General features: G+C 56.2%; 54 protein-coding genes, 1 tRNA gene and 1 pseudogene (2 of these 56 running past the window's edge). 30 read left to right on the forward strand and 26 right to left on the reverse strand.

All coding sequences use genetic code 11. The annotated features are described in order from the left end of the window. Positions 1–5: the end of a gluconokinase gene (locus VQ830_RS00825; RefSeq protein ID WP_337266160.1), read on the forward strand. 529 nt of this gene lie to the left of the window's left edge; the window shows 5 of its 534 coding nt (coding positions 530–534); the start codon falls outside the window, past its left edge; the stop codon is at positions 3–5. Between the two features lie 90 nt (positions 6–95). Here VQ830_RS00825 and VQ830_RS00830 read toward each other — a convergent pair whose 3' ends face one another. From VQ830_RS00830 to VQ830_RS00840, 3 genes are all read right to left on the reverse strand, one after another. Further along, on the reverse strand, positions 96–1,316 hold the full coding sequence (locus tag VQ830_RS00830) for a YeeE/YedE family protein (protein WP_337266161.1): 1,221 nt from the start codon (positions 1,314–1,316) through the stop codon (positions 96–98). Between the two features lie 239 nt (positions 1,317–1,555). Next, entirely contained in the window at positions 1,556–2,767 is a 1,212-nt protein-coding gene (locus VQ830_RS00835; protein ID WP_337266162.1) for a GGDEF domain-containing protein, read from the reverse strand. 365 nt (positions 2,768–3,132) lie between these two features. Further along, entirely contained in the window at positions 3,133–4,383 is a 1,251-nt protein-coding gene (locus VQ830_RS00840; RefSeq protein WP_337266163.1) for an NAD(P)/FAD-dependent oxidoreductase, read from the reverse strand. Between the two features lie 902 nt (positions 4,384–5,285). On the opposite strand from VQ830_RS00840, the gene VQ830_RS00845 reads away from it, so the two are divergent. After that, positions 5,286–6,845, forward strand: a complete 1,560-nt coding sequence (locus VQ830_RS00845; RefSeq protein WP_337266164.1) for an ArnT family glycosyltransferase — start codon at positions 5,286–5,288, stop codon at positions 6,843–6,845. A 174-nt stretch (positions 6,846–7,019) separates the two neighbouring features. Here VQ830_RS00845 and VQ830_RS00850 read toward each other — a convergent pair whose 3' ends face one another. After that, on the reverse strand, positions 7,020–7,511 hold the full coding sequence (locus tag VQ830_RS00850) for a hypothetical protein (RefSeq protein WP_337266165.1): 492 nt from the start codon (positions 7,509–7,511) through the stop codon (positions 7,020–7,022). A gap of 168 nt (positions 7,512–7,679) precedes the next feature. On the opposite strand from VQ830_RS00850, the gene VQ830_RS00855 reads away from it, so the two are divergent. Continuing rightward, the gene (locus VQ830_RS00855; RefSeq protein WP_438617137.1) at positions 7,680–8,615 is read left to right on the forward strand and encodes a transglycosylase SLT domain-containing protein; all 936 of its coding nucleotides are present in this window, start codon (positions 7,680–7,682) and stop codon (positions 8,613–8,615) included. 69 nt (positions 8,616–8,684) lie between these two features. On the opposite strand, the gene VQ830_RS00860 is transcribed toward VQ830_RS00855, so the two are convergent. After that, a complete protein-coding gene (locus tag VQ830_RS00860) occupies positions 8,685–9,542 on the reverse strand; it encodes a LysR family transcriptional regulator (protein ID WP_337266166.1) in 858 nt (285 codons plus the stop codon). A 90-nt stretch (positions 9,543–9,632) separates the two neighbouring features. On the opposite strand from VQ830_RS00860, the gene VQ830_RS00865 reads away from it, so the two are divergent. Continuing rightward, the gene (locus VQ830_RS00865) at positions 9,633–9,944 is read left to right on the forward strand and encodes a hypothetical protein (protein WP_337266167.1); all 312 of its coding nucleotides are present in this window, start codon (positions 9,633–9,635) and stop codon (positions 9,942–9,944) included. Positions 9,945–10,200: 256 nt separating this feature from the next. After that, a complete protein-coding gene (locus tag VQ830_RS00870; RefSeq protein ID WP_337266168.1) occupies positions 10,201–10,749 on the forward strand; it encodes a hypothetical protein in 549 nt (182 codons plus the stop codon). Positions 10,750–10,850: 101 nt separating this feature from the next. On the opposite strand, the gene VQ830_RS00875 is transcribed toward VQ830_RS00870, so the two are convergent. The 3 genes from VQ830_RS00875 to VQ830_RS00885 all read right to left on the reverse strand — a co-directional run bounded on the left by VQ830_RS00875 (position 10,851) and on the right by VQ830_RS00885 (position 13,110). Further along, positions 10,851–11,474 (reverse strand): response regulator, encoded by a 624-nt coding sequence (locus tag VQ830_RS00875; protein ID WP_337266169.1) that lies wholly within the window; start codon positions 11,472–11,474, stop codon positions 10,851–10,853. Then, on the reverse strand, positions 11,471–12,865 hold the full coding sequence (locus tag VQ830_RS00880; RefSeq protein WP_337266170.1) for a sensor histidine kinase: 1,395 nt from the start codon (positions 12,863–12,865) through the stop codon (positions 11,471–11,473). The genes VQ830_RS00875 and VQ830_RS00880 overlap by 4 nt, the downstream gene beginning before the upstream one ends. A gap of 62 nt (positions 12,866–12,927) precedes the next feature. Then, on the reverse strand, positions 12,928–13,110 hold the full coding sequence (locus tag VQ830_RS00885; protein ID WP_337266171.1) for a hypothetical protein: 183 nt from the start codon (positions 13,108–13,110) through the stop codon (positions 12,928–12,930). Between the two features lie 259 nt (positions 13,111–13,369). Between VQ830_RS00885 and VQ830_RS00890 the strand changes: the two genes are divergently transcribed. The 3 genes from VQ830_RS00890 to VQ830_RS00900 all read left to right on the forward strand — a co-directional run bounded on the left by VQ830_RS00890 (position 13,370) and on the right by VQ830_RS00900 (position 15,018). Then, the gene (locus tag VQ830_RS00890; RefSeq protein ID WP_337266172.1) at positions 13,370–13,768 is read left to right on the forward strand and encodes a DUF1236 domain-containing protein; all 399 of its coding nucleotides are present in this window, start codon (positions 13,370–13,372) and stop codon (positions 13,766–13,768) included. A 79-nt stretch (positions 13,769–13,847) separates the two neighbouring features. Continuing rightward, complete coding sequence (locus VQ830_RS00895) at positions 13,848–14,432, forward strand: BA14K family protein (protein WP_337266173.1); 585 nt, start codon at positions 13,848–13,850, stop codon at positions 14,430–14,432. Between the two features lie 298 nt (positions 14,433–14,730). Beyond that, on the forward strand, positions 14,731–15,018 hold the full coding sequence (locus VQ830_RS00900) for a hypothetical protein (protein ID WP_337266174.1): 288 nt from the start codon (positions 14,731–14,733) through the stop codon (positions 15,016–15,018). Positions 15,019–15,069: 51 nt separating this feature from the next. Here the strand turns inward: VQ830_RS00900 and VQ830_RS00905 are convergent, their stop codons facing one another. After that, positions 15,070–16,179 carry a Gfo/Idh/MocA family protein gene (locus VQ830_RS00905; RefSeq protein ID WP_337266175.1) on the reverse strand — a complete coding sequence of 370 codons (1,110 nt, stop codon included), beginning with the start codon at positions 16,177–16,179 and terminating at the stop codon, positions 15,070–15,072. Positions 16,180–16,467: 288 nt separating this feature from the next. After that, positions 16,468–17,639 (reverse strand): annotated as a pseudogene (locus tag VQ830_RS00910) (MFS transporter); the annotation flags it as partial. Positions 17,640–17,926: 287 nt separating this feature from the next. On the opposite strand from VQ830_RS00910, the gene VQ830_RS00915 reads away from it, so the two are divergent. Then, positions 17,927–18,832 (forward strand): LysR family transcriptional regulator, encoded by a 906-nt coding sequence (locus tag VQ830_RS00915; RefSeq protein WP_337266176.1) that lies wholly within the window; start codon positions 17,927–17,929, stop codon positions 18,830–18,832. Positions 18,833–18,887: 55 nt separating this feature from the next. Here VQ830_RS00915 and VQ830_RS00920 read toward each other — a convergent pair whose 3' ends face one another. Both VQ830_RS00920 and VQ830_RS00925 read right to left on the reverse strand, forming a co-directional pair. Continuing rightward, positions 18,888–19,901 (reverse strand): aldo/keto reductase, encoded by a 1,014-nt coding sequence (locus VQ830_RS00920; RefSeq protein WP_337266177.1) that lies wholly within the window; start codon positions 19,899–19,901, stop codon positions 18,888–18,890. Between the two features lie 348 nt (positions 19,902–20,249). After that, positions 20,250–20,323: transfer RNA gene (locus tag VQ830_RS00925), tRNA-Gln, on the reverse strand. Positions 20,324–20,604: 281 nt separating this feature from the next. Between VQ830_RS00925 and VQ830_RS00930 the strand changes: the two genes are divergently transcribed. Together VQ830_RS00930 and VQ830_RS00935 are read left to right on the forward strand one after the other, a co-directional pair. Continuing rightward, positions 20,605–22,131 carry a Ppx/GppA phosphatase family protein gene (locus VQ830_RS00930; protein WP_337266178.1) on the forward strand — a complete coding sequence of 509 codons (1,527 nt, stop codon included), beginning with the start codon at positions 20,605–20,607 and terminating at the stop codon, positions 22,129–22,131. A 122-nt stretch (positions 22,132–22,253) separates the two neighbouring features. Beyond that, the gene (locus tag VQ830_RS00935; RefSeq protein ID WP_337266179.1) at positions 22,254–22,964 is read left to right on the forward strand and encodes an RlmE family RNA methyltransferase; all 711 of its coding nucleotides are present in this window, start codon (positions 22,254–22,256) and stop codon (positions 22,962–22,964) included. 37 nt (positions 22,965–23,001) lie between these two features. On the opposite strand, the gene VQ830_RS00940 is transcribed toward VQ830_RS00935, so the two are convergent. Continuing rightward, positions 23,002–24,432, reverse strand: coding sequence for a DHA2 family efflux MFS transporter permease subunit (locus VQ830_RS00940; protein ID WP_337266180.1), 1,431 nt, complete (start codon positions 24,430–24,432; stop codon positions 23,002–23,004). Positions 24,433–24,660: 228 nt separating this feature from the next. Here VQ830_RS00940 and VQ830_RS00945 point away from each other — a divergent pair, with 228 nt between their 5' ends. The 3 genes from VQ830_RS00945 (at position 24,661) to VQ830_RS00955 (ending at position 27,837) form a co-directional block, all read left to right on the forward strand. Continuing rightward, positions 24,661–25,650, forward strand: coding sequence for an MBL fold metallo-hydrolase (locus VQ830_RS00945; protein WP_337266181.1), 990 nt, complete (start codon positions 24,661–24,663; stop codon positions 25,648–25,650). Between the two features lie 246 nt (positions 25,651–25,896). After that, a complete protein-coding gene (gene guaB / locus VQ830_RS00950; RefSeq protein WP_337266182.1) occupies positions 25,897–27,381 on the forward strand; it encodes an IMP dehydrogenase in 1,485 nt (494 codons plus the stop codon). A 27-nt stretch (positions 27,382–27,408) separates the two neighbouring features. Then, a complete protein-coding gene (locus tag VQ830_RS00955) occupies positions 27,409–27,837 on the forward strand; it encodes an MAPEG family protein (protein ID WP_337266183.1) in 429 nt (142 codons plus the stop codon). A 30-nt stretch (positions 27,838–27,867) separates the two neighbouring features. Here VQ830_RS00955 and VQ830_RS00960 read toward each other — a convergent pair whose 3' ends face one another. Beyond that, positions 27,868–28,827 (reverse strand): LysR substrate-binding domain-containing protein, encoded by a 960-nt coding sequence (locus tag VQ830_RS00960; RefSeq protein WP_337266184.1) that lies wholly within the window; start codon positions 28,825–28,827, stop codon positions 27,868–27,870. A 206-nt stretch (positions 28,828–29,033) separates the two neighbouring features. Between VQ830_RS00960 and VQ830_RS00965 the strand changes: the two genes are divergently transcribed. Then, on the forward strand, positions 29,034–29,330 hold the full coding sequence (locus VQ830_RS00965) for a DUF1127 domain-containing protein (protein ID WP_337266185.1): 297 nt from the start codon (positions 29,034–29,036) through the stop codon (positions 29,328–29,330). A gap of 123 nt (positions 29,331–29,453) precedes the next feature. Here the strand turns inward: VQ830_RS00965 and VQ830_RS00970 are convergent, their stop codons facing one another. The 4 genes from VQ830_RS00970 to VQ830_RS00985 all read right to left on the reverse strand — a co-directional run bounded on the left by VQ830_RS00970 (position 29,454) and on the right by VQ830_RS00985 (position 33,840). Then, positions 29,454–30,827 carry a glutamate--cysteine ligase gene (locus tag VQ830_RS00970; protein WP_337266186.1) on the reverse strand — a complete coding sequence of 458 codons (1,374 nt, stop codon included), beginning with the start codon at positions 30,825–30,827 and terminating at the stop codon, positions 29,454–29,456. 121 nt (positions 30,828–30,948) lie between these two features. Further along, positions 30,949–31,686 carry a 16S rRNA (uracil(1498)-N(3))-methyltransferase gene (locus VQ830_RS00975; protein WP_337266187.1) on the reverse strand — a complete coding sequence of 246 codons (738 nt, stop codon included), beginning with the start codon at positions 31,684–31,686 and terminating at the stop codon, positions 30,949–30,951. Between the two features lie 84 nt (positions 31,687–31,770). Continuing rightward, positions 31,771–33,270 (reverse strand): inorganic phosphate transporter, encoded by a 1,500-nt coding sequence (locus VQ830_RS00980; protein ID WP_337266188.1) that lies wholly within the window; start codon positions 33,268–33,270, stop codon positions 31,771–31,773. A 66-nt stretch (positions 33,271–33,336) separates the two neighbouring features. Continuing rightward, entirely contained in the window at positions 33,337–33,840 is a 504-nt protein-coding gene (locus VQ830_RS00985) for an NUDIX hydrolase (protein WP_337266189.1), read from the reverse strand. A gap of 530 nt (positions 33,841–34,370) precedes the next feature. Here VQ830_RS00985 and VQ830_RS00990 point away from each other — a divergent pair. Genes VQ830_RS00990 through VQ830_RS01005 form a run of 4 tightly spaced genes read left to right on the forward strand, consistent with a single transcriptional unit; the run spans position 34,371 to position 38,816 of the window. Beyond that, positions 34,371–35,810, forward strand: a complete 1,440-nt coding sequence (locus VQ830_RS00990; protein WP_337266190.1) for an FAD-linked oxidase C-terminal domain-containing protein — start codon at positions 34,371–34,373, stop codon at positions 35,808–35,810. Further along, positions 35,807–37,021, forward strand: a complete 1,215-nt coding sequence (gene glcE / locus VQ830_RS00995) for a glycolate oxidase subunit GlcE (protein ID WP_337266191.1) — start codon at positions 35,807–35,809, stop codon at positions 37,019–37,021. The genes VQ830_RS00990 and glcE overlap by 4 nt, the downstream gene beginning before the upstream one ends. Next, positions 37,022–38,335, forward strand: a complete 1,314-nt coding sequence (glcF, locus tag VQ830_RS01000; RefSeq protein ID WP_337266192.1) for a glycolate oxidase subunit GlcF — start codon at positions 37,022–37,024, stop codon at positions 38,333–38,335. A gap of 37 nt (positions 38,336–38,372) precedes the next feature. After that, on the forward strand, positions 38,373–38,816 hold the full coding sequence (locus VQ830_RS01005; protein ID WP_337266193.1) for a hypothetical protein: 444 nt from the start codon (positions 38,373–38,375) through the stop codon (positions 38,814–38,816). A 195-nt stretch (positions 38,817–39,011) separates the two neighbouring features. Here the strand turns inward: VQ830_RS01005 and VQ830_RS01010 are convergent, their stop codons facing one another. Further along, entirely contained in the window at positions 39,012–39,680 is a 669-nt protein-coding gene (locus VQ830_RS01010) for a L,D-transpeptidase (RefSeq protein ID WP_337266194.1), read from the reverse strand. 116 nt (positions 39,681–39,796) lie between these two features. Then, positions 39,797–40,555, reverse strand: a complete 759-nt coding sequence (locus VQ830_RS01015) for a L,D-transpeptidase (RefSeq protein ID WP_337266195.1) — start codon at positions 40,553–40,555, stop codon at positions 39,797–39,799. A 204-nt stretch (positions 40,556–40,759) separates the two neighbouring features. On the opposite strand from VQ830_RS01015, the gene VQ830_RS01020 reads away from it, so the two are divergent. Beyond that, the gene (locus VQ830_RS01020) at positions 40,760–41,389 is read left to right on the forward strand and encodes a DNA-3-methyladenine glycosylase I (RefSeq protein WP_337266196.1); all 630 of its coding nucleotides are present in this window, start codon (positions 40,760–40,762) and stop codon (positions 41,387–41,389) included. Then, positions 41,386–41,859 carry a hypothetical protein gene (locus VQ830_RS01025; RefSeq protein ID WP_337266197.1) on the forward strand — a complete coding sequence of 158 codons (474 nt, stop codon included), beginning with the start codon at positions 41,386–41,388 and terminating at the stop codon, positions 41,857–41,859. Before VQ830_RS01020 ends, VQ830_RS01025 begins: the two co-directional genes overlap by 4 nt. A 7-nt stretch (positions 41,860–41,866) precedes the next feature. Here VQ830_RS01025 and VQ830_RS01030 read toward each other — a convergent pair whose 3' ends face one another. Then, positions 41,867–42,571, reverse strand: a complete 705-nt coding sequence (locus tag VQ830_RS01030) for an HAD family hydrolase (RefSeq protein WP_337266198.1) — start codon at positions 42,569–42,571, stop codon at positions 41,867–41,869. Between the two features lie 229 nt (positions 42,572–42,800). Here VQ830_RS01030 and VQ830_RS01035 point away from each other — a divergent pair, with 229 nt between their 5' ends. Beyond that, positions 42,801–43,850 (forward strand): aldo/keto reductase, encoded by a 1,050-nt coding sequence (locus tag VQ830_RS01035; protein ID WP_337266199.1) that lies wholly within the window; start codon positions 42,801–42,803, stop codon positions 43,848–43,850. A 112-nt stretch (positions 43,851–43,962) separates the two neighbouring features. Here the strand turns inward: VQ830_RS01035 and copM are convergent, their stop codons facing one another. Continuing rightward, positions 43,963–44,310 (reverse strand): CopM family metallochaperone, encoded by a 348-nt coding sequence (copM, locus tag VQ830_RS01040; RefSeq protein WP_438617148.1) that lies wholly within the window; start codon positions 44,308–44,310, stop codon positions 43,963–43,965. A gap of 597 nt (positions 44,311–44,907) precedes the next feature. After that, positions 44,908–45,666, reverse strand: a complete 759-nt coding sequence (locus VQ830_RS01045; RefSeq protein WP_337266201.1) for a hypothetical protein — start codon at positions 45,664–45,666, stop codon at positions 44,908–44,910. 130 nt (positions 45,667–45,796) lie between these two features. On the opposite strand from VQ830_RS01045, the gene hisS reads away from it, so the two are divergent. The 3 genes from hisS (at position 45,797) to hisG (ending at position 49,233) form a co-directional block, all read left to right on the forward strand. Beyond that, on the forward strand, positions 45,797–47,317 hold the full coding sequence (hisS, locus tag VQ830_RS01050; RefSeq protein WP_337266202.1) for a histidine--tRNA ligase: 1,521 nt from the start codon (positions 45,797–45,799) through the stop codon (positions 47,315–47,317). 108 nt (positions 47,318–47,425) lie between these two features. Beyond that, on the forward strand, positions 47,426–48,541 hold the full coding sequence (locus tag VQ830_RS01055) for an ATP phosphoribosyltransferase regulatory subunit (protein WP_337266203.1): 1,116 nt from the start codon (positions 47,426–47,428) through the stop codon (positions 48,539–48,541). Then, a complete protein-coding gene (gene hisG / locus VQ830_RS01060; protein ID WP_337266204.1) occupies positions 48,538–49,233 on the forward strand; it encodes an ATP phosphoribosyltransferase in 696 nt (231 codons plus the stop codon). Before VQ830_RS01055 ends, hisG begins: the two co-directional genes overlap by 4 nt. Before the next feature lie 80 nt (positions 49,234–49,313). On the opposite strand, the gene VQ830_RS01065 is transcribed toward hisG, so the two are convergent. Beyond that, entirely contained in the window at positions 49,314–49,760 is a 447-nt protein-coding gene (locus VQ830_RS01065) for a DoxX family protein (RefSeq protein WP_337266205.1), read from the reverse strand. A gap of 348 nt (positions 49,761–50,108) precedes the next feature. Here VQ830_RS01065 and VQ830_RS01070 point away from each other — a divergent pair, with 348 nt between their 5' ends. Continuing rightward, complete coding sequence (locus tag VQ830_RS01070) at positions 50,109–50,819, forward strand: glutathione S-transferase N-terminal domain-containing protein (protein WP_337266206.1); 711 nt, start codon at positions 50,109–50,111, stop codon at positions 50,817–50,819. Positions 50,820–50,963: 144 nt separating this feature from the next. On the opposite strand, the gene groL is transcribed toward VQ830_RS01070, so the two are convergent. After that, the gene (groL, locus tag VQ830_RS01075; protein WP_337266207.1) at positions 50,964–52,598 is read right to left on the reverse strand and encodes a chaperonin GroEL; all 1,635 of its coding nucleotides are present in this window, start codon (positions 52,596–52,598) and stop codon (positions 50,964–50,966) included. 54 nt (positions 52,599–52,652) lie between these two features. Then, positions 52,653–52,949, reverse strand: a complete 297-nt coding sequence (groES, locus tag VQ830_RS01080) for a co-chaperone GroES (RefSeq protein WP_337266208.1) — start codon at positions 52,947–52,949, stop codon at positions 52,653–52,655. Positions 52,950–53,374: 425 nt separating this feature from the next. Between groES and VQ830_RS01085 the strand changes: the two genes are divergently transcribed. The 4 genes from VQ830_RS01085 to mctP form a co-directional block, all read left to right on the forward strand. Next, positions 53,375–54,223, forward strand: a complete 849-nt coding sequence (locus VQ830_RS01085; RefSeq protein ID WP_337266209.1) for a TIGR01459 family HAD-type hydrolase — start codon at positions 53,375–53,377, stop codon at positions 54,221–54,223. A gap of 9 nt (positions 54,224–54,232) precedes the next feature. Further along, complete coding sequence (locus VQ830_RS01090) at positions 54,233–55,231, forward strand: bifunctional riboflavin kinase/FAD synthetase (protein WP_337266210.1); 999 nt, start codon at positions 54,233–54,235, stop codon at positions 55,229–55,231. Between the two features lie 115 nt (positions 55,232–55,346). Then, positions 55,347–55,544 (forward strand): DUF3311 domain-containing protein, encoded by a 198-nt coding sequence (locus VQ830_RS01095; protein WP_337266211.1) that lies wholly within the window; start codon positions 55,347–55,349, stop codon positions 55,542–55,544. Continuing rightward, positions 55,534–55,859, forward strand: partial view of a monocarboxylate uptake permease MctP gene (gene mctP / locus VQ830_RS01100; RefSeq protein ID WP_337266212.1) — the 5' portion only. The gene runs 1,153 nt beyond the window's last position; the window shows 326 of its 1,479 coding nt (coding positions 1–326); the start codon lies at positions 55,534–55,536; the stop codon falls past the right edge of the window. The genes VQ830_RS01095 and mctP overlap by 11 nt, the downstream gene beginning before the upstream one ends.

A 55,859-nucleotide genomic window follows, 5' to 3' on the forward strand; every position in this document is an offset into this window, starting at 1 on the left:
ATTGAATAAGACAGCGCTCGGATGAGGTCATACGAGCGCTGTTTTCGCCGAAGATTAGATGCGTCGGTTCGCGCGTAGCTAAGTCTTGCGTGGAGCTAGCCGTCGTTGCGTGCCAAGACGCGCTTCTCGAAGAAGAAATACGGCCGTAATTTTACACCGATGATGTTACCGGCGAAGGCGGCGACCGCCCAAAGATAACCATGGGCGCTTCCTGACGCGATACCGGAGAAATAGGCGCCGATATTGCAGCCGTAGGCGATGCGCGCGCCATAGCCGAGCAACAAACCGCCGACAATTGCTGCAAGGACGGAACGCAGCGGGATATCGAGGCTCGGAGCAAACCGCCCCGCGAGAGAGGCAGCCAGCATGGCGCCTGCAATGATGCCGAAATCCATGACGGATGTCACATCGGCAAAGACACTGTTGGAAAGCGCCTTCGCATTGCCCGGCGCTTGCCAGTAGGCCCAAGCAGTCGGATCGATCCCGATGAGTTGTGCTCCCTTCGCACCCCAAAGCGCAAAAGCGGAGGTGATGCCCCATGGCTTGCCGGCAATAGCAAGCGTTGCGAAGTTGAAGACCACGAGAGCGACTGCCCCCAGAACAAGAGGCCAAGGGCCGCGTAGCAGCCGTTCAAAGCCACGCCGGGATGAAGGAGCTTCCTGCTCCAGGCTTCCATGACGGCGCTTCTCGACAACGACGGTCACTGCGGCAATGACTGCAAAAATCGCAAGGGAAATTGCTATCCCGCCCACAGCGCCAAAGCTTTGCGGCAGCGCAACAGGCGGCAGGGAAGGCAGGGAAACCCACCAGTCGAAATTCACCGTGCCAAGTACCGAGCCGATGATGAAGAACAGCAACGTGACGAGCATGCGCGCATTCCCGCCCCCAGCGGTAAAGAGCGTGCCTGAAGCACAGCCGCCGCCCAACTGCATGCCGATACCAAACATGAACGCTCCAGCCAGAACGCCGACGCCGGCAGGCGACACATTGCCCTTCACCTCATGACCGAAGAGCGTGCCGCTCGCCAGAAATGGGAAGAAAAGTACGACGGCGAGCGCGAGAAGGATCATCTGCACACGCAAGCCGCGTCCACGCCCATCCATGATGAAGACGCGCCATGCAGAGGTAAAACCGAAGGCGGCATGATATAGAGATATTCCGAGGGCGCCGCCGACAAGGAAGAGTGCGCCTTGTGCGGGTCCGTATGAGATTGTCAGCAGAACGGTACCGATGACGAGAACGAGAAGGGCGATCAGCCCCGGTGCGCCCAGAAAATTCTGACGCGCGTCGTAAGTCTGCGATGACGCGACGGACATTGTGATGCTCCTGATATGATTGGTCAGGAATGTAACGCGTAAAGTCGCGGCTTGGGAGGAACAGGGTTTCGTAAAGCCGCACGCAGTAGGATTACTCTTGGCAGGTCTTGCCTTCAGGTAGAAGTTAGTTCCCTAGCTAATCTGCGTCAGATGAATATTTCCAGGCAAACAAAGAAAGCTCAATCACTAGGCTGCCAAGCGTTAGCAGCATTCGCCATCGTCGTTTGCTGTCGTCAGCTTTAGAGACCTCTGTTGCCTGCAAGAAGCTGAATGGTTCCAGACTGTACACAGACGCGGTTCCTCCCCTGTCTTTTCGCTTCGTAAAGCGCGGCGTCTGCAGCCGAAAGGAGTTCTTCCCCGGCATCTTCAGGCCCCACCTTGCAAGAAGTAAGGCCGATGCTGATTGTCTGCCTTGGCGGTGAGCACGGCAGAGATTGGAGCTCCGTCAGTTGGACGGCAAGCCTTGCACATTCGGCAAGATGGCTTCCGTGTCCAGCATCACAGTTTGGAATGAGGGCCACGAATTCTTCGCCACCGTACCGAGCGACGGTTCCATCAGTGAGGGCACTTGCGATTGATCCCGCGATCGCCTGTAAACACAGGTCACCCGCCTGATGCCCGTAGGTGTCGTTGAAGTTCTTGAAGTGATCGACGTCGATGAGCATCACCGTTACGAACGATCCATTTTCTCTTGCCTCGCGCAGCGTATCTTCAAGAACAAGCGTAAATTTGCGCCTGTTGGCAAGGCCTGTCAGCGGATCCTCGAAGGCTGTCGCCGCCAGCTTCTCGTTTGCAAGGTTGAGCTGCTGGTTTTTCTTGGTGATCTCATCCAGCAGTTCGACTGCGAGCTGCTCTGCACGCAGCTGTTTGAGCCTGTTTTTTACCATCAACCTGATGAAGGAAATCAGGAACCAAAGGTAGACTACACCTCCTAGGATGAGGACATGGTTTCCCGAAGCAAAGGCGGCGACACACATCAATCCGATCACGAGCACGATGTTGATGATAGCCGTGCCGGGTATCATATATGCGCGCGCTGCCGATCCTTGAACAATAGCGCATATGGCGGCAACGATAACGGTTTGGGTGGTGGGTGAGCCTTGATATAAGATGAGCGCGCCCGAAAGACCCCAGCTGGCACCTGATAGGGCGGATCCTGCGACGAAGAGCTGTGTCCAACGGTGACTGAGCGGGCCTTTCTTTCTTCTCTTGAAGAGCGCTTCAATAAAGACACGGAAAAGAAGGCTGATCACAACCAAGAGGGCTGCGTATATGGCCACCTGAACGGCGCCGAACGAACCAGCGCTGAAAGCGCTTAGGCAAATTCCCAACGTCGCGGCAACATGCGGTCTGCTGTTATACAATTCCGCCAGTGCATCCTCGGTCTGCCTGGACGAGGAAACCTCGGCTCCCACGAAGGTGAAGGGATTCAACATAGATATGAATCGCATTCCACTTCCCCTCTGCGGAGTTTGGTTCTCATCGTTGCGATACTGCGGTCGGCAACGTCTCCGGCATTCAAAATGATACGCTGTGTAATGCCGATACCATAGCTTTTGTTCGTAAACGAGGTTTCGCCAATACAATTCCCAGGTAAAACAAGTTGCCTTGATGTCGGATAACGTGCGCTCTTAGCGACAGCACTGAGCAAAGGTGCGATGAGTTTCGATGCCCAGTCCACTCCGCGCTCTAAACTGAACCGGGATATCTACAGTTACTGGATAGACACCTATCGTCTTGCCGAACGATGCCTTTGTGATTTTGACGCCCCGCACAGCTAAAGGATGGCACCTCGCGCCCAGCCGGAATATGCGTCTCACCTTCGCATAAAGCGGTTCGGAGAGTAGGCGCTGGGATCGATATAAGTGGGCTCGGCACTCATCATTTCCGCGATGAGGCGTCCCGTTGCCGGCCCTAGCGTTAGGCCGTGATGCGCATGACCAAATGCGAACCACAACCCGTCATGTTGCGGGGCCCTGCCGATGATTGGCAGCATGTCAGGCGTGCAAGGGCGAGCACCCATCCAAGGCTCCTGGTCCAATCGCTCGCGCAAAGGGAAGGTTGCGCGTGCGACAGCCTCGGCACGCTCCAATTGGACCGGCGTCTTCGGTGCGTCTAGCGTTGCAAACTCGGCGCCCGTCGTCAGGCGGATGCCGCGATTCATGGGCGCTAAGAGATAGCCGCGTTCAGAATCAAGCAGCCAGTTGTTGAGTACGGCATTGCCGTCGGACGCATAATGCATGTGGTAGCCGCGCTTGACCCCAAGCGGAAAACGGTATCCCAGGCGTCTCGTTGCCACCATGGCCCAAGGTCCGAGTGCCAGAACCGCTGCATCTGCTTCTACCGGCCCATCTGCGGTCATGATTTTCCAGCCGTTTCCAGCCCTTCCGAAAGAATTGGCATCTGCCCGCATGAAACGGCCGCCGAGGCTTTCGAAGTAACGGCTATAGGCAGCAACCAACGCCTGCGGATCCCGCACTGACCATGGTTCCGTCCAGCGAAGCGCGCCTGCGAACTCGCCCCGTAGATGCGGTTCGGCTGCAGCCAACTGCTGCGCGTCGAGCTCTTCATACCGGACGTCGTAATCGCGATGCCATGCTACGGCATCCGCAAGATCGGCATCGCGCTTCTCATTCGTGCGATAAATCTTCAGCCAGCCCTTGCGCTCGATAAGACCGTCCGCGCCGGCAGCCTCGATAAGATCCCTATGCTCGCTGATGGAGTTTTCGATCAAGGGCGCATAAGCCTTGGCAATGGCGGCATGACGGCTTTTATTCGAGTGCCACCAGTAGCGAGCCAGGAATCCTAGCTGTTTCGGTAGCGCGCGCATATGGTAGTGAACATCGGCGCTGTTGTTCAACGCATAGCGTAGCACCATGCCGAGTTCTTGTGGGAAAGCGTAAGGAAAAACACCCTCGCGTTGAATCAGTCCTGCATTTCCGAACGAGGTCTCGTTTCCCGGCTCTTTACGATCGGCCAGGACTACTTGATAGCCGCGGCGCTGAAGATGAATAGCCGTGGAAACACCGATAATTCCGGCTCCGAGAACGATTGCACTCTTTGTCATGATCCGTCTGCACTTCCCCACGTCGATAGCCAGCGGAACATGCCTTCAGAGGAACGGGCGTGCAAACGAAAAGTGAGGCTATACCAGGAGCGTCATGCGCTCACAGTCGGTTCCTTAAAGCGCAGCGGCTTGGCCGTTCATATCTGGTGCTGAGGCTTTATGAGCTCAATTGCTCCAAGCTTTTCCGACAAGATGCGGCCCGTCGCCGCGATGACTACTTCATCTTTCGCAGACGGTGGTAGAAGAGCCTTGCCTTGAGGCTCAGAGGAGGAAGAGGCGCGCCGAGCCCCACCCGCAGCACCAGATTGTAAAAGCTGCCCGGTGTCGGATGACAAACAAGTTCACGCACTATTGCGTCGGAAATATTATCATAAAAACGCCAGCCGCCGGTGCGCATCTGCAGGGCCATCATGCGCGTAGCAGGTTGATAAAAACAGGCTCGCAACAAGTTCGACCTAAGTTCGAACTTCATCATTTTCCGGCTGGACTGGCGGGATCTGATGTTCCTCATACATCCTGTATGGTGAGCAATTGCTTGATAAACAAGGTTAATTTACTGTTAATCTTAGCAGACAAGGTTAATGCTGAAACGGCACACCACGTGTCGTATCAGGACGCAACAGATTGTCTCGGTAAGGAACTGTTAAGCATAGAGCGTGTGTCCAAATGTGACACGATTTTTCCAGCAGCCACTTTCTTTCCTCTCCCGCAAGGGGCGGGAGGGCGGGATATCCGTCAGGCGATATTGCTAATCCCGATCATCATCGATACCAACATCACGTCAAAAGTCAGGAACCTGTTGAGTTGCCATGATGCTGTCGGATGCTGGGAAGTCATGGTCAGCAAGACGCCGCCGATTTCTTTCGCTTATAGGGCTGACTGTTCTTTGCCTGGGGCTTTTTTTGCCCGGTCTCAGCCGCCTCCCACTTACAGATCGCGATGAGGCACTGTTTGTTCAGGCAAGCCGCCAGATGCTGGAGACCGGCAATTGGATCGATATCCATTTTCAGGACGAACCCCGCTACAAAAAGCCGGTCGGCATATACTGGCTGCAAGGTGCAGCGGCCGAGCTATCCGGCGATGGCGCTGAGGCGCCACTATGGGTTTATCGGCTGCCATCGCTTATCGGCGCTCTGCTGACCGTCTTGTTGACGTTTCTGATCGCGGAGCGACTCTCGGGTTCGACAGCAGGTCTTATAGCCGGCGCGCTGGCGGCGATGACTGTCGAGCTTGCCTTCGAGGCGCGGATCGGCAAGACCGATGCGGCGCTTTGTGCATCGATCGCCGCCAGCCAGCTTGCTGTCGCAATGATCTGGACCGATCCGACGCGTCGTCAGCACTTCTGGCGGAATGCTTTGTTTTGGACCGCTTTGGGCGTTGGGATTCTCATCAAGGGCCCTGTCGCGCCTATGGTTATCGGGCTGACATTGGTGTCGCTCATGGTCATGGATCGCTCGCTCGGTATCTTGCGCGCGCTATCGCCCTTGTATGGCGCCTCATGGCTTTTGATCATTGTTCTCCCATGGTTGATCGCCATCGGCTGGATTTCAGGCGGCGCATTCTTTCGAGACTCTGTTGGCAAAGATATGCTGGGAAAAGTCGGCGCGGGTCAGGAAGGACACGGGGCTCTACCCGGTACGCATCTTCTAATCGCCATCGGCACGTTCTGGCCGCTCTCCGCCTTTGCACCCGTGGCTTTTGTTTGGGGCTGGCGCAACCGTGCTGAAGCGGTGTCGCGTTTTGCATTTGCCTGGGGCGTGCCGGCTTGGATCGTCTGCGAGCTAGTTGCAACAAAACTGCCGAATTACGTGCTGCCGATGATGCCCGCTCTTGCCGTTTTGGCGGGCGTTGCTCTTGCGCAAGCGGGATTGGAAGGCAATAGGCGACTAAACCGGCTCTGGTATTTTCATATCGTGACGGGTGCATTGCTTATCGGCATCGGTCTCAATGTTCTTGTGTATCATGTTCAGGGCACGTTGAGCCCGTGGGGCATTTTGCTTGGAAGTGCCGTAATCCTCACGGCCTTTTTGTCTTGGCGCTTTTGTTGTCGCGACAGGCTGAAAGCGGCAATGGCTGCTCTTTGCCTGACTGGAGTGATAGCCTACGCTCTCGCCTATGCCGTGCTTCTACCAGCCGCAGATCAGCTATGGCTTTCCGACCGTATTGCCGATGCGGCAAAAAGAGACGCGAAATGCGCATCGCCACAAATTGTCATCGTGGGATACTATGAGCCGAGCACCGTCTTTAGGCTCGGAACGAACATCTTGAGGACGGATCCGGAGACGGGCGCACAGGCCTTCTTGAAAGCGACATGCGCTTTTGCCGCAGTTGAGGAACGTCAAATGGCCGACTTCCAGGCTTCGTTGACGACAGCTGGTCAACAGATGTCGCCAATAGATACCGTCCAGGGTCGCAACATCAACGGCTTCAAGCTGCGCATCATGAGGATTTTCGCAAAGTAGCGCAGACCGAAAAATGCTCATCAGCATTGTTCGATCTGGATCACCCTGATCGACAGAATGTATTGATCGAGCTGATCATCAGGTCTTTTGCGCAAAGCGTTGCCATGGCTCCAGAAGAGCTTTCAGAAAGATGGCGGCGCCAGTTTTACGCCGCCAGTTCCTGTTCATGGAGTGTTATCGCGTCACGCCGAGCACGAATGCGACCGCGGCCACGAGACCAAGCGCCACGAGAGGACGCTCACGAACGCGATCTTCGATGTCTCTTGCAAAATCTCTGGTCTGTGCCTTGGCGACCCGCGCTGTGCCGGAAGCAAGCTGGCTTGCCGATTCAGTCAGTCGATTGGCTTCTGTTTTCAAAGCGTGAATTTCTGCACGTCGACTATTTTGTCCAAGCCGGCTGCCTGTGTTCTCGTGTGTCGCCTCTAAAGCCTCATCGACCAGGGAATACCGATTGTCTCGTTTTGAGGCTTGGCCAGCTCCATCCAACGCGTAATCTGTCGTCGTCCGACTGGTAGAAACTGCTGTATGTGTCGCCGATACGGGATCAGAAGCCGGAAAAGTATCTTCAAGACCTTTTTCCAACTCGCCGCGATCAGCACGTTCACGCTGTGCCGCCTGTTCCTTCTTCAAGGATTGAACTGCCGGGGATTCATTTGGATTTGGCATTGTAGTCCTCCATGTTCTGCAACCCAAATTCGGCAGGCCCGTCGAAGTTCCGTAAGATTTGCATCGTCTTTGGGAAAACCAGCATGTTGACGGAAAGGGGCGCACCATAGACAAGGGCTAAGCCGTTTCTCAACCTGTCGGTCTCGGTTGCACTGGCCAAGGAGTAAGATGTTGAAAAAGCGCGGGCCTCGGCAGCGGCTGATCATTGCCTTGCCCGTCCTCTTGGCAATCACGAGCCCTGCTGGAGCCGAACCATCGAACATGCCGTCCGTGAAGGAAGAATGCTTTTATTCCGGGGCGATTGCTTCGGGGCAGCTGCTTTGCATTCGCAAGTCGTCTTTCAATAAAGACCTGTGCAGCGTCATTGAACGCTTAGCGGCCGATCGCAATCTGCCTGTCCCGTTCTTTGCACGATTGATATGGCGCGAAAGCCTGTTTCGGCCGGAGGCGGTCAGCCCGAAGGGCGCAGAAGGGATTGCGCAATTTATGCCTTCCACTGCGCGAGAAAGAGGTCTTTCCAACAGCTTTGATGTTGTGCAGGCGCTCGATGCCTCGTCCAAATACCTTGATGAACTGCGTCTGCGATTTGGCAATCTTGGCTTTGCGGCGGCGGCTTACAATGCTGGCGAGGCGGGATTGCAGCGGTTTCTTTCGACTGGCCGCTTGCCGCTTGAAACGCGCGACTATGTTTTTGCCATCACCGGAAATCAGATTGAGACCTGGCGAGACGCTCCGCCACAAATCGCAGCTCCGGCCCTGGAGGAAGGGCAAAGCTTTCAGGAAGGCTGCCTTCGACTGGCCGATACGCGTCAAATGAATGAACCGGTGCTGACAGGCTCAGCGGATTGGGCGCCATGGGGCGTGCAGCTTGCAGCGCATTATAATCCTTCGGTTGCCGACCGGCTGTTTGCTAATGCCGTCACAAGGCTGCCTGCGCCTTTGAATGCGGAGCGCGCTGTTATTGTTCGTCAACGGGGTGGGAATTTCGGCCGTCGTGCGCGCTATGCTGCACGCATCGGACGCGAAACGAGGGGCGAGGCGGCAAAGCTATGTGCTTCGATTCAGGCTGCCGGGATCGCCTGCACCGTATTTCGGAACCGCTAATGCATGCTGCATTCTCATCGGCTGACGCTAAGCGCCACGACGAACTCTCTCGGCCTCGTCTCTGTGTGCTTAAGCCCCTGAAAAGCGATCTGCATGGCCGCGCATGAGCTGCGTCAATCGATCGATAACGGTTCTGATATCCTTTCGATGACGATCATCGTTGTTCATAACCAACCATTGGCGATGACGGAGGGCCTCCAGCTTGTCGCCGACCCTTTCCAATGCAGGATCGGCATCACCAACAAAACAGGGCAAGATGCCTTGTCCTGCGCCCGCACACAGCAAGTCGCGCAACGAACGCGGTCGATTGACGCGCAGTGCAATCTTGTCGGGCACGTTTTCATAGGGCCATCTCAAGTAGGCCGATATGGCGTTTTCTTCGCTGACGGCCACCCAACGATCCCAAAACGGCTCCGGGACTCCTTTGCGCCGATAAACCGCATAGGCGACCTCGCCCACGGCAACCGCAGCCAGATGCACTTCCACCGGCTCGACAGCGCGCACACCGATATCGCTCTCACGATGCGCTAGTGTGGCGCGTTGTTCTGATATGAGGAGTTCAATCCGAAAAGGATCGGCGTGCGTGAGAATAAATTTGATTTCGCGGCTGAAGAACCAGGCGATCCAGGTTCCCGCCGCAATTTTGATGCTGGGCACGCCACTCGTTGCATCGCGCCAAGCCTCGATATTGCGGCTTGCTATTTCCATTTGCCGAACGCGCTCGAACAGCTCGCGCCCCGCTTGCGTGAGTGCGTAGCCAGATTGACTGCGATTGAAGAGCGAGAGCCCCATCTCCCGTTCGAAATCGAGCATGCGTCGGCCTATCGTGGCGCTGCTCAACCCAAGGACCGTACTTGCGGCGTTCAAGCTCCCGTGCTGCGCCAGCGCGAGAAAAATCTGATACCCGTCCCAAGCCGTGTTTTTCATGTTCGGGCCATGTCGTTCATTTTCGATGGATTCAGCGCCATTCCTTCTGCCTCTATGAGAAAGGCATCGAAGGACGAGAGGTGCCGAACAATGGATCAGATACTTATAGCAGCGATCATCGCCCTGAAAGATCGCTTTGAAACGCCATCAAAGAATGCGGAAGAGGATTTCTACCGTCGCCATGGCCACATTCACGGCAACTTCAACTCATCATTGCTGCGCGCTCTGATGAGCTTCGTGAAAGCCCCGTTCATTCGTGCCATGGCCTGGACTGCCAAACGACGAGCATGTTCTGGAAATGCTGAGACGGCGCAAGATTCAGGTCGATATTGTATATCTTTCGAGGAGCGAAGCATCGAAGATGGATTGAAAGTTCGTTCACTCATTCGACAGATCCTTTGATGTCGACTGCTCCGACTTAAGTCCGGTGTGAGACGAACCAAAGTCTAATCCCCTTGAAATTTCGGAACAAGTCGAAGATCCAGGAGTCGTTCAGGGCGTATGACGGATTGAAATGATCGTAGCTAAGATGGAGAGTGTCGTTGCTGAGAAAGGGCAAATTTTCGATTCCTGTTGTCAGGACGTCATTCGAATGATCGCATGTGATCGCTTGGCTGAGCATTTCGTTCAGACGTAAGAGGAGAGGAGGTGAGGTGGAATGGGTATCTCCAGGCGCGGCTTCATCGAATTGGTCTGTTCTGGCGCAATGTCAATTTGCGCTGCAGTCTCTCCGCTTACCCTCAGTTTCGACGGGTCGCTCCATGCCGTAGTTCCGGAAGCTGAAGCTCGCAATGGCGGCGGCAACGGGAACGGCGGCGGTGGTGGCAATGGCAACGGAGGAGGTAATGGCGGTGGAGGTGGAAATGGAAATAGCGGGGGGGGCGCAAACGGCAATAGCGGTGGAAACGGCGGCGGCAGCAACAATAGTGGTGGCGGCAGAGGAAACAGTGGATCTGGTAGTCAGGGACCTGACAATTCCCGGCGCGACTCTGATGCTAGCTCCCCGTCCTCAAATGCCAATTCGCCCTCGTCGGACGTAGAAGCAAGACAGGATCCAGACGGCTCCATCGATGTCCAGCATAGCAATGGGATAACAGAAACCTTGCGCCGTGGGCGGTATGTCATGGAAGATTCCAAGGGACGCACCATTATAGACAGGGCTGCAACGGCTCAGGACATTCGACGTCTGAAAGAGCTTTTCAACTGAACCTGATATCGCCGATCAAACACGCCCTGCCGGCATGAACCAAATGAGAGCTGTCTGACACTCTTGCCGCGTCGGCCTGACAGCGGGATGCATCAAAATGACTATCGCCGACCATGCCAGACCAAAGCGGCCTCTGTTCTGTTTGAAACGCCGAGCTTCGTCAGAATCTGGGTCATATGGTGTTTGACCGTTTTCTCCTGAAGGTCCAGACGAAGACCAATATGCTTGTTGGAAAGGCCTTCCGCGACAAGATCCATCACTTCTCGCTCGCGTGGCGTTAGCGCATCTTTCTTTGAAGGCTGTCCAGCGAAGGAGCTTTCCATCAGCTTTGCGGACATGGAAGGCGAAACGTAGCGCGATCCGGCTGCAATTGTCCTGATAGCCTCTGCCAAACCTTTCGAGCCGACGCCTTTCAGGACATAGCCCTTGGCTCCTCTGCGCAGAGCATCGGCCACGATATCGACCTCCTCGGACGCCGTGAGCATAAGCACGTTGGTTGTTGGGCTTCTGACCAAGACGTCGCTGATCGCCTCGATACCGCCGCCCGGCATTGAAACATCCAAAAGCAAGACATCCGGATGATGAAGGGAAGCAAGTTCCGCAGCGTCCTGGCTGCTTGCGCCTTCTCCGACGACAACAAAGCCTGCGGTTTCTGACAGGCTCCGGCTAACACCTTCACGAAAAAGCGGATGGTCGTCAATGATCCCGATGGTAATGGCAGTCATTGCATGTCCTCCATTTCGGCACGTCCGAAACTCATTGTCACGGTGGTTCCCTGCTGTCCCGTTACAACGTTGAACTCGCCGCCGAGACTGTCGATCCGCTCGCGCATTCCTGCCAGCCCAAGACTTGTAGGCCGGATTTCGCTCGGGTCGAACCCGTCGCCGCGATCGCTCACCTCGACATGGATCCGGCCGTTGCGGGCCACAGCCTTGACCGATTGCTGAAGGCCGCCGCCATGCCGATAGGCATTATTTAGCGCTTCCTGAATAAAGCGGTAGACACAGATTTTGACGGCAGCGGCGAGCTCCGGATCTTCAGAATCGATATTGGTATCGACAGCCGTTTTTGTGTTCCGTTGATGAGCGTCGACCACGCGCTCGACGATTTCTTTAAACGACGCACTTTCGATCTGGGGCAACATCAGCCCCTGACAAATATTTCTGATTTCAGTGATTGCCTCGGCAAGGCTGGAGCGTATCCAAGACAATTCCTGTTCCCGGACGTCCGGTTTCGTGGAAGCATCGATGAGCACGTCGCTGTCGAGCCGCAGGGAGGCATATGCGATGTGCTGCGTCGGACCATCGTGCAGATCAGCGCCGATGCTTCTGAGATAGGTCTCGTTAAGCGCTGCGACCCGCTGCGAAGCGCGTCTAAGTCGGCGCTGTAAAGCTTGGTTCTCTGAAAGAAGGGAAGAAAGTTCCTCTACCCTGTTCTTGAGGTCGCTCCGCTGCGCCTCTATCGTTCTGTTGCCGCGAAAAACAATGGCTGACAGGGTGAAGAAAAAGAGCAAGGTTATGCCTGCGACTGCCAGCCAGCTTTCGACCCTGGCGCGGCCGAGGCTTGCATCCAGACCATCGGCGCTCTCATAAAATTCCGCGACCGCAACCGCCTGCCCAGACCACGGTTGCAGCACCGGATTGTAAATCTCCATCAAGGCTTTACCGAGAAGTCGTTCCTGAGCGCTTTCAGGATCTTTTGCAATTTCATAACGCGCCACCAGTGTGCCGGAAAACGCTTGCTGCAATTTTGCATTGACTGGAAATTTGCGCCCGACGAGAGCCTTGTTATTGGAATAAAGCACCGTTCCGTCATTGCGCCAAAGGTTGAACGAAACGAGGCGTCGTCCCAAAGCGCCTTGTCCGAGTGTTTCATCCAAAGCTCGGGCTGCGCCATCATCGAGCAAGGCTTGACGCTGCATGTCTGGCAAAAGCGGGGCAATGACACTATCGACATAGAGCGCCGTTGCCGCGCCGTAGTTGTGAATCACCGCGTTTTGGATGAGGCTTGTCACGATAAGACCGACGCTGATCAACGCCACGATGGACACAATCCCGCCCGCGAAGAAGAACTGTGAGGCGAGGGAGGAGGTATTCCAACGGCGGGACCACTTCATTTGCAACCTTCGAGCGTCTATTCGCTGAAGCTATTGCAGCAAGAAAAGATTTCCAGGCCCGCTCAGTCGCGTACGTCTCTGGAATCAATGATATTAGCTCCTTGAACGCTGCGGGTCAGGGAAGGCGTCTCTCCTGAAAAAGCTGTCCCGAAAATATAAAGCATGGCGGCAAGAAAAACGATCAGCGCAAGCAGCGACGCATTCCAGGCCACCGGCAAACTGCGAGAAGATACCTTGTTTCTCATAATGAGCTCCTTCTTTCCGTAATCGCAACGGAAATATCTTCTCTGCGTTCCCGACCCCGGACTTCATACCGATAGGACCATGGGACCATCGACCCAAACGACAATCCGATAGCGGCATTGGGGGATAAAGCCAGAGTTCGGACTAAGGTCGGGGGTAGGGGTGGACTGAGGTCGGGGTAACGGAACTGGCTGATGAAATGCTCGTTGTGTCGCCAGCGGTCGCCAAGAAGGCCCGCACGGAGAACACAAGGAGGATCAAATGCTCTCCAAGTTGATTATTGGCGCGGCCACCGCTGTGGCCCTTACATCGGGCGTTTCTTTTGCCCAATCTTCAACGGTCAACGGCGCTGCCGGCGGCGCGGTGACAGGTGCTATTGTCGGAGGTCCCGTCGGCGCTGCAGTTGGCGGTGTCGCTGGCGCGGTTGTTGGAACGGCTATTGATCCACCGCCACAGAAGGTTGTCACCTACGTCCGCGAGGCTCCAGCTCCGACCGAGCGTGTCGTCGTGCGCGAGAAAGTGGTGGTTGGTGAGCCGCTCCCAGAAGCTGTCGTGGTCACCCCAATTCCTGAAAATCCAAGATACGCCTACGCATATGTCAATAATGAGCGCGTGATCGTGGAACCCTCATCCCGCAAAGTCATTCAAGTGATCGAGTAATCAATTCGAGGCGCGGCAAGTCCGCGCCTCGAATTCCACTGGTTGGTATTCCGAAATTTAGACAATGTGAGGCTGTGAAATGAAGGCGCTTGCCTCTCTTATCTTCTCGGTAGTAAGCGTCATCGGCGCCTGTATAGCAGGTTCGGCGATCGCCACAATTTTCATGGCGAGCCCAGCCTCGTCAAATGCGCCTCAACCTTCCGCGGCAGATCTTTGGACCAGTGCTCCGGTGCGGGTCGATCCGGCTCAGCAAAAGTTCGAGCGGGTAAGCCCGCTTTTATCAAGCTACGCACAGAACGAACCGCCAGTTGTTGATAAGCTTGACACTGAAGTCGCCGTGAGTAACGCGGCACCCGAGGCAGCGCAAAACGAACTTTCCCCTGACCACGTTTCCTGGTGCATGGATCGCTATCGTTCCTATGATCAGGCAACAGACAGCTACCGGACGTATAGTGGTGAGATGCGCGGCTGCCATTCTCCCTATGACCGGCAGTCCGTTGGCTCCAATTCCGATACCACGGCCGCCGTTACACCTCAGGCCGCCGCCTGGTGCGCTCAACGCTATCAATCTTATCGTTCAGAAGACAACACCTATCAGCCCTTTAGCGGCCCAAGGCGCCAATGCGAGGCTTCGGACGGCGACCTTGCTCAAGCTTCGAATTAGAACCGATTGTTCCATTCGTCTCAGTTCGGCGTGGCCGGGAACCATCTGGGCGAGTTCAACCACCAGTAGCGTCTGACGAATGCGGCGATAAGATCATCATTGCCAAGACGCTAGCCTCTTTTGATAGATCATGATTATCTGGCGGAAACGAAACACCGACCCGAACTTTGCCATTTAGGAGATGCTTTGAAAGCGCAATGTTGATCGCGTCGATGTCAAAGCGATCGCGCCGGCGATCCGGTGTCATTGGCAGCCGACAAAAGAAGCTTGGCGTTTGACACCAAGTGGGAGGCAAAAGTTGAAGCACGAGACTGGATCAGGAAGCCGTATCTCTCAGACGAACCTTACGGCAGACAATACAAGGGCGGTGGATGAAAATGATCATTCCACGATGCAGGCGTTTTTGTCTCAAACCCAACAGGCGGAAGTGTCCTTGACGATCAACAAGGATGCAGGGTTCAGAGCCAAGGCGCAGATCACGAATGGTGGACTTCTGTCCGTCGCTGTTCTGGTCTCAAGTATCTTGCTGACGACCTCCGTCCTCGTTCATGTTGCGATCCGCGATGGCAAACGCCGTCGATGGTAAAAAGTTTTGTCCAGCGCAACTGCGCGGTCACCACTTCGAGGCCACCTCTACTCAAATTTCCACCCAGGATCGCGTTTGCGCTGATTGCGCCATGGCATGCACCACTTGTTCGATCTGCAACCCAAGCTCAAAGTTGATGACATGCGCATCGCTGTCGCCGTTTATCGCCTTTAGAAGTTCATTGCATTCCGCCACCTTGAGTTCATTGAAGCCAAGGCCGTGGCCAGGGGCGGGAATGAAGTCGCGGTAGGGTGGATGTGCCGGTGCTGCGAGCAGCGTGCGAAAGCCCTGTAGAGGGGCAGGATCCTCGCTTGTGTAAAGCTGCAATTCATTCATCCTTTCCTGATCGAAAAGGATCGCGCCCTTCGAACCGAAGATCTGCAAGGCAATCCTGCCTTTCCGGCCCCAGGCAGAGCGGTTGACCATCAGCACGCCGGACGCATCCGCCGTACGAAAGAGCGCCTGCGCAATATCGTGGGTCTCCACATCGCGCATTTCACCAACTTTCACGGGTCTTGCTTGATATGGTTTTGTCATATCGGCGACCACGGCGATGATCTTGCCGTGCAGCACCAGCAGGAGAGAAAGGGGATGCACGGCGAAATCGTCCAGTGCGCCATAACCGAAGGCCTTTTCGCTCTTCCAAGAGAAAACTTGATCAGGATCGGCCATGAAATCCTCATCCATTTCCAATCTGATGTGATTGACGACGCCAATCCGGCCTTGTGCGATCAGCTGACTCGCCAGTCTGATCATCGGATTCTGGATGTAATTATAGCCGAGAATAGCAACTCGGTCCGACCGGGCTGCTGCATGCTGCATGCGACGAGCATCCTCCAATGATGTCGCCATCGGTTTTTCGCACCAGACATGTTTGCCGGCCTCTAGCGCCGCAATGGCCATCTCAGCATGATAGGGATTTGGTGCGGCAATCGAAATGACGTCAATTGTCGGATCCTGGAGAAGGTCTCGCCAGTTTCCGGTACCATGCGCAAAACCAAGAGTGCTCGCCTGACGCGTCGCCAGTTCCTCCGTCGCATCGGCGAGCGTCATGAGCCGGGGTCTTTCGACATGACCAAAAACCGTTGCAACAGAAGTCCATGCCATGGCGTGACACTTGCCCATATAGCCGGATCCAATAAGCCCAACTCCCAATGCCATGGCATCCTCCTTGCCGTTGTGATTTCAGCTGAATTTTTGTCGCAAACTTCCGGCTTTGAAATACCTAGAATCTGACTTGGAACCATATCCTAATAGTCTGATACTGAGCGAAGATCTTGCAAAGAGGCATTCGTTCACGACAGATTGCGACGTCCACCTTAAATCTCATCATGGCGATTGGCAGAATCGACATCTCCGATCCATTCCAAGCGGAATGGATCGGAGATCTATTATGCAGAGATTTGAGTTCTGTCGAATACGCATCAGCAGCATCGACGATTTCCACTCCTAACCGCGGCGATGCAAGAGGGTCAGGCCGAACACAATCAGTCCCAGCAGCGTGACGACAAAGCCTGCCCAGGCGGTGGAGAGAAGACCGTAGCCGGCGCCCACCGCAACACTGCCCAGGCACCGATTGCATTGGCGACATTGAGCGAAGCAAGGTTCATCGCACCCATCAGGCTCGGGGCTTCCGGCGCGAATTTTGTCAGCCGCACCTGGATGGTCGGGATTGCCGCCATCATCGCCGCACCGACGCCGAACATGGCCGGGAAGAAGACTGCTGGAGCGGTACCGCCGAGAGCCAGCGCAGCCAGGATCAGAAGAGCGCTGCCGAAGCCAAGGATGATGCCGCGGGCGGGATAGCGGTCGGCCAGCTTGCCGCCGTAGATATTGCCCGCCGTCATGCCGATGCCGAAGAGCGCCAGAGCAACCGGGATCATTTTAGGCGACAGCTTGACGACGTCAGTGACCAGCGGTGCAATGAAGGTATAAACGGCGAAGATGCTTGAGATACCGAGTGCCGCGACGATCATCACACCCCAGACCTGCAGCTTGCGAAGCGAAGAGACTTCCTGGATGACTGGAACACCATCGAGCGCGCTGGTGCGCGGCACCCATTGGAAGATTGCGCCGAAGGCGAGAAGCGAGATGGCGGCCACGGCAAGATAGGTTTCGCGCCAGCCGATCGTCTGTCCCAGGAACGTTGCGAGAGGCGAACCGAAGATCGTCGCGACGGTTAGCCCCGTCATGACGATGGCGAAAGCTTTGCCTGCCTGCCCCGGTCCGACAATATAGGAGGCGACGACAGCGCCAGCGCCGAAATATGCGCCCTGCGGCATGCCGCTGATGAAGCGGGCGACCATGAAGAAACCAAGGTTTGTCGCCATAGCCGAGAGCACGTTGCCGGCGATGAACAGGCCCATCAGAGCCAGAAGCAGGGTACGGCGATTGAGGCGGGCAGCGGCCAGCGTCACGAGCGGCGCACCGATGACGACACCGAAGGCATAGGCCGCGATCGCGCCGGTCGCGTCGGGGATGCTGATGCCGAGGCTCTTCGAGAAGAGTTGGATGACGCCCATGCTGGCAAATTCCGAAGTTCCAATCGAGAAACTGCCGAGAGCCAATGCAAGCAGGGTCAGATTACGGGAGCGCGCGCCATCGGTTGGCGCCGGGACGAAGGTATTGGCTGCGAAGCGATGTCCATGATGATGATCCTTTCCGAAACCGTCGTGGGGAACAGTCCTTTGCGGAACTCGCGTCCGTGAGCTGCTCTGAAGATTAGATCTCACATCGGATGCGTGATCAGTAGACAGCGCTTATTCCCAGCATTTGAGAAAGCGTTTCACAGAAACCAGCCAACCTTCGGTGTCTGCATTTGATATTTCAGCCCAAATGACGCGCGACGGCGTGCTGGAGGCTTGCTAAAGATTACCGGTCTCGATGAACTCAGATCACAGGTTTGGACATGGATAACCGCGCAGGCGAAATGATGGTGTTCGTTCGGGTGGTGGAGGCGGGAAGTTTCTCGGAGGCGGCGCGGCTTATGCTGATGACGCCGTCGACGGTCTCGAAGCTGATCGCCCGGCTAGAATCCAGGCTGGGGGTTCGATTGATCGAGCGCTCGACGCGGCGATTGGTTCTGACCGTCGAAGGACAATTTTACTACGAGCGCAGCCAGGCGATGCTCGCCCAGCTGGATGAAACCGAGCAGCAGATTGCGCACGGAGGTGCGGAGGCCGAAGGCGTTGTGCGGATCACGTCCTCTGTCAGTTTCGGCACGACGGCTGTGGAGCCGATCCTGCCGGCGTTTTTCGAAGCCTATCCCAATGTGATCGTGGATTTGTCGCTGTCGGACGAAGTGGTCGACCTCTATCTGGATCGCACGGATATTGCGATCCGTGTCGGCAAGCTTGCCGACTCCAACCTGATGGCGCGCAAGATTGGCGAGACCAAACGCTGCATTGTGGCCTCACCGGCCTATCTGGAGCGACACGGCACGCCGACGACGCCAGAAGAGCTGGTCAATCACAATTGCCTCGGCTTCAATTTCCGTCGAGCCATGCCCGTGTGGCCGATGCGGGAGGGCGGGCGGATCGTCGAGCGCATGCTGAGCGGTTCGTTGCTGGTCAACAATGGCGACACCTTGAGGCGGATGGCGATTGCGGGCGTCGGTATCATACGCCTTGCCGACTATCATCTTCGCGGACCGATCGAGCGCGGTGAACTGGTCGAGCTTCTCGTAGACAGCGATATCGGCCTCGTGGACGAGGTTCATGCGCTTTATCGTGGCTCGCAATTCCTGCCGGCCCGCGTCCGTGCATTTCTGGACTTCGCGGTTCCCCGCATGCAGAAGTTTCTGCAGCCGCGTTGAAAAGCCGACCGAGGCGCTATGGCGTCCCGGCCGGCAGAAGCGTTTATGCGGTGGTTCAACCTTCGATCGGAAGCGGAGCTGCCGGATTGACAAGATCGCTATCGCGGAGTTCGCGCCAGAAATCCGCCGGGATGGTTTCCCGCAGGGCAGCGCCGTCCTCGGCTATGCGGGCGGGACGGCTGGCGCCTGGTATGACGGCGGCAACCGCAGGGTTTGCCAGCGCAAACTGCAAGCCCGCAGCCTTCATCGTAATGCCATGGCGATCAGCGATGGCCTTGATTGCAGCGACCTTCGCGAGGATTTCTGGCGTCGCCGGCGCATATTCGAAGTTCGGGCCGCCGACGAGTGCGCCCGAGCTGTAGGGGCCGCCTGCGACGATTCCAAGGCCGCGTTCGGCCACATCAGGCATGACGCGCTGCAGGGCGCGGTCGTGATCAAGGAGGGAATAACGCCCCGCCAGCAGGAAACCGTCCGGTTGGGGTTCATCCAGCGCCAGCAACAGCTCAATCGGCTCCACCTTGTTGACCCCGAGACCCCACGCCTTGATCACGCCTTCGTCGCGCATCCGGTCAAGCGCGCGGAATGCGCCCTTGCGTGCCTCCTCGAACCTGCCGAGCCATTCATCGCCGTAGAAATCCTGCGCGATGTCATGGACCCAGGCGATATCGATATAGTCGGTCTTGAGGCGCTTCAGACTGTCTTCGATCGAACGATAGGTCGCATCCTCGGTATAGTCGTTGACGATCTTGTTCGGCAGGCCGTATTTGAAAACCTCGCCCTTCTCGCCAAGATCGCGGGCGCTGACATCTTCGATCTCGTCCAGGATGAGGCGCCCGACCTTCGTGCTGATGACATACTGATCACGCGGCTTGCCAGCAAGCGCCTTTCCCATACGGATCTCGGCAAGTCCCGCGCCATAAAACGGCGCATTGTCGTAATAGCGAATGCCGTCATCCCATGCGGCCTCGACCGTTGCCAGCGCTTCCTGCTCGGGAATATCGCGAAACATGTTGCCGAGTGGCGCTGCGCCAAAACCAAGCTTGCTGGGCAGAATATCCTTGAGAGCCATCGTCTTGTCCTTTCGAGGTGGTTGAAACAGGTCTGTTCCTGTTGACCAACGAGATGGAAGAAGCAGCACCAGGCCGGTAGCCAAGGTGTGTTCGCAGGATCTTCGAAGGAAATTCACAAATCTCGCCGATAGCAATCTTGGTTGTGACGCCGTTTAGGCTGCCGGACTAGTTGGAATCACGGTGTGCTGGTTGCCCGGGAGAAGAAGGCGGCTTGGACAAGACCTTCATGGTGATTGCAGATGCGACGCCGCCACGCAAATGTTGCGAGGGCATCAGGTCGCCAATGATGCCAAAACGATATCCGGCACGACTGGAAAATCAAGGAATTACGAGGTTTTAGGGAGAATTGGCTGGGGAACCTGGATTCGAACCAAGATTAACGGAGTCAGAGTCCGTCGTTCTACCGTTGAACTATTCCCCATCAGACGGCCGCTTTGCGATCGTTGATGAGCGGGCTTATAAACAAATAAGGGCGGATTGCAACTGCCAGCTTGAAATTTTTTAGGTCTTCGGACCTTGAGCGGATTAACTGAATGCGTTCGGCGAACTCATTGTTAGCAGACACCCGGGGTTTGGCCGAAAGGGGGTTGGCGATTTCGGCGTTGACTGATATCTTGGTGTCAACGCAAAATTGAGAGAAGCGCCTGCTGCGTGCTGAATCCGCTAGACGGATAAGCCTCGCGCGGCGCCATGGATACAAACGTGGAAGACCCCGAAGGCGGCTCTGCGCCGCAGAAAAACGGGGCGCAGCCGGTGGAACGTGCGGACGGGAAGAAGTCTCGTCGGCGCAAGGGAAAGCGTGGCGGAAAGCCCCGCGGCCCGCATTCCGCTGAAGCCAATTCACCTGCCGCTTCTAGCGGGCAGGAGAAGCGCCTCAATGAAGAGCAGGTCACGCATCTGGCGCGCAAGCGCAAGCGACGTCGTCGTGGAAAAGGCGGCGGCTCGCCTGTTGTGGTGTCAGCGTCTCAAAGCACCCCCGACAAACTGATCATTGCCGTGGAGGTGAAGCCGGAAGCCGGCGCGCCAAAGCGCAATCGTCGCCGACATCGGGGAAAGCGTGGACTGCAAGGGCGACCTTTGACCGCTGCCCGTCCAGCGCCGGCAAACGGTACCGCCTCACTCAAGCTGGATGTCGATATTTCGGTGACGGGCAAGCCGGTCATATCTTCGGTCCAGGTCACCTCCGCGCGCAAGGAAGCCGCGCCGCGCGCAGGCGATTCTTTTGCCTCGGATGATCTTTATGCGGCGCTTGATCTTGGGACGAACAACTGCCGTCTTTTGATTGCACAGCCCACACGTCCCGGGCAGTTTCGCGTCGTCGACGCTTTTTCGCGTATCGTGCGCCTTGGTGAGGGCCTTGCGGTCAGCGGCCGGCTGTCTCAGGATGCCATGGATCGCGCCGTCGATGCTCTGCGGGTCTGCGCAAGCAAGCTGAAGAGCAGGGAGATCCGGCGCATGCGGCTGATTGCCACCGAGGCATGCCGGCGCGCTGAAAACGGACAGAGCTTCCTCGATCGAGTGCTCAAGGAAACCGGGCTTTCTCTGGAAATCATCGACCGCGAGACGGAGGCACGGCTTGCTGTTTCCGGATGTTCGTCGCTTGTCGGCCGCGAAACCCGCTCGGTTGTGCTTTTTGATATTGGCGGCGGCTCATCGGAGATTGCCGTCATCAGAATCGGCGAAAACCGCTTCAACCGACTGGCGAACCATATCACGCACTGGACCTCGCTGCCGGTCGGCGTGGTGACCTTGTCCGAACGCCATGGTGGGCACGATGTCACGCCGGAAAGCTTCGAGGGTATGGTTTCAGAAGTCGAGGCCATGTTGTCGGCTTTTGAATGCCCTGACATCAGTTGCGAAGAGCCTGGGGATTTTCATCTGATTGGAACCTCCGGAACCGTGACGACGCTCGCCGGTATCCATCTTGATCTTCCGCGCTACGACCGTCGGAAGGTTGACGGTGTCTGGTTGACCGATGACGAGGTTACCGCGATGCAGAGCAAGCTGCTATCGTGGGACTTTGAAAGCCGTGCGGCCAATCCCTGCATCGGGCCTGATCGTGCCGATCTTGTCTTGGCTGGCTGCGCTATTCTTGAGGCGATCCGCCGTCGCTGGCCAAGCCCGCGCATGCGTGTTGCGGACCGGGGCTTGAGGGAAGGGCTTTTGACCGACATGATGGCCGATGATGGAGTTTGGCGTCGCCGTCACAGGCGCCCGAGGCAGAAATAGCGAAGGATCGTCCCGACTGCTGCGCTGAGGTGCATTCGTTCGGACGACACGGATGAAAGTCATAGTCTAGCGTCGTTCGCGCCCCCTTGGAGACTGCGCCGCGCTACGAGACAGGAGTACGCATGACGAAGCCACCCATTGCTGGCAATCGCACCGGCCGCAAACTCGGCCAGCGGGTCAAGAAAAAGAAGATGAAGGCGTCCTCTCGCCAATGGCTGGAGCGCCATATCAATGATCCATATGTCCAGCGCGCTCAACTGGAGGGCTATCGTGCCCGCGCTGCCTTCAAGCTTCTGGAGATCGATGAAAAGCATCAAATCCTGAAGGGGGCCAAGCGCATCATCGACCTCGGCGCAGCACCTGGAAGCTGGTCGCAGATCGCTTCGAAGGTGACCAATTCCACAGATGAAGACATAAGGGTGGCAGCCATCGACTTCTTGGAGATGGCGCCGCTGCCTGGCGTCAAGATTCTGCAACTGGACTTTCTGGATGCCGAGGCTCCGGCTAAACTGATGGAAGCCGTTGGGGGCACGCCCGATCTTGTCATTTCCGACATGGCGGCCCCGACGACGGGACACCACCGCACCGACCACCTGCGCACCATGCATCTTTGCGAAGTGGCCGCCCATTTCGCCGTTGAAGTTCTAGCGGAAGGCGGACATTTCCTGACCAAGACCTTCCAAGGTGGCACCGAGCGCGAGCTTCTGACCATGCTCAAGCAGCATTTTCGCCAGGTCGTGCATGTCAAGCCAGCGTCATCACGTGCCGAATCGGTTGAGATGTTCCTCTTGGCAAAAGGCTTCAAAGGCCGTCAGCCAGAACAAGTCGATTGAGTGAGCCAAAGTCTTCCGCAAAGCGGCAGGCTGTTCCTTATTTCGCCAAATTCTCGTGGAGCGGCTCGACAGCCGCTGCTTGTGCGGCAAGCCCGGCGCGGTGGCCGGAAACCGCAGCGCCAGCGTAGCGGTCCATTCGCCAGAACGGAATTGCGGCGATCACCGTCAAAATCGAAATCATGTAAAAGGCGATATGGAAATCGGTAACACCGAGCGATGCCCCGCGCACATAGATTGATCCTTCCAGAATCGCCGCTGCCACCGCAACACCCATCGCAAGGCTGATCTGCTGCATCACTGAACTGATGGACGTCGCTTGACTGGCTTCGGCATTCTCGACGTCCGAATAGGCCAGAGCATTGGTACCGGTGAAGAAGAAGGAACGCGAGAACCCGCCGATAAGCAGGACAAGGATAATCGTTATGTGCGGGGTGTCCGGCATGAAAAAGCCGGTTGCGATCGTGACGATCGTGGTGACCGCTGCTGCTGCGAGCAGCGCCGTCCTGAAGCCCACAGCCTCGAAGACACGCCGCGCCATGAACTTGGTGCTGATTGCGCCGATCGCGCCGGAGAAAGTGATCAGTCCCGATTGGAATGGTGTGAGGCCGAAGCCGAGTTGCAGCATCAAGGGGACGAGAAAAGGAATGGCGCCGATACAGATGCGAAAAATGTTGCCGCCGATGATCGAGGCTCGGAAGGTTGGATTCCTGAAAAGGTTGAGGTTGAGGATCGGGGCAGGGTGTCGCTTCGCATGGTGGAAATAAAGAACACCGCAGATCAGTCCGATAATCGTCGTGCCAATCCCCAAAGCCGGCGGCAAGGCTGGAAGGCTGACCACCGACAGCCCGAAGACGACGCCGGCCGCAGACAGGGACGTCAGCAGGAAACCGACGAAATCAAGGGTTGGCGGCCTTTCCGCTTCGACGGCAGGAAGGAAAATCGTCGATAGGATGATACCGATAATGCCGACGGGTACGTTGATCAGGAAGATCCAGTGCCAGCTGAAATAGGTCGTAATAAAGCCGCCGAGCGGAGGTCCAGCGAGCGGACCGACAAGAGCCGGAATGGTCAGAAGCGCCATCGCTGACACAAGTTGCCGGCGATCAGTCGTTCGCAGCAGCACGAGGCGCCCGACCGGCGTCATCATCGCCCCGCCGACGCCCTGAAAGAATCGTGCAAAAACGAACTCTAGCAATGAACCTGAAACGGCGCACCAGATCGAGCCAACAACGAAGACGCCGATGGCCGCACGGAAAATATTCTTGGCACCAAACCGATCCGCCATCCAGCCGCTGACCGGTATGAAGACTGCAAGCGACACCATGTATGACGTCAGGGCAAGCTTCAATGTGATCGGCCCGACGTCGAGATCCTTTGCAATGGCCGGAAGAGCCGTCGAAATGACGGTAGAGTCCATCTGCTCCATAAAGAGGGCAACTGCAAGAATAAGCGGGACAATACGGTTCATAATGAAAAGCTCTGGAGGGGTGGCGCAATTTGGGGCTTGTGTAGTCCTGGGGGACGCCCATGCCAATAACGCGGGAGTACTGTCGCAGTTTCATAGGGTCACGTCTGCGTGATGAGACTTGTCTGGCTTGCAAAAAATCGCAACTTCTCGCGCGAGCCGCTCTGCCGGGGAAATGCATCGCGGCTTTGCGCAATTTGCGCCTGAAAGCTCTCAAGATGGGATGGAAAAATGCCAATGAACGATGGAATAGGACGACGCAGTTTCTTTACGGCCGGAGCCGGTATTCTTGCAGCTCCAATCCTTTTGCGGAACATGAGTGTTGCGCAGGCCGCAGACACTGCAGAAGGAAAGGGAAAGCAAGTGCCGCAGATCAGCCAGTTTAAACTGGGCAACTTCAACTTCACCGTAGTGCGCGACGGCACCGGAATACTTGAAAAGCCGAACGAAACCTTTGGCACGGATCAAAAAGCCGAGACTGTCGCGCAAGAGCTGGAAAAAAATTTCCTGCCAACCGACAAGATTGTCAACAGCTATTCCCCAACGTTGATCGATACCGGGGCCGAAAGGGTTTTGGTCGATACCGGTTTTGGCGCGTCGGGTCGCGAAAAGGGAAGCGGTCAATTGCTCGCCGGGCTGAAGGAAGCCGGTTATGATCCCACCGATATTACCATCGTTGCCCTCACCCACCTTCACGGTGACCATATCGGCGGCCTCATGGAGAACGGCGAGCCGGCCTTTAAAAACGCGCGCTATGTGACGGGGGAAACCGAGTTCAATTTCTGGACGGATAAAGCGCGCCAAGGAACGCCAGCGGAAGGAAACCATAAGGCGGTGATGGCCAATGTTGCGCCGCTGAAGGATCGTTTCACCTTTCTCAAAGACGGCGACACTATCGTTAGCGGCATGAGCGCAGTGCTTGCTCCGGGCCACACACCCGGCCACATGATCTTCAATGTCGAATCGGAAAAAGCACGCCTAGTGATGACTGGCGATACGGCCAATCACTATATTCTGTCGCTTCAGCATCCGGATTGGCAGGTGCGTTTCGACATGGACAAGGCGCAGGCGGCTGCGACCCGTCGCAGAGTGTTCGACATGCTTGCTGCCGAACGGGTGCCATTCCTCGGCTATCATATGCCGTTTCCGGCTGTCGGATTCGTGGAGAAGTACCAAGACGGCTATCGTTTCGTACCGAAAACTTATCAATTCGATCTATAATGCTTCTGGGTCGCGGCCCCGATTAAAGCGGGACCGCGGCCGGCCCTTTGCCGAGGCTTTTTCAACTGTTGAGCGATCATCTTAGAAGCCCGCAATCAGCGCGCTGCAGCCATTCCTTTTTTGCTATTCCCTTCCTGTCATAGACGTGTTACCAGCCCTCGCCAACTTCCCAAGCAGTTATTGCAGACCGCCGGTGATGATGTTTCGTTCCGGACCGGTCGGCTTTTTAGATGAAGGAAATTGGCCATGGCTCGCATCATTGAAACGGCAACCGGGGCGGATGCCCTGACATTCGACGACGTGCTCTTGCAGCCGGGCCACTCGGAAGTCATGCCGGGACAGACCAATGTCACCACGCGCATTGCGGCCGGTTTCGAGCTGAATATTCCGATCCTCTCCTCGGCAATGGATACGGTGACGGAAAGCCGGCTGGCGATTGCGATGGCGCAGGCTGGCGGTCTTGGCGTCATTCATCGAAACCTCGACCCGATCGAGCAGGCCGAGCAGGTTCGCCAGGTCAAGAAGTTCGAGAGCGGCATGGTTGTCAATCCGGTGACGATCAACCCGGATGCGACGCTTGACGAGGCTCTGTCCTTAATGAAAGCGCATGGCATTTCTGGCATTCCGGTCGTTGAAAAATCCCAGCGCCTTGTTGGTATTTTGACAAACCGCGACGTGCGCTTTGCCTCCGATCGCGGCCAGAAGGTCGCCGAACTGATGACGAAGGATAATCTCGTCACTGTGAAGGAAACTGTCGATCAGCAAGAAGCAAAACGTCTTCTTCACAGCCATCGCATCGAAAAACTGCTCGTCATCGATGGAGAGGGGCGCTGCGTTGGCCTGATCACGGTCAAGGATATCGAAAAGTCCCAGCTGAACCCGAACGCAGCGAAGGATCTGCAGGGCCGTTTGAGAGCTGCCGCTGCCATCAGCGTCGGAGACGACGGTTTTGAGCGCGCCGAGCGATTGATCGATGCTGGTGTCGATCTCCTCGTGGTCGATACCGCGCATGGCCATTCGCAGCGCGTTCTCGAAGCCGTGACCATGGTCAAGAAGCTTTCCAACTCTGTTCGGATCATGGCTGGCAATGTGGCAACCTATGACGGCACGCGCGCTTTGATCGATGCGGGCGCCGATGCAGTCAAGGTTGGTATTGGCCCTGGCTCGATCTGCACGACACGTATCGTTGCCGGTGTCGGCGTTCCGCAGCTGGCGGCCATCATGGCCGCTGTCGAGGCCGCGTATGCTCAAGATATTCCGGTCATTGCCGATGGCGGTATCAAATTCTCCGGCGACCTTGCCAAGGCAATTGCAACCGGCGCTTCCGCTGTCATGGTCGGTTCGCTTCTTGCCGGGACGGAAGAAAGCCCCGGAGAAGTCTACCTGCACCAGGGCCGTTCGTTCAAAGCCTATCGCGGGATGGGATCGGTTGGTGCGATGGCCCGCGGCTCCGCAGACCGTTATTTCCAGGCTGAAGTTCGCGATACGCTCAAGCTCGTGCCTGAGGGCATCGAAGGCCAAGTCCCCTATAAGGGGCCTGTATCCGGCGTTCTGCATCAGCTGACGGGCGGTTTGCGCGCCGCCATGGGGTATGTCGGTGGTCGCGATCTCAAGGATTTCCAGGCAAAGGCGACTTTCGTGCGCATCTCTGGCGCGGGCCTTCGCGAAAGCCATGCCCATGATGTGACCATCACGCGGGAAAGCCCCAACTATCCTGGCTTCGGCGCCTGATCTTTATAAGAAAAGGAAGGCTCCGCAATGAAGGGCTTCACAGGATATGAAATGTTCTGGCCAATCGGCGCGCATGCAGCGTTGGTTTATGGCCTGTACGGTGTGCTGCGCGTGCGTCGTATGCGCATGTTTCGGGCCGGTCGTCTCAAGATCGATGAGTTTCGAGAAAACAGAAGCGAACCAACGGAAAGCCGGGTCGTCAACCATTGCATCGCCAATCAGTTCGAGTTGCCGATCCTCTTCTATGTGTGCTGCATCCTGACGTACATAACCGAAGCCGATAATGTGGTGTCCCTAGCCCTGGCTTGGCTGTTCATAGCACTGAGATATGCCCAGGCTTACGTGCATATTACGAGCAACAACATCAAAATTCGCAGCAATCTCTTCATGGCGGGTTTTGCCGCGCTTGGCGGCATGTGGCTCTGGCTGTTGATCTGGATGGCAACCAGCCCCTGATAATGCGACTTGCCTTTGGCGGCTTGCCAGTTACCAGCTGGAAAGGCCGCCATTACTGATCTTTAGCCGTGGATACTGGCGCACCAGTCCGTTACCAAGATCCGGCTCGAGGTTTTCGTCGACAACGGCGGGCGAAATATTGTCGAGGCAAGCAGCGATGTGCGCCGTGATGGCATTCATAAGAGACAGCGAAACGCCCGGCCGTTTCATGATGCCGATCTGGACAGGCGGAAGCGGCGGGAAACCGTCGGCTTGGCTCAGGACCTTCATCCCTGGCCGCAAAGCCGATTCGGGCATTACCGAAACGGCAAGGCCAGACAATACGGCCGCCGCGATCACCGTGCATGACCAGCTTGTGAAGAGGATCTGATGCTCCCGGCCCACCGCGTTGAGAGCAGCCGCGGCTTGCTGACGCCAGACGCAATCGCGCCTGCCGACCGCGAGCGGAACGGGCGCATCGTCCGGCAAAGGATGATTGGCTGAACTGACCCAGCATAGAGGCTCTGTTCGCACCACCTCAGACACACGCTCGCGCGGATTGTGGGTCACAAGAGCGATATCCAACTCGCCACGTTGTATGCGTTCGGCAAGATCGACGGATGGTTCGCAGGAAATGAAGAGCTCTACGTTCGGATGCGTCTTTGCAAAGCGGCCGATGATCTCGGGCATGAAACGCTCTGCGTAATCATCCGGTGTGCCGATCCTGAGGCTTCCTTCCAGCCGATTATCGTCGAAGGCAGCGATAGCCTCATTGTTGAGCCGGATGATACGCCGTGCATAATTTAGAAGCTTCTCGCCTTCCGTACTCAGTCGGTTGCCCCGTCCATCCTTGATGAACAGCTGTTTGCCGATCCGCTCCTCCAAGCGGCGCATCTGCATGGAGACTGCAGATTGCGTTTTAAAGACGCGGTCGGCGGCCTTTGTGAAGCTTCCAGAGTCAACAATGGCAATGAACGTATGCAGTTGATCGATGTCGAGCGGCGCTGTCATGCTTCACCTATAAAGTTCCCTGATGCTAATCATTAGAAACATTCGTTGGACTGATCAATAGTCCTGCGACATCTTGTCAATGCAATCAAGCAAACCAACCGGCCCGCAAAGCTGCGGCGCCCATGCTCCGATTTCGGCCGTCAGCCTTCTGCCTTTTCAAGGCGCGAGGGTGGACGTCCTCGCGCTCGGAAGAAAGGAGAAGTTCGATGCGCATGATCGACCAAACCGCAGGTTATAGTAGCCGCCAGCCAGGCATCGTTCTTGTCCGTCTCGTGACGGCCGGTCTGAAGCCGCTAGCTGCCCTATGGAAGGCTCTCGGAAACAGACGCGTTGTCAACGGGCTGCATGACCTAACGGATTCTCAGCTGGCGGATATCGGCTTGAGACGCAGCGACTTGTACGATGCTTTTGGCACATCGTCCTTCTTTCAGGACCCTTCGTCTCATCTGTCGCTGACCGCCCGCACTCGCCACTCCGATCACGACATGATCACAAAGCTTTAATGCCTGTTTTCCCCGCAGGGTCACGCCAATAGCCCTGCAACTTTACCCGGTACGGCTTTGCCGTTACCGGGTTTTTTTATCAGCGGTCGAATAACCTCGACGACAGAATGGCCGTTGAGATTTTCAGTATTGATACTCGGCAAACAAGGGATCGATCGATTGCGCCCAGCGGTCGTTGTAAAGAGCTAGAAGATCGTCCGACAGTGTCGCCTTCTTGGCTAGAACCTCTTCCAGCGGACTGAGAAAGATCGTCTCGTCCTGGCCTTCACCATTCAGTTGCTGGCGGGATTTCAGGCCGCTGCGGCTGATTGCCAGAACCTCGCGCGCGATCTCGCTGAGATCTTGGTTTCGAAACGATGTCTTCAGTCCGCTGGCCGGGACGGCGTCGCGCAGTGCCTGAACCTCGTCGAAAGTCCAATCTTTAGTAAGTGCGTCGGCGGCGCCAAGGGCCGCATCGTCGTAAAGAAGTCCAACCCACAAGGCGGGCAGGGCACAAATGCGGCGCCACGGTCCGCCGTCTGCGCCGCGCATTTCCAGGAACCGCTTGAGCCTTACATCCGGGAAGAGGGTGGAGAGATGGTTCGTCCAATCACCAATTGTGGGCTCGTAATCAGCAACCTCGCCTTTAAGGGCACCTGCCATGAACTGACGGAACGTAATATGCGTGCAGGGATGATAGCGACCCTCGCGGACGATGAAGTACATCGGGACGTCGAGGGCCCATTCGACATAATTTTCAAAACCGAAATCGTCGTTGAAGGTAAATTCGAGTAGGCCGGAGCGTTGATTGTCCGTGTCGCGCCAGATATCGCCGCGCCAGGATTGAAGACCGTTAGTTTTTCCCTCGGTAAAGGGTGAAGAGGCAAAAAGCGCGGTCGCCAAGGACTGAAGCTTCATCGACACCCGCATCTTTCGACGCATATCCTCCTCGGAGGAAAAGTCGAGGTTCACCTGGATCGTGCAGGTCCGATACATCATGTCCAGACCCTGCGAGCCTACCTTCGGCATATAGTCCGTCATGATGGCATAACGGGATTTCGGCATGCGCGGCGTTTCGTCAAGCGTCCACTTCGGGCTGCCGCCAATGCCGAGAAAACCGATACCCATAGGCTCGGCAATGGTCCGAAGGACCTCGAGGTGCCGGTTCGATTCTTTGCAGGTTTCGTGGATCGATCGGAGCGGTGCGCCGGACAGTTCAAACTGCCCCCCTGGCTCAATGGAAATTGCGCCCATACCACTTGGCTCACCAAGGCCAATGATGTTCTCGCCATCCATGATGGGCTCCCAGCCGCTGGCGGCCTGCATTCCCTTCAACAAAGCCGAAATGCTGGCATCGCCGGCGTAAGGGACAGGCGCCAAACCCTGCCGGAAAAACACGAATTTTTCATGCTCCGTACCAATGCGAAACTCTTCTTCAGGTTTGCATCCGCCCGCTAAGTAGTCGGTCAATTGCTGGACCGAAGTGAGGGGTCTCTGGTCGACTGTATCGCGGGCCATTCAAATTTCCGTTGGTAGGAGCCGAGACTACGGCTTGTGTTACGCTGATTAGGGGAGCGGGGAGATTGGATGCAAGTGAAATTCTTTCATAGCATCATCAAAAATAGCGACCATGAGGCGTTTAGCGCCAGTCGCCGATCGTCGCCTGAACAACGGCGAGGGCAGCGACCGCAGCTGTATCGGCTCTCAAAATGCGGGGTCCAAGAGGAATGGCTGTGACGAACGGAAGATTGCGCAACTGCTCGCGCTCCTCGAACGAAAAGCCGCCCTCCGGGCCGACAAGAAGCGCGAGCTTGCGCTCCTGGATTTGTGCCAGAGACGGCAACGGATTTTGGCTTTCCTCGCCTTCATCACAAAAGATGATCCGACGCGCGCGATCCCAGCCGTCGAGAAGATCAGTCAGTTTTGCAGGCTGCGCAACCGATGGAATGGAAAGGATGCCGCATTGTTCGGCTGCTTCGATGACATTGGCCGTTATCTTCTCAAGGCTGTTGATGCGCCCCTGAACATGTTGCGTCATCACAGGCTGTAAATGTCCGGCTCCCATTTCCACTGCCTTTTGTACCAAATAATCGAGTCTGCCGATCTTGAGCGGCGCAAAGAGATAGTGGAGGTCGGAGGCGGCAGGCTGCGGCCTAATCTGCTCGACGGGGATCAGCAACAGCCGCTTGCGGGTGGGAAAGGAAAGTCTCGTTCGCCATTCCCCATCGCGCCCATTGAATGTCAGGATCTCACGATCGTTCTCGAGTCGAAGCACATTCGCCAGATAGTTATACTGCTCTGCACTGGCTTCGATCGCTGTTTCGGGTCCCAAATTGCTGTCGACGAAAAGCCGCTGCATGCGGAAATTGGCGCGCATGTTCAAGTCCTCCGTCTGAGTTTGTTCAATTGGCAGACAGGTAAGCCAAGTGAAGGTTGTTCTTCTGCGCAGTGATCTTGCGCGTTATAGAAAGACAAATGTCATAAACCAATAGAGGCAAGCTGACAGTACAGCTGCGACAGGAACGGTAATCGTCCACGCACCGACGATGGTCATGAAATGCGATCGGCGCACCAAGCGGCGACGGCCTACCTCATATTGGTCGGGATTGGGAGGCTCATCGATCTGCCACTCCTGGGCGCGCCTGCGAATATAGTCGAGCCGGCGCTTGGAATGACGCGTATACCACTCTCGGAAAAAGCCGACACCAAAGACAGAACCCACTGCAATATGCGTCGTGCTAATGGGCAGCCCCAGCCAGGAAGCGACGATGACGGTGATCGCGGTGGAAAGCGCCACGCAATAGGCACGCATTGGGTTCAACTTGGTGATCTGCTCGCCAACCAGACGGATAAGCCGAGGCCCGAACAGAAGCAATCCGACCGAAATTCCCAATGCCCCGATAAGAAGCGTCCAGAACTGCGCAGGTCCATGTTGATGCAGATGATCGCCTTCTGTCACGCGCACAATGGCCGATAAAGGACCGACGGCATTGGAAACATCATTGGCCCCATGGGCAAAGGACAACAGTGCTGCGGATCCAATCAAAGGAAATCGAAACAAAACGCGTAGCGAACTATTGCGATTCTCCAGTCCGGCTGCTTCGCGCCGTACGATGGGACGAGAAATGCCCCAGCATGCAATGCCGCCCACCACGCCGAGCGCAAGAATAGTCAACGAAGAAAGGCTGCCAGAGGAGGTTAACTGCAGGATCATGTAGCTGGTAAATCCGCCACCCATGAGCCCTATGAGAACGGGGATCCATCGCTTTGCTGCACTTATCTTATCGTCGCGGTACAGAATGAAAGTTTTGATGAAATAAAGAAGCGCCGCAGCGACCAATCCGCCAAGGAGAGGCGACGTGACCCAGGCGGAGGTGATTTCCAGAACGACAGGCCATTGAACCGCCGAAACACCTTGCGCGGCAAGGCCTGCACCGATGACCGCGCCAACGATAGCATGGGTCGTTGAGACCGGCGCGTTGAACCAGGTTGCGAGATTGACCCAGATGGCTGCGGCCGCGAGAGAGGCCATCATGATCCAGGTTACATGGGCCTTTGGTATCGCAACGATATCGACAATATCCGAGGAAATTGTCTTTACGACGTCGTTTCCTCCGATGGTTGCGCCGAGAATCTCGAAGATAGCCGCAAGAACAAGCGCCTGAGTCATCGTGATGGCGCGTGCGCCAACAGCTGCGCCGACATTATTGGTGACGTCATTAGCACCAATGTTCATTGCCATGTAAGCGGCAATGGCGGCTGCGATGACGATCACAACGGCGCCCGGTTGGCCAAAAGCATAGGTGCTCGCCCATAGCGCAGCCAATCCGAGAAAGATCAAGCCGAGCCCAGGCGAGACAAGCGTTTTGGCGACAAACTTTGAGGCATCCTCGACATGCGTGACCTTGTCCAGATCCTTGTCGAGGGTCTTCTTCGTCAGAATAACAGGCTTTTGTTTCATCGGCGCCTTTTCGTCGCGCCCGTTCTGGTCATCCACCATCAAACTAACAGACTGTCATGACAGATTTTACTCTGCCGCCAGCCTGTCCGCCAAATTGATCTGACCCATCTGCCTTTCGAAGAGATAAAAGAGGGCTTTCAGCTGCGGCTCCTGCACACGCGCAGCCGCTTCTTGACAGCTTACCCATTCAATCCTTCGTTCGCCTTTTTCTTTAAACTTGCGAGCTGTGCCGATGACCTCAAGCGGATAGACCTGCACCTGACAGGTCACGCAAAGTCCGTCTTTCAGTGCCTTGTTGTAGTTGTAAAACCCAAGCGGCTTTTCGTGGATCTTGCCGGCAACGCCGGCTTCTTCCAGTGCTTCGCGCTCAGCAGCTTCATGCGCTGCCTTTCCCGCCATCGGCCAGCCCTTGGGGATGATCCAACGACCGGTATCGCGGCTCGTGGCAAGCATCACTTCCAGTTCACCCGTCTTCTTCTTTGTCCGATAGCAAAGAGCTGCATACTGCTGTCGCGGCGGGCGCCGGAACATCAGCTGAACGTCAGACAAAAGAGAGGACAATATATTCAATGATTGGGTGACCTTTCGCTTCAGCTCTTTCTACATTGACACGGCAATTACTATTTTTTCGGAAAGCGCAAACCGTCAAAAACGAAGTTTTGCGATTGTCCCGCGACTCCTCAAACCGTCTCATTTCGAGTCGCGTTGCACACGCGTTCAATATGAGTTCTATCGGTGTTACAATCAATAGCCGGCTTAGTTGATCCCGGACTATTTTAGGGATGATTTTCGTTTGTTTCGGATCTTGTTTCGCGTCGTTTCCCAACGCGAGCCTTCAAGATCGCCAGCAGCGCGAAAAGTTCCCGTTTTCGGTCATTTGTTGCGTCTTTCTCTGTGATGTCATGGTGAGGCACCACGGCAAGGTAGTGAAAGTCTCGAGGGCTTTTCTACCAATGCGAGCTTGTGCGGGCCTGTTACAAAGATCTTTTCATGTCTTTCTTTGATCCGTCGGATGGTGCCGCATTTGCTCAAGATTGAGGGAACTGGTAGCCTCGCGTAGAGCGCTCGACGAGCGGACGCAAATCAGGGAGGGCGTGTACATGTCGGATAAGTTTGCCTTTCTTCCACCGCGCCAGACCGTGTTGAGCCGTCGTCAACAAATCGTCGACGATCTCTCAAATCTTTTAGGGCCAGAGTGTTTGGTTCACGATGAGAGAGGATTGGTTCCGTTTGAGACGGATGCCTTCGTCGCTTGCCGTAGATTGCCGCTGGCCGTCGCGCTTCCCAGAACGACGCAAGAGGTATCTGCCGTCCTCAAATATTGTCACGAGCGGTCGATCCCCATCGTTCCGCGTGGGGCGGGGACCTCGCTTTCAGGAGGCGCTATACCGCAAGAAGATGCTCTGGTCGTCGGGCTTTCCAAGATGAACCGGATCCTTGAGATCGATCTACCGAACAGGGCTGCTGTCGTCCAAGCAGGCGTAACGAATATTGCCGTCTCCCAAGCCGTTTCCCCGCACGGCTTCTTCTATGCGCCCGATCCGAGCTCCCAGCTCGCATGCACGATCGGCGGCAATATAGGGATGAACTCCGGCGGAGCGCACTGCCTCAAATACGGCGTTACGACGAACAATCTGCTTGGCGTTACAATGGTGCTTGTTGATGGCACGGTGATCGAGCTTGGCGGCAAAGCGCTGGATAGCGGTGGGTACGATCTGCTGGGCCTTGTCTGTGGTCATGAGGGCCAGCTTGGCATCGTGACAGAAGCCACGGTTCGACTGATTGCAAAGCCCGAGGGCGCGCGTCCAGTCCTGTTTGGCTTTGATTCAAGCGAAGCGGCGGGCGATTGTGTCGCTGACATTATTGCCGCGGGCGTCATCCCCGTTGCCATGGAATTTATGGACAAGCCAGCTATCGCCATCTGCGAGGCATTTGCCGAAGCAGGCTATCCGCTCGACGTGGAGGCATTGCTGATCGTTGAGGTCGAGGGTTCGGAAGAAGAAATGGATACGACCCTTGCCGGTATCGTTGCTATTGCTGAAAGGCATAAGGTCAAAACTGTTCGGCAATCTCAATCGGCAATGCAAGCGGCGCTGATTTGGAAAGGCCGCAAATCCGCATTCGGCGCGACGGGGCGTATCGCCGACTATATCTGCATGGATGGCACTGTGCCGTTGAGCCAGCTTTCGCGGGTGCTGAAGAAAACGGCCGAGATCGGCGAGCGCTACGGTCTTCGTATCGCCAACGTCTTTCACGCCGGTGATGGAAACATGCATCCTCTTATTCTCTTCAACGCCAACGATGCAAAAGATGCCGAGCGCGCAGAGGAAGCAGGCAACGAAATACTTAAGCTGTGTGTCGAAGCGGGCGGTTGCCTGACCGGTGAACACGGCGTCGGCGTCGAAAAGCGGGACCTGATGGTGCATCAATTCTCGCCGGCCGACCTTGCCCAGCAGATGGCGGTGAGGGCCGCTTTTGATCCCGAGTGGCTCTTGAACCCGTCGAAGGTGTTTCCGCTGGAGGGGCGCCCGGCAGTATGATTGACAATTTTCCTGCAAGCGAGGCCGCTGCCGTCGATATCGTACGCGACCATTACAATGCGACACGCCGTCTTGCGATCCTCGGAGGGAATACGCGCGCCGGCTTCGGCTCCGAGATTGCCGTGTCTGCTCGTCTGCGCTCTTCCGGGCTTTCAGGGATCGTCTCCTACGAACCTAGAGAAATGGTGATGACGGCTCGCGCTGGCACGCCCCTTTTGGACATCGAAGCGGCATTGGACGAACACGGCCAGATGATGTCGTTCGAACCGATGGACCACCGTCCTTTAATGGGAACTTCCGGTGTGCCGACCATTGGCGGGGTCTTCGCCGCGAATGTATCGGGGCCGCGCCGTCTTCTGGCCGGGGCCGCACGCGACAGTTTGCTCGGTTTGCGCTTTATCAACGGCCGGGGAGAGCTGATCAAGGCAGGCGGACGCGTGATGAAGAACGTGACGGGCCTTGATCTCGCTCGCTTGTTGGCCGGATCCTACGGGACACTTGGGTTCGTGACCGAGGTAACATTTCGAGCGCCACCTCGTCCCAAGACGGAAGCGACGCTGGTGGTCGGCGATCTTGACGATGCCGGGGCGGCCAAAGCCATGGCACACGCGATGGCACAGTCCGTCGAGGTTTCCGGCGCTGCGCATTTGCCGCCAAGCGTGAGGCATGCGTTTCTCGGCGGCCGCTTGCCAGAAACGTCGGCAACGGTCTTGCGCCTTGAAGGCATGGCGCACTCAGTAGAGGTCCGCCTCAAGAAGCTTTCTGAAAGCATGAGCAAATTCGGTCCAACTTCATTCATAGAGATGGGGTCGAGCCGCCAGCTTTGGCGGGAAATTCGAGACGTCATTCCTTTTGCAGACGGGACGTCCCGGCCGGTCTGGCGCGTCTCGGTCGCGCCATCCGCCGGTCCCGAGCTGGTCGCTGCCGTGCGTTTGGAGGCCAGCGTTGATGCCTTCTACGATTGGCAGGGCGGTCTTGTCTGGATGCGTATGGAAGCCGATGCTGAGGCTGAGGCTGAGCGTCTGCGAGGATGTATCAAGGCCGTCGGGGGAGGGCACGCAACGCTCATGAGAGCGTCGGGTGCCGTGCGAGCAGGGCTTCAGCCCTTTCAGCCGGTGGGGCCGGCAGTTGCGGAGCTTTCGCGACGGATCAAGGAAAAACTCGATCCGTCGGGGATCTTCAATCCCGGTCGGATGGCAGGAGAATGGTGAATGCAGACGTCTTTTCGGCCCGAGCAACTTGAGGATCCGCAGATTGCGGAAGCCGAAAAAATCTTGCGAAAATGTGTTCATTGCGGCTTCTGTACGGCCACCTGCCCAACCTACGTGACGCTGGGCAACGAGCTCGATAGCCCGCGCGGCCGCATTTATCTCATCAAGGATATGCTTGAAAACGATCGTCCCGCCGATGACGAGGTGGCCTTGCACGTCGATCGCTGCCTGTCCTGCTTAGCATGTACGACGACGTGTCCATCGGGCGTGGACTACATGCATCTCATTGATCATGCGCGCACCCATGTGGAGCAAACGTGGAAAAGGCCGTTCCTGGACAGGATGATCCGCGCTGCCCTCGTCAGGATACTGCCTTATCCCGGCCGTTTCCGCTCTGCTTTGATGCTGGCGCGACTTGGGAAGCCCTTTCGTTCTTTTTTTGCCCGGAGCAAGGCCACACGTCCACTATCGGCAATGCTCGCACTGGCTCCACAGCACTTGCCGAAACGCCGCCTTTCTGCCCCCACCGATAGCGGCGGTATCAAAACCGATAGAAAGAGCCGCGTAGCGATCCTCAGGGGCTGTGCTCAATCGGTGCTGGACCCTGGCATCAACATTGCGGCCACAGCTCTTCTAGAACGCTTCGGCGTGGAGGTCATCGCTGCTGCTGGCGAAAGTTGTTGCGGCTCGCTGGTTCACCACATGGGTCGGCGCGAACTCGCCTTGCATCAGGCGCGGCTCAATATCGATGCCTGGACGCGTGAACTTGAGCAAAAGGGGCTTGATGCTGTTATCATCACCACCTCGGGCTGTGGCACTACCATCAAGGATTATGGGCATATGTTGCAGCATGATCCAGCCTATGCTCAAAAAGCTGCGAAAATATCGTCTTTAGCCTGCGATGTGACCGAGTATCTTTCCAAGCTCGACCTTCCGGATCAATCCCCGAAAAAGCTTGCCGTGACCTATCATTCGGCCTGTTCGATGCAGCATGGACAGAAAATCACCGAGATACCGAAACGGCTTCTGAGGCTTGCGGGATTTACGGTCGCCGAGCCTTTGGAAAGTCATCTTTGCTGCGGTTCCGCCGGAACCTACAACATCCTTCAGCCAGATATTGCGGAAATGCTCAAGCAAAGAAAGATCAGCAATCTTGATGCGACGAAGCCCGATGTCATTGTCGCGGGCAATATTGGATGTATCACTCAAATTGCCAGCGCAATGAAAACGCCGGTTGTGCACACGGTGGAGTTACTCAACTGGGCCTATGGCGGTGAGCAACCTGAAAAGTTAAAGGATTATCTGTTAGCCTGATTCTTGAAGCCAACTTATAGCGCCAGGGATGTCTCGTATGCGTTCAAAAATACTATTCACAGCGATGATCCTCATGGCGGCGACCGCGGCAAAGGCGGATGATCGCTTTGTCTGCTCCGGCGACGATACCGACGTTCGCTTTACCGTGGATGTCGCCTTTGGCTCGCAACAGGGGATGCATCTGACGCATTTTCGGGGCGCTGTAGCTGTGAAGAGAAAGGGTGTCTCTGCCGCCTTTGGCAAACGCATCTTCGGCTCGGACCAGTTGCTGCAAAGCTGGTGGAGAGGCAAGACCTTGCGCCTTGAGGTGCTGGATGAAGGCGGACGCGAAACGGATCAGCAAAAGCTCAACCTCGTGATCGGTGCGACGCGGGAAGATGCAAAAGATCAAAGTTTTACTGGTAAGTACGAACTCACTGTTTCAGGCCAGCAGGAACCCTATAAGTTCGAAGGAAAAGTCTACTGCGGCCAAAAAGGATAAGGCTCCCGCGGAATAAAGCATTTCCAGTCGAGGCGGTATTCGGAAAACACAGCCGAACAATGAGATCTGATGTTCAGAAGATCAGTTCTTTAAAGAAGTTCTTGAGAACGATAAGCCTAAGTTGATCACGAAAATGCGGCCTTGGTAGGAGACGTCGACCAAGACCGCTTCATTAGATTTCAGGCCGTTGCCGCTTCATCCACCGAACAAAGTGCGCAAAACATCCACACCACGGTCCTGATAGGCGACATTGCCTTGCTTGTTGCCGGGGCCGACCACAATGACTTTTGTGCCTATAGGCGCGCGATTATAAAGGTCGGTGACGTCCTCGTTCATCATTCGAATACATCCGGACGACATGTTCAGGCCGATGGACCAGGGCTGGTTCGTGCCATGAATCCGAAAGATCGTGTCGTTGCCATTTCTGTAGAGATACATGGCACGGGCACCGAGTGGATTGTCTTCACCGCCCTTTTGGAAGGCGGGGATGATGTGCCCCCGTCGCGCTTCGCGCACACGCATTTCCGCTGGCGGCGTCCAAGTCGGCCATTCAGCTTTGCGTCCGATCGAGACCACACCGGACCAACCAAAACCTTCGCGTCCCACGCCAATACCATAGCGAATAGCGCGGCCGTCGCCTTCGACCAAATAAAGGTATTTATGGTTGGTATCGACGATAATTGTTCCCGGCGCCTCACTGGTGTTCAAACGCACCAGTTTCCGCTTGAATTCAGGCTTGACGAATTTTTGTTGAGCGACACGCACAACTGGCGCGGATGAACGCTCTTCTGCTGAAGCAGGTGCAGACAGGCAAGTGATGACCATACCGGCAGCAGCGGCAAGGCCCAGAATGTTTCGGATCATGGTGTTCCCCTCTCAGTCAAAGCAGTGGCACGCTACCGCACCGGCTGGAAAATCGGAATCGATTTCCGGAAAGCCAAGTGGGTGGGTTCGAAGCGCAAGCGCGCCGTTGGAAATCATTACATTACGATCACGCGTGTGCCGACCTTCACACGTTCGTAAAGATCGACGACGTCCTGGTTGCGCATGCGAATGCAGCCGGACGAAACAGCGCTACCGATCGTCCAGGGCGCATTGGTGCCGTGAATGCGATAAAGGGACGATCCCAAATACATGGCACGTGCGCCGAGCGGATTGGCAGGGCCCCCGTCCATGCGCGCTGGGAGATAATGCCCCTTGGCTGCTTCACGAGAAACCATTTCGGCAGGGGGCGTCCAATCCGGCCATTCCGCCTTACGGGTGATGCGATGCTCGCCTGCCCATTCGAAACCAGGTTTTCCAACACCGACCCCGTATCGCCGTGCCTTACCGCCATCAAGCACGAGGTAGAGGAAACGATTGTTGGTATCGATGACGATCGTGCCTGGTACTTCCTTCGTCTTGTACTCAACCATCTGCGGCAGGAATTGCGGCTCGATGGTTCCGCGAATGACAGGGATGCCGTCAGGCGCGGTGGCAGGCTGTTGCGGATTCGGCGCAGCGCGCTGCGTACGCGGTGCAAAGAGGACCTGTCTTTGAGCTGGTTGCTGGCGATAGGTCACTGCCGGACGTGGATAGACGACAGGCCTAACCTGGGCGCCGCCAAGCTGCATGACCCAGGGTGCAGTAAGATCCGGGCTCAAAACGACCGGGGGACGCGTTGCGTAGCGATCATCGCCAAATGCCGAAGTAGAAAAAACGGCAAGCATTGCGCCTGTAAACAGAAGGCATTTCATCATCGGACAAACTCTCTACAATGACCGTCACGTCAGAAGGGATTATTTCGGGTGGCTCACGCTGCCATGGTGGCCTACAGCGAATGGTAAATTCGGATTCATGAACGCGTATGTGCGACAATAAACTTTTCGTCAGGGTTACTGACTGGTTTGGAAACACGGTTTGTAAATGGTAAACCCGCAGGAAACTTGGAATAAAGAGGAACGATGAGCGAGACCGGCATTATCATAGGCGCCGACGGTAAGGCGCGGTGTCATTGGCATGGCAACCTGCCGGACTATCTGCGCTATCATGACGAAGAATGGGGATGGCCGGTTTCCAGTGATATCCGCCTCTTCGAAAAACTATGCCTCGAGGGTTTCCAATCCGGCCTCTCTTGGCTGACGATCTTACGCAAGCGGGAGAATTTTCGCGCAGCTTTTTCCGGGTTCGATTTCGAAAAGGTCGCGCTTTTCGACGATGCCGATATCGATAGGCTTGTTGCAGATGCCGGTATCATCCGCCATCGCGGCAAGATCGTCTCGACGATCAACAATGCGCGCCGCGCCCTGGAGCTTCGCGAGGAATTCGGTTCGCTCGCCCACTATTTCTGGAGTTTCGAACCGGCATCGTCGCAGCGGCCCGCCGTCGTCGACAGGGCCGTGCTTCTTGCCAATCCCACGACGCCGATCTCAGTCCAGATTTCGAAAGATTTGAAAAAGCGTGGCTGGACATTCGTCGGGCCAACGACAGTCTACGCCTTCATGCAGGCGATGGGCCTTGTCAATGATCATATAGAGGGCTGTTTCTGTCGGCCGGAAGTGGAAGCAATGCGAGCGGAGTTTGTACGTCCATGAAAAAACTCTGGCTTTTCGTTGCCGCAGCTTTGTTGGTGTGCTCTTCCGCTTTTGCTGCCGAGCCCGTGCTTCAACCGGGAGAACGATTGGAAAAGCTCCAATTTCCTGCAGCCACGATGCAGCTGAAAGGCTGGACCAAGCTCGGGAATTCTGCTGTCTACACTCTGGCTGTCAAAGCCGGCCAGCACGTCAAGATCAGTTTTGAGAGTCGCAGCAAATTTGCTTTCTTGGCGATCTTTGATGTCAACAACAACGAAGACGAGGCCATCTTCGGCACGGATGAGGATGGGCCAAGCTACGCCACAACGATCAAGCAGGATACGACCCTGCTTCTGCGGCCATATTACTCCAAGGCCTCGCCGCGGCGCGGCTTGGGCGCGCCTTACACCATACAAATCGAGCCTCTTGCAACAGCGCCACCCCCACCTGCAGAGCCTGCGCAGGGAAAGCCCTCCCTGTTCGGCCCCTGATGGCTGTCTACGAGAGCGTTTCCAGCAGCTCCGGAAGCTGGCCTAGATCATCTATCTTCCGGAACCGCGGCTTATCCATGGGCTCTTCGACACGCTCGAGCGCCCAGGTCAAGGCGTGCGGAATGAAGATACCGAAACTGCCCGCGGCAAGCGCGGGTACAATGTCGGATTTTAGAGAATTGCCGACCATCGCTGCTCTTTCGGGACCCTCGCCATTCTTTGAGAAGGCGCGCCGATAGGTGACCGCCGTTTTATCGGAGACGATCTCGACGGCATGGAAAAAGTCGCCCAGCCCCGATTGCGCGAGTTTGCGCTCCTGGTCGAATAGGTCCCCCTTGGTAATCAGAACGAGAAGATACTTCGTGGCGAGCTTTTCCAGGACTTCATGAGCATAGGGCAAGGTTTCTACGGGATGCGATAAAAGATCGCGCCCGATATCGAGGATTTGCGCGATCACCGTTGCCGGGACCGTTCCTTCCGTAATCTCGACAGCCGTCTCGATCATTGAAAGCGTAAAGCCTTTGATGCCGAAGCCATAATGTCGAAGATTGCGTTTTTCTGCTTCAAGCAAGCGTTCCGAAACATGTGGACCTTCGGCATAATCTGCCAGAAGTTCCGTAAAATGGTCTTCAGTAAGACGATAATACTGCTCGTTCTGCCACAGTGTGTCGTCTGCATCAAACCCGATCGTTCTCAAAAGACGGCCCGTCATCAGCCTTCTCCCATGCCCTTTGCAGAGTCAGTGTATGGCACGGTGCAAAGGACGCAAGTCACCTTTCTTTGCTCGCCTGTTTGGTCGGCCTGACGACATTGACAAGCAGAGGCGGGCCATTAGGTAGATCTTACCTTCCCCTGGGATGGCAGATTGCCCGCGAGCCGATCGACCTGCCTAATATCCCGACCCCCTTAAAGGGAAGGACCTGTCTCAAGGATTCGATATCATGCGTTACAACCAGCTTGGAAATACCGGACTGTTCGTATCGGAACTATGCCTCGGCACCATGACCTTTGGCGCTGCGGACGAAAAGAGCCAATGGGGCTCAATTGCCGATCTTGACGAAAAGGGTGCGACGGAAATTGTTGAGCGGTCGCTCGCGGCCGGCGTAAACTTTATCGACACGGCCAATGTTTACTCCTTCGGCGAATCCGAGCGTCTGCTTGGCAAGGCTTTGAAGAACCTTTCGGTGCCACGCAAGGATGTGGTGATCGCCACCAAAGTCTACGGCGTCATGGGCGATAAGCCGAACGATCGCGGTGCCTCCCGCGGCCACATCATGGACTCCGTGGCACAAAGTCTGGAGCGTCTGCAGACGGATCATATCGACCTCTATCAGATCCACGGCAATGACCCCATTACGCCAATTGAAGAAACCCTGCGGGCGCTCGATGATCTCGTTTCTCGCGGCATGGTTCGGTATGTCGGCGTATCGAACTGGCAGGCATGGCGAATTGCCAAAGCACTTGGCATCAGTGAAGCGCGCGATTATGCCCGCTTCGAAACGGTTCAGGCCTATTACTCGATCGCCGGCCGCGACCTGGAGCGTGAAATCGTGCCGATGATGGCTGAAGAAAAGCTCGGTCTCATGGTCTGGTCGCCGCTTGCCGGAGGTCTGCTATCGGGCAAATACGGGCCGGGAGCGCCTGGAAACGGCGAAGGTCGTCGTGCCACCTTCGACTTCCCGCCGGTCGATAAGGACCGGGCCTGGGCCTGCGTTGCTGCAATGCGCGAGATCGCCGAGAAGCGGAATGTTAGCGTCGCGACCGTCGCGCTTGCCTATGTTCTTGCAAAGCCCTTCGTAACCACCATCATCATTGGAGCAAAGCGTCTCGATCAGCTGGATCAGAACCTTGCAGCGGTTCATCTGAAACTCGATCCTGCCGAGCTTGAAAAACTCGATGCGGTCAGCGCACTTCCTCCGGAGTATCCTGGCTGGATGCTTTCGCGTCAAAGCGCAGCGCGCAGACCCGTTCCGTTTGAAAAGAAGGATTAAGGCACGAAAACGCCCAGGCCGAGCCAGTCAATGGCCTGGCGCGTTCCGTGCAGCAGGCTGAGGAATGTGCCGCCCGGTCAAAACCGGGCGGCTGTTTCATGGCCGTCAATATCTACTTGCCATGCTTTGCAAGCCAGGCCGTCATCTCCGCAACTTCTTTCTCCTGTGCGGCAATGACCGCTTCGGCAAGTTTGCGCAGTTCCGGATCCTTTCCATACTGCAGCTCGACCTTCGCCATGGCGATGGCGCCTTCGTGATGCGGGATCATTCCACGAACAAAATCCGCATCGGCATCACCCGTGTATTTGATCATCATGTTCTTGTGCATCTTCGCCATGGCTTGCGCGAAGGCCTTGCTTGAGGCGCTCTGATCGCCCATTGGCTTGCTCATATCCATGTCTTCAGCCGACGCTGTAAACGCAGGCAACGCGATCAACGCGGCTGCAACGAGTGCTTTCATTCGCATAGTAAAATCCTTTCACTACCTCCGTTGCCAGGCCTCAGGACCTGATCGAAAGGCAGATATTCTCCTGGATCAAGCGAACGGAAATCCTTCCGATGCAGCACTTATCCAAGACGTTTGAAAACTGCCGGTGGACAACCGGCGAAACCAATCGAAAGAAGATCAGATTTGCCGAGGAGGAGGTGGGGTCGGGGCTGTGACAATGCCGATGAGCTTCATCACCGGCGCTGCCGCCGTTGCTTCATGGCCGGATGCCACAAAAGGCGGAAGGCTGTGAGAGGGAATAGCAAGACAGGCCGAGCACGTGGCAGATTGCATTGACCCATGCGGGAGCGCCGGCTTGCCGTGCCGTGTCTTCGCTCCTGACGTCAGATGACGGAGATGGTCATGTGTCGAGTCGCCATGCATTGCGTGGCTCGTCATCGCTCCGCCTGACCGATCATGATTGTCAAACTGCACGCCCATAGGGCAATTCGCCCATGCCATAGCCGTGCTGTAACACAGCCAGAAAACGATCACAGCAAATCGCGCCACAAGTTGCATGACGACAAGATAAAGCAAGGGCAACGTTTCGCAAGCGCAAAGGAAGGTGCGCTAGAACGAGGCAACGACTTTATGGATGATCTGATAATCGGCGCTTTCCTCGCCAAACGGAACCACCGGCCAGTACCAGCCCGCTTTCGCGCCCGGCACTGTCAGACCATATAGAAGATCTTCCTCGTCCTGCCTGTTCCCGTTCCTGTCGATGACCGCATAGGAAACGTCACTCACAAGGCAGGTTTTCCAAGGAGCCTGTTGAAGGGCATCGATATGGGCGCGAAGAAGTTTGGTCAGCGTATCGGGAGGAGCATTGTTATCGGCGTCTTCGCCGAGCTTGCGCATGATCCCGCGGCCGATCTGCGACAGGAGGTTCGCGGAAACAACGAAGTCGAGATAAGGCACGTTTCGCAGAAACCCCAAAGGATCCAAAGATCCTTCGCTCACATAGGCAGAAAAGCCCGATAGATCCTGTTCGATCAACCGAACATGCCGGTAGCGGGGATGGCGCAGCCTGAGCCTGACATGGGCAAGATGGACAAGATCGATCAGAACGACGGTGTCAAATGCAGCGGCGAGTTGACGGATCGGGACATCCCGCAGCAGCCCGGATCCGAGCACGACAGCGGTGCGCCGGCGCGGCAAGCTCGCCATTGCCGAGAGGATGGCGCTGCGCGTGTTTTTCTCGTGATCTGCCCACTGCTTCCTACACCGCCCCGCCCGAGACCAGAGGCTGACGGAAGAGCGGATAAAGCGCCGATGCTCCGGTTTTGTGAGCGGCAGCGTTGCTGCGTAAAGGAGGGCTTCGGCAATCATGCTGCTTATCCTGCGTGTGAATCAAAGGCATTCGGCTCATCGGGGCATCGACACAGTGTTTCTCCCTTGCCGCTCATGGTCCAATCCGGTAGGACACCGCCACTGTCAAGAGAAGCGGAATGTTCAGGCAATGAACGAGAAACAGAAGAAGCCACAAAAGCTCAAGGCACGTCTGCCACGCGGTTTTGTCGACCGTCCGGCTGATGACATCAGGGCCGTCAACGAGATGACGGCAAAGATCCGTGCCGTCTACGAGCATTATGGTTTCGATCCTGTCGAAACACCTCTTCTCGAATATACGGATGCTTTGGGCAAGTTTCTGCCCGACAGCGATCGTCCGAATGAGGGCGTGTTCTCGCTGAAGGACGACGACGATCAGTGGATGAGTCTTCGCTACGACCTGACGGCGCCGCTCGCACGCCATGTGGCTGAGAATTTCAACGAGATCCAGCTTCCATACCGGACTTATCGCGCGGGATATGTGTTCCGCAACGAAAAGCCGGGCCCCGGACGCTTCCGCCAGTTCATGCAGTTCGACGCTGACACAGTCGGAGCACCCGGTGTGCAGGCCGATGCGGAAATGTGCATGATGATGGCCGACACGCTGGAAGCTCTTGGCATTGCACGCGGCGATTACGTGATCCGCGTCAATAACCGCAAGGTTCTCGATGGCGTCCTGGAGGCGATCGGGCTGGGTGGCGAGGAGAAGGGCGGTCAGCGTCTCACCGTTTTGCGCGCCATCGACAAGCTGGACAAGTTCGGCCCTGAAGGCGTTCGCTTGTTGCTGGGTACAGGGCGCAAGGACGACAGCGGCGACTTCACCAAGGGCGCCGGCCTTGATGACGGTCAAATTGAAAAAGTCTTGTTCTTCGTTGGAATCACCAACTATGAAGACAGCGCTGCGAAGCTGGCAGAACTTGTCTCTGGCACCTCAAAGGGAGCCGAGGGCGTCGAAGAGCTAAACTTTATTGGTACTCTCGTGCGCAGCGCCGGCTATGATGCAGGCCGCATCAAGATCGATCCCTCTGTCGTCCGAGGCCTCGAATATTATACCGGGCCCGTTTACGAAGCAGAGCTTCTGTTCGACGTTACGAATGAGAAGGGCGAGAAAGTCGTTTTCGGGTCCGTCGGTGGCGGCGGACGCTATGACGGGCTGGTGTCGCGCTTCATGGGTCAACCTGTTCCCGCGACCGGTTTTTCGATCGGCGTCTCTCGCCTAATGACGGCCTTGAAGAACCTCGAAAAGCTCGGAGAGAATCCGACGCTCGAGCCGGTTCTTGTGACGGTGATGGATGGCGATGTCGAAGCCATGGGTCGCTATCAGCGACTGACAAAAACACTGCGCGCCGAAGGCATCCGGGCTGAAATGTTTCAGGGCAACTGGAAGAAGTTTGGCAATCAGCTGAAGTATGCCGATCGGCGCGGATGCCCAATTGCCATCATCCAGGGTGCTGACGAACGCGCTGGGAACCTCGTCCAGATCAAGGATCTTATCGAGGGCAAACGTCTGTCCGGCGAAATAGAAGACAATGCGACCTGGCGCGAGGCGCGGGTCGCACAGATCACTGTGGCCGAACATGAGATGGTCGATAAGGTCAAGGAGATCCTGGCCGCCCAGGCGGAAGACAGGCGGCATGCGGATCAGGCGTGACCCTCGCCGGTCACGCTTTGCTGTGTTCTGATCTTGCGAAGAAGAGCGCCAATCGGATGACCCGCGAGCCGTGCTGTTTGCTGGTTTTAATACGGGTGAATGATGTCTATGCCGGCAAGTGATATGCCTGATTTTTCGAATGATCTTCTTGCCCAGTTCGCTGCAAGGCACGCTGCTCGTGTCGATACGCCAATCATTCAGCCAGCCGAACCCTTTCTTGATATCGCTGGGGAAGATCTTCGTCGACGAATATTTCTGACACAGAGCGAAACCGGGGAAAATCTCTGTCTTCGCCCCGAGTTCACCATTCCCGTCTGCATGCGTCACATTGAAAGGGCCATGGGAACGCCGAGGCGCTATTCGTACCTTGGCCAGGTCTTTCGCCAGCGGCGCGACGGACCGAGCGAATTTTATCAGGCGGGCATCGAAGATCTCGGCGATCAGGATGTCGCGGGAGCCGATGCCAGAGCTGTGGCTGACGCGCTCGGGATTTTGACAAAGCTCCTGCCGCAAAATCGTTTTACCGTGACCATCGGCGATCAGGCGGTGTTTGAGGCCGTGGTGCAGGCGCTCGGGCTGCCGGTCGGATGGCAAAAGCGGTTGATCCACGCCTTCGGCAACATGCTACACCTTGAAAATCTGTTGGCGAGCCTCGTCAATCCAAGGTCGGGCACCAGTCTCAGCGATGAGATCGTGAAACTGTCCGAGGATGAAGCGGCGCTGTCGGCCTATATTGCCCAGCGCATGGAAGAAACCGGCTACTCGACGAATGCCAGCCGGTCTCCCGTTGAAATAGCTCGCCGCCTGCGCGAAAAGCGGACACTATCGGAGACGAGGCTCGATGAAGGCGCCTTTCGAATTCTGGAGCGGTTTCTCTCGCTCGATGTCTCGCTAAACGACGCGTCCAAAGCGCTATCTGATTTTGCAGGACAAGCCGGGCTGAATGTCGGTGACGCATTGAAGCTCTTCGATGCACGCATTGCAACGCTCGCTTCAAGCGGCATAGATCTATCAATGATCGAATATCGCGCCGCATTCGGTCGGCCGCTTGATTATTATACCGGGCTTGTTTTCGAGATTGTGGCGCAAGGCGAGGGCGATGTTCTTGTCGGAGGTGGCCGATATGATCGCCTCCTCACCCTTCTCGGTGCCCAAGACCATATTCCCGCCGTTGGCTTTTCGTTGTGGCTTGATCGTATTGAAAAAGTGGGGGGCGACCAATGACCTTGACTATTGCCCTGCCGTCCAAAGGCCGCATGAAGGAAGATGCATCCGCAATTTTCGAACGAGCTGGATTGAAGATCGTCGCGGTTGGAAATGAAAGGTCCTACCGAGGCCGGATCGAAGGTGTCGACGATGTCGAGGTCACCTTCATGTCCGCTTCCGAAATTTCCCGCGAACTCGGCGCTGGTTCCATCGATTTCGGCGTCACCGGAGAGGACCTTGTTCGTGAGGGCCTGCCCGACGTCGACAAACGGATCGAGATTTGTGCAAGGCTGGGCTTCGGACATGCCGATGTCGTGGTTGCGGTGCCGGAAATTTGGCTCGATGTCACGACGATGGAGGATCTTGGCGACGTAGCAGCCGAATTTCGCGCGCGGCATGGGCGGCGTTTGTCGATCGCTACCAAATATTGGCGGCTGACGCAGCAATTCTTCTCCGGCAGCCACGGCATACAGCTCTATCGCATCGTTGAGAGCCTCGGCGCGACCGAGGGAGCGCCCGCGTCCGGCGGGGCCGATATCATCGTCGATATAACGTCGACCGGTTCCACCTTGAGGGCAAACCATCTCAAGGTGTTGAGCGATGGCATTATCTTACGCTCTGAGGCTTGTCTGATGCGGGCACGCAAACCGGAGCATGGCGAACTGACTGCTGTTTCGGCGATCGTTGATGCTGTCAGAGGGGCATTTTGACCTTCCGCTCTTAATAGAAAAAGGCCCGCCTACCTCACCGGGTAGACGGGCTTTGCGTCAGCAATAGGAAAAGATCCCGCTTATGCGGCCAGAGCGTAGCCGCCGCGTCGTGCGTCCAGCGAATAAGCACCAGGACCGACGATTGCAAGGAAGAGGTAAGCGCCGGCGAGCGTGAAATTCTTCATCATCATGATCTGGTTCATGACGCTGAGGTAGCCGTTGGCCGCATCAGGGAAGCCAGGAACGTTGATTGCGTGACCGTGGAAGAGCACGCCCGTGAAGATGCAGAAGGCAGCAAGCAAGAGGCCTGCGAACTTGGTCTGAAAGCCAACCAGAACGGCGAGGCCCGAAAGCAGCTCGAAAGCGCCAGCAAGATAGGCGAGAAGCGTTGCCGCTGGCAGACCCGCTCCGGTAATCATGCCAGCAGTTGCGGCTGGATCGGTCAACTTTCCGAAGCCTGACATGATGAACATGGCAGACAAGAGGATGCGGGCAACGACAAGAAGGGCGTTATTGGTATTGGACATGGCGGGGTTCCTTAAAATGATCTTTCGCTTCGGCGGCGGCTTGTCATGGGTCGCGCCGTTCCATTGAAATCCGCACCACGATCTTTATCGGCTCGGGTGCCGGCAATGCCGCCGGTGACCGCCGACATCATTCCGTGAGAGCGTTATCGCCTATTTCATCGTTCTTAAAAAGTTGGACGGAAAGCGACAGTTTGTTCAATAAAAAGAGACAACGAGACCGGTTGCTCTATGGGAGAGCTTCTTTTTAAAGCGCCGAATGATAACGGCTAGATAGGATCGCGATCCAACTGCTCCATATAGCAATATGAGGCCAAGGCCGATGGACTTTGGCGCACCAAGGAGAACGCAATGTCAGATCTCTCGATCTTTCCGATCACTCAGCGCTGGCCGGCTCAGCATCCCGACCGCATCCAGCTTTACTCACTGCCGACTCCAAACGGGGTCAAAGTTTCAATTGCCCTTGAGGAGCTGGGACTGCCTTACGAGGCTCACGCGATATCCTTTGCGAAAAACGAACAGAAGTCGCCGGAATTTGTTTCGCTCAATCCCAATGGCCGCATCCCGGCAATCATTGATCCAAGCGGTCCACAAGGAAAGCCGGTAGGCCTCTTCGAGTCCGGTGCCATCTTGCTTTATTTGGCAGAGAAGACCGGAAAGTTGCTCCCGTCAGATCCATCCGCTCGTTACGAAGCCATTTGTTGGCTTTTCTTTCAGATGGGCGGCGTAGGGCCGATGTTCGGCCAATTCGGTCACTTCTTCAAATATGCAGCCGATAAAGTGGCCAACAACGCCTATCCGATGGAAAGGTATCGCGATGAATCCAAGAGGTTGCTGAGCGTTCTGGAAAGCCGGCTTGCGGATCGACAGTGGATTATGGGTGATCTCTACACGATTACCGACATCAGCACGTTTCCGTGGGTGCGGGGGACAGATGTACATTATGGCGCACGAGAGGTGTTGGAGCTCGAAAAATTTCCTGCCGTCATGGCTTGGCTCGACCGCTGCCTTGCACGCCCCGCAAGCACCAAGGGTCTAGAGGTTCCCAAAAGCCCAAACTGAGAACCGCCGCAAGCTTTCAGGCATGTGCGATGTTCGGCAACCGCTAGCGGTCGTCACAAGATCGAACTAATCAGCACAGACAATCTCCAACGAAAAAGGGCGGCCCAAAGACCGCCCTTTCTACTAAGAACTGTGCAGGATAGATTAGAAATCCATGCCGCCCATGCCGCCGCCTGGCATTGCCGGAGCAGCAGATTCTTTCTTCGGAAGTTCAGCAATCATGGCTTCCGTCGTGATCAGCAGCGATGCAACCGAAGCTGCGTTCTGCAGAGCCGTACGAACGACCTTGACCGGGTCGACGATACCCATGGAGATCATGTCACCATATTCGCCGGTCTGGGCGTTGTAGCCGTAGTTGTCTTCGTTCTTTTCAAGGATCTTGCCAACAACGATAGAAGCTTCGTCACCAGCGTTGTCAGCGATCTGACGAACGAGCGACTGCAGAGCGCGGCGAACGATGTTGATGCCGGCTTCCTGATCGTCGTTCTCGCCCTTTGCGACGATCTTCGTGGAAGAACGCAGAAGAGCGACACCACCGCCAGGAACGATACCTTCCTGAACGGCCGCACGGGTTGCGTTCAGAGCGTCGTCGATGCGGTCCTTCTTTTCCTTGACTTCGACTTCCGTCGAGCCGCCAACGCGGATCACGGCAACGCCGCCAGCAAGCTTTGCAAGACGCTCCTGCAGCTTTTCGCGGTCGTAGTCAGAAGTGGTTTCTTCGATCTGAGCCTTGATCTGAGCAACACGGCCTTCGATGTCGGACTTGGCGCCAGCGCCGTCGACGATGGTCGTGTTTTCCTTGGAGATCGAAACACGCTTGGACTTGCCGAGCATGTCGAGCGTAACGTTTTCGAGCTTGATGCCGAGGTCTTCGGAGATAACCGTACCACCCGTCAGGATAGCGATGTCTTCGAGCATGGCCTTGCGGCGATCGCCGAAGCCAGGAGCCTTGACGGCAGCGATCTTCAGGCCGCCACGAAGCTTATTGACGACGAGCGTTGCAAGGGCTTCGCCTTCAACGTCTTCAGCGATGATGAGAAGCGGCTTGCCCGTCTGAACGACAGCTTCGAGCACAGGCAGCATGGCCTGCAGGTTCGAAAGCTTCTTCTCGTGAAGAAGGATGTAAGCGTCATCAAGGTCAGCAACCATCTTTTCAGGGTTGGTGACGAAGTATGGCGACAGATAACCGCGGTCGAACTGCATGCCTTCAACGACTTCGAGTTCGGTTTCAGCAGTCTTGGCTTCTTCGACGGTGATGACGCCTTCGTTGCCGACCTTCTGCATCGCTTCAGCGATGTCGAGACCGATCTGCTTTTCGCCGTTTGCAGAGATCGTACCGACCTGAGCAACTTCTTCCGACGTGTTGATCTTCTTGGCCTTAGCCTGGAGATCCTTGACGACTTCGCCAACAGCGAGGTCGATACCGCGCTTCAGATCCATCGGGTTCATGCCGGCTGCAACAGCCTTGGCGCCTTCGCGGACGATTGCCTGAGCAAGAACCGTTGCCGTCGTTGTACCGTCGCCGGCAACGTCGTTGGTCTTGGAAGCAACTTCGCGCACCATCTGTGCGCCCATGTTTTCGAACTTGTCTTCCAGTTCGATTTCCTTGGCGACAGAAACGCCGTCCTTGGTGATGCGCGGAGCGCCGAAGGACTTGTCGATAACAACGTTACGACCCTTCGGGCCAAGCGTTACCTTCACTGCGTCTGCGAGAACATCGACGCCGCGCAGCATCTTTTCGCGCGCGCTGCGGCCGAATTTAACTTCTTTAGCTGCCATTTTGATAACTCCTGAAAGAGGTGTCAGCGATAATCAGAGTGGGAAACCGGCAGATCAGCCGATAATGCCCATGATGTCGGATTCCTTCATGATCAACAGGTCTTCGCCGTTGATCTTGACTTCGGTACCCGACCACTTGCCGAACAGAACGCGGTCGCCAGCCTTCACGTCGAGAGGAACGATCTTGCCAGATTCATCGCGAGCGCCAGAACCGACAGCGATGATTTCGCCTTCCTGCGGCTTTTCCTTAGCGGTATCTGGAATGATGATCCCGCCCTTGGTCTTTTCTTCGGACTCAACGCGGCGTACAACGACGCGGTCATGCAGGGGGCGGAAGTTGGTGGTTGCCATTAGTCTAATCCCTCGATCAAATGACATCTGCAAGGCCAAGATGGCCCGCATGGATTTGTGTTAGCACTCTACCTTGATGAGTGCTAGCGGCCTGCATTTAAGGACGGTGATTTCGGGAGTCAAGAACGGCGGGTGGGTTTTTCTCGCTGTGGAGGTCGAATATCGTTAGGGTCGGGCTCTCGCTCCAGTTGCGGGTCATACAGCAATGACTGTATCAGCCCCATTGAATTGCGTGCCCCAGGTTCTCGCTGCAAACGAGGTGCCATTGGCGAGTTAAGGGGTAGTGTAAAGACTGGAAGACAAGCCTTTCGGCGTTTTAGCATAGGCGTTTGCCACGATAGTTTTGCTTTGCAAACGGGAAAATGCTTGCCAACGCACCAAGCCTTTGCAATGTCAGCCCCGACAGCAAAAGGATGAGACAGATTATGCCGCAACGGATTGCCGGGTTCGCCGAAATTGCCAAACACTACGATGCGGTATTTTGCGATGTCTGGGGCGTGCTTCACAATGGTGTCGAGCCGTTCGCGGCTGCTGGGCATGCGCTGCAGGCAGCGCGCCAAGAGGGTGTTACCGTCGTTCTTATCACCAATTCGCCGCGCATAGCCCCGCAGGTTGTTGCGCAATTGCAGCAAATTGGTGTTCCTGACGAAGCATACGATGCGATCGTAACGTCAGGAGACGTGACCCGCGCGTTGATCGCCGAAGGGCCGCGTAAGGTTTTCCTGCTCGGGCCCGATCGCGATCTTGCTCTCATTGAGGGTCTTGGCGTCGAACGCGTTGGCGAAAAGGATGCAGAGGTTGTCGTTTGCACCGGGTTTTTTGACGATGAAACCGAAACGCCGGAAGATTACACAGATATGTTGAAGGCATTTGCATCGCGTTCCGTGCCGATGATCTGCGCCAATCCAGATCTGATCGTTGAACGCGGCCATCGGATGATCCCTTGTGCGGGCGCGATGGCTGCCTATTACGCCCAGCTTGGCGGCAGCATTCGGATCGCGGGCAAGCCTCATAATCCGATTTACGAAGCAGTCTTTGCCGAAGCGCAAAGATTGAGAGGAGGACTGGAGAAGAACCGCGTTGTTGCAATCGGAGACGGAATGCCGACGGATGTGCGTGGCGCGCTCGATTTTGGTCTCGACCTTCTCTACATCAGCGGCGGCATTCATGCCAAGGAATACACCGTGCATGGCGAGACCGACGAGGCTCTTCTCGTTGACTACCTTCATCGCGAACAGGTCGCCCCGCGGTGGTGGATGCCGCGCCTGGCTTAGGGAGCGCTCATGAAGCTTTTTCATCGCAACGAGAATCGCCAGCCGCTTCCAGACCATCTGCATGGCGGCGTGATTGCCATCGGAAACTTCGATGGTGTTCATCGCGGTCACCAGTCTGTCCTTAGTGAGGCGCTGAAGATTGCACAGCAGCGGCAGGTTCCAGCGCTTGTCCTGACCTTCGAGCCACATCCAAGAACGGTGTTTAAGCCGCAAACGCCTGTCTTTCGTCTGACGCCCGCGCCCTTAAAGGCGCAAATCCTGGACATTTTGGGGTTCGATGCTGTTGTCGAATACCCGTTTTCATATGAGTTCTCCCAACGATCGGCAGAAGATTTCGTCCGGTCGATCTTGAAAGACTGGCTACACGCAAGCGAAATCGTCACCGGCTTCGACTTTCATTTCGGTCATAGCCGGGAGGGCGGGCCAGCCTTTCTGATGGAAGCTGGAAAACGGCATGGCTTTGGCGTGACGCTGATCGATGCCTATCGCGACGAAAATGCCGAGGTTGTTTCCTCAAGCCGCATTCGCAGCGAGTTGAGCAATGGCGACGTCGTTGGCGCATCGGGTCTGCTCGGCTACCGCTACACGGTGGAGTCAACGGTTGTGGGCGGGGAAAAACTTGGTCGCCAGCTCGGTTATCCGACAGCCAATATGGCTTTGCCCCCTGAAGTTGAGTTGAAGACAGGCATCTATGCCGTTCGCTTTCGTCTGCCGGATGGCACACTCCACGATGCTGTCGCAAGCTATGGGCGTCGTCCGACGGTTACGCAGAACGGATTGCCACTTCTGGAGACCTATCTTTTCGACTTCTCTGGCGATCTCTACGATAAAAGCTGCGCCGTATCCTTATTCGGTTATTTGAGGCCGGAGTTGAAGTTCGACGGGCTTGAACCCCTCGTTGCGCAGATGCGTCGGGACGAAGAGGAAGCACGAGCTTTGCTGGGTGGCGTCAAGCCACTGAGCCAGCTCGATTTGGCGCTTTGTTTCAGCGCAGACGCAGCCAATTAGATTTGGTTTGTTTCGCTGGCAAAATAAAGTTGCCTGTTTCAATCTAGCGTGTATCCCTGATTTTGAACGCGGCGGAGGATTCGCGCGGAGACGACGTTCGAGAGGCAATTTCGTTATGAGCAAGGGTTCAGGATCAGCGGTGCGCTGGTTGCTTATTATTCCTTATATTGGTCTGCTCTGGGTTCCCTTCTACAATTCCCGGGATCCCGTGCTCTTCGGCTTTCCGTTCTTCTATTGGTACCAGTTGCTCTGGGTTCCTGTTACTGCGATCTTGACCTACATCGTTTATCGGAGCACGCGCGATGCCGACTGACATCAATCCCGTCGCGCTCGGCGTTTTCATCTTCTTCTTTGCCTTGGTTACCGTGATGGGCTTTGTTGCCGCGCATTGGCGTAAACCAAAGACCTTAGCGCATATCGACGAATGGGGCCTTGGCGGCCGATCATTCGGGACCTGGATTACCTGGTTCCTTGTCGGCGGCGACTTCTACACGGCATATACCGTGATCGCGGTTCCGGCCCTTGTCTATTCTGTCGGCGCTTACGGCTTCTTTGCCTTGCCTTATACGATTGTCGTTTATCCCTTTGTCTTCATGGTCATGCCGCTCCTTTGGAAGCGTGCCAAGGA

This window comes from Oryzifoliimicrobium ureilyticum, assembly GCF_037199735.1.
Taxonomy (GTDB): domain Bacteria; phylum Pseudomonadota; class Alphaproteobacteria; order Rhizobiales; family Rhizobiaceae; genus Rhizobium; species Rhizobium ureilyticus.

What these genes read in the sequence shown, in the direction of transcription:
- VQ830_RS01020 (WP_337266196.1), top strand. Translation starts at nt 40,760, where the DNA reads ATGAGCGAGACCGGCATTATCATAGGCGCCGACGGTAAGGCGCGGTGT.
- VQ830_RS00975 (WP_337266187.1), bottom strand. Translation starts at nt 31,686, where the DNA reads ATGCGCGCCAATTTCCGCATGCAGCGGCTTTTCGTCGACAGCAATTTG.
- VQ830_RS01025 (WP_337266197.1), top strand. Translation starts at nt 41,386, where the DNA reads ATGAAAAAACTCTGGCTTTTCGTTGCCGCAGCTTTGTTGGTGTGCTCT.
- VQ830_RS01010 (WP_337266194.1), bottom strand. Translation starts at nt 39,680, where the DNA reads ATGATCCGAAACATTCTGGGCCTTGCCGCTGCTGCCGGTATGGTCATC.
- VQ830_RS00830 (WP_337266161.1), bottom strand. Translation starts at nt 1,316, where the DNA reads ATGTCCGTCGCGTCATCGCAGACTTACGACGCGCGTCAGAATTTTCTG.
- glcE (WP_337266191.1), top strand. Translation starts at nt 35,807, where the DNA reads ATGATTGACAATTTTCCTGCAAGCGAGGCCGCTGCCGTCGATATCGTA.
- glcF (WP_337266192.1), top strand. Translation starts at nt 37,022, where the DNA reads ATGCAGACGTCTTTTCGGCCCGAGCAACTTGAGGATCCGCAGATTGCG.
- VQ830_RS01035 (WP_337266199.1), top strand. Translation starts at nt 42,801, where the DNA reads ATGCGTTACAACCAGCTTGGAAATACCGGACTGTTCGTATCGGAACTA.
- VQ830_RS00860 (WP_337266166.1), bottom strand. Translation starts at nt 9,542, where the DNA reads ATGAAAAACACGGCTTGGGACGGGTATCAGATTTTTCTCGCGCTGGCG.
- VQ830_RS00865 (WP_337266167.1), top strand. Translation starts at nt 9,633, where the DNA reads ATGGATCAGATACTTATAGCAGCGATCATCGCCCTGAAAGATCGCTTT.
- VQ830_RS00915 (WP_337266176.1), top strand. Translation starts at nt 17,927, where the DNA reads ATGGATAACCGCGCAGGCGAAATGATGGTGTTCGTTCGGGTGGTGGAG.
- hisS (WP_337266202.1), top strand. Translation starts at nt 45,797, where the DNA reads ATGAACGAGAAACAGAAGAAGCCACAAAAGCTCAAGGCACGTCTGCCA.
- VQ830_RS00895 (WP_337266173.1), top strand. Translation starts at nt 13,848, where the DNA reads ATGAAGGCGCTTGCCTCTCTTATCTTCTCGGTAGTAAGCGTCATCGGC.
- VQ830_RS00980 (WP_337266188.1), bottom strand. Translation starts at nt 33,270, where the DNA reads ATGAAACAAAAGCCTGTTATTCTGACGAAGAAGACCCTCGACAAGGAT.
- VQ830_RS01085 (WP_337266209.1), top strand. Translation starts at nt 53,375, where the DNA reads ATGCCGCAACGGATTGCCGGGTTCGCCGAAATTGCCAAACACTACGAT.
- VQ830_RS00945 (WP_337266181.1), top strand. Translation starts at nt 24,661, where the DNA reads ATGCCAATGAACGATGGAATAGGACGACGCAGTTTCTTTACGGCCGGA.
- VQ830_RS00875 (WP_337266169.1), bottom strand. Translation starts at nt 11,474, where the DNA reads ATGACTGCCATTACCATCGGGATCATTGACGACCATCCGCTTTTTCGT.
- VQ830_RS00940 (WP_337266180.1), bottom strand. Translation starts at nt 24,432, where the DNA reads ATGAACCGTATTGTCCCGCTTATTCTTGCAGTTGCCCTCTTTATGGAG.
- VQ830_RS00905 (WP_337266175.1), bottom strand. Translation starts at nt 16,179, where the DNA reads ATGGCATTGGGAGTTGGGCTTATTGGATCCGGCTATATGGGCAAGTGT.
- VQ830_RS01015 (WP_337266195.1), bottom strand. Translation starts at nt 40,555, where the DNA reads ATGATGAAATGCCTTCTGTTTACAGGCGCAATGCTTGCCGTTTTTTCT.
- VQ830_RS00990 (WP_337266190.1), top strand. Translation starts at nt 34,371, where the DNA reads ATGTCGGATAAGTTTGCCTTTCTTCCACCGCGCCAGACCGTGTTGAGC.
- VQ830_RS00840 (WP_337266163.1), bottom strand. Translation starts at nt 4,383, where the DNA reads ATGACAAAGAGTGCAATCGTTCTCGGAGCCGGAATTATCGGTGTTTCC.
- VQ830_RS00850 (WP_337266165.1), bottom strand. Translation starts at nt 7,511, where the DNA reads ATGCCAAATCCAAATGAATCCCCGGCAGTTCAATCCTTGAAGAAGGAA.
- VQ830_RS00970 (WP_337266186.1), bottom strand. Translation starts at nt 30,827, where the DNA reads ATGGCCCGCGATACAGTCGACCAGAGACCCCTCACTTCGGTCCAGCAA.
- VQ830_RS01095 (WP_337266211.1), top strand. Translation starts at nt 55,347, where the DNA reads ATGAGCAAGGGTTCAGGATCAGCGGTGCGCTGGTTGCTTATTATTCCT.
- VQ830_RS01030 (WP_337266198.1), bottom strand. Translation starts at nt 42,571, where the DNA reads ATGACGGGCCGTCTTTTGAGAACGATCGGGTTTGATGCAGACGACACA.
- VQ830_RS00965 (WP_337266185.1), top strand. Translation starts at nt 29,034, where the DNA reads ATGCGCATGATCGACCAAACCGCAGGTTATAGTAGCCGCCAGCCAGGC.
- VQ830_RS01070 (WP_337266206.1), top strand. Translation starts at nt 50,109, where the DNA reads ATGTCAGATCTCTCGATCTTTCCGATCACTCAGCGCTGGCCGGCTCAG.
- VQ830_RS00885 (WP_337266171.1), bottom strand. Translation starts at nt 13,110, where the DNA reads ATGAGAAACAAGGTATCTTCTCGCAGTTTGCCGGTGGCCTGGAATGCG.
- VQ830_RS00920 (WP_337266177.1), bottom strand. Translation starts at nt 19,901, where the DNA reads ATGGCTCTCAAGGATATTCTGCCCAGCAAGCTTGGTTTTGGCGCAGCG.
- VQ830_RS01005 (WP_337266193.1), top strand. Translation starts at nt 38,373, where the DNA reads ATGCGTTCAAAAATACTATTCACAGCGATGATCCTCATGGCGGCGACC.
- VQ830_RS00935 (WP_337266179.1), top strand. Translation starts at nt 22,254, where the DNA reads ATGACGAAGCCACCCATTGCTGGCAATCGCACCGGCCGCAAACTCGGC.
- VQ830_RS00955 (WP_337266183.1), top strand. Translation starts at nt 27,409, where the DNA reads ATGAAGGGCTTCACAGGATATGAAATGTTCTGGCCAATCGGCGCGCAT.
- VQ830_RS00960 (WP_337266184.1), bottom strand. Translation starts at nt 28,827, where the DNA reads ATGACAGCGCCGCTCGACATCGATCAACTGCATACGTTCATTGCCATT.
- guaB (WP_337266182.1), top strand. Translation starts at nt 25,897, where the DNA reads ATGGCTCGCATCATTGAAACGGCAACCGGGGCGGATGCCCTGACATTC.
- hisG (WP_337266204.1), top strand. Translation starts at nt 48,538, where the DNA reads ATGACCTTGACTATTGCCCTGCCGTCCAAAGGCCGCATGAAGGAAGAT.
- VQ830_RS00880 (WP_337266170.1), bottom strand. Translation starts at nt 12,865, where the DNA reads ATGAAGTGGTCCCGCCGTTGGAATACCTCCTCCCTCGCCTCACAGTTC.
- VQ830_RS01065 (WP_337266205.1), bottom strand. Translation starts at nt 49,760, where the DNA reads ATGTCCAATACCAATAACGCCCTTCTTGTCGTTGCCCGCATCCTCTTG.
- VQ830_RS00835 (WP_337266162.1), bottom strand. Translation starts at nt 2,767, where the DNA reads ATGCGATTCATATCTATGTTGAATCCCTTCACCTTCGTGGGAGCCGAG.
- VQ830_RS01090 (WP_337266210.1), top strand. Translation starts at nt 54,233, where the DNA reads ATGAAGCTTTTTCATCGCAACGAGAATCGCCAGCCGCTTCCAGACCAT.
- VQ830_RS01045 (WP_337266201.1), bottom strand. Translation starts at nt 45,666, where the DNA reads ATGATTGCCGAAGCCCTCCTTTACGCAGCAACGCTGCCGCTCACAAAA.
- VQ830_RS00890 (WP_337266172.1), top strand. Translation starts at nt 13,370, where the DNA reads ATGCTCTCCAAGTTGATTATTGGCGCGGCCACCGCTGTGGCCCTTACA.
- groL (WP_337266207.1), bottom strand. Translation starts at nt 52,598, where the DNA reads ATGGCAGCTAAAGAAGTTAAATTCGGCCGCAGCGCGCGCGAAAAGATG.
- VQ830_RS01055 (WP_337266203.1), top strand. Translation starts at nt 47,426, where the DNA reads ATGCCGGCAAGTGATATGCCTGATTTTTCGAATGATCTTCTTGCCCAG.
- copM (WP_438617148.1), bottom strand. Translation starts at nt 44,310, where the DNA reads ATGAAAGCACTCGTTGCAGCCGCGTTGATCGCGTTGCCTGCGTTTACA.
- groES (WP_337266208.1), bottom strand. Translation starts at nt 52,949, where the DNA reads ATGGCAACCACCAACTTCCGCCCCCTGCATGACCGCGTCGTTGTACGC.
- VQ830_RS00870 (WP_337266168.1), top strand. Translation starts at nt 10,201, where the DNA reads ATGGGTATCTCCAGGCGCGGCTTCATCGAATTGGTCTGTTCTGGCGCA.
- VQ830_RS00855 (WP_438617137.1), top strand. Translation starts at nt 7,680, where the DNA reads ATGTTGAAAAAGCGCGGGCCTCGGCAGCGGCTGATCATTGCCTTGCCC.